The 43,858-nt window shown below is 72.4% G+C and carries 42 protein-coding genes; 20 read left to right on the top strand and 22 right to left on the bottom strand.

What is annotated here, in order from left to right:
• Both G6W55_RS28555 and G6W55_RS28550 read right to left on the bottom strand, forming a co-directional pair.
• Positions 1-190: GTP-binding protein (locus G6W55_RS28555; protein WP_254876479.1), on the bottom strand; the 190-nt coding region annotated here is incomplete at its 3' end.
• A 149-nt stretch (positions 191-339) separates the two neighbouring features.
• Positions 340-2,535 (bottom strand): ABC transporter family substrate-binding protein, encoded by a 2,196-nt coding sequence (locus tag G6W55_RS28550; protein WP_175523667.1) that lies wholly within the window; start codon positions 2,533-2,535, stop codon positions 340-342.
• Between the two features lie 301 nt (positions 2,536-2,836).
• On the opposite strand from G6W55_RS28550, the gene G6W55_RS28545 reads away from it, so the two are divergent.
• The 4 genes from G6W55_RS28545 (at position 2,837) to G6W55_RS28530 (ending at position 6,711) form a co-directional block, all read left to right on the top strand.
• Entirely contained in the window at positions 2,837-3,127 is a 291-nt protein-coding gene (locus G6W55_RS28545; RefSeq protein ID WP_030783841.1) for a hypothetical protein, read from the top strand.
• An 83-nt stretch (positions 3,128-3,210) separates the two neighbouring features.
• On the top strand, positions 3,211-4,041 hold the full coding sequence (locus tag G6W55_RS28540; RefSeq protein WP_030783838.1) for a hypothetical protein: 831 nt from the start codon (positions 3,211-3,213) through the stop codon (positions 4,039-4,041).
• A gap of 16 nt (positions 4,042-4,057) precedes the next feature.
• Entirely contained in the window at positions 4,058-5,947 is a 1,890-nt protein-coding gene (locus G6W55_RS28535) for a fumarate reductase/succinate dehydrogenase flavoprotein subunit (protein WP_175523671.1), read from the top strand.
• Positions 5,944-6,711: a succinate dehydrogenase/fumarate reductase iron-sulfur subunit gene (locus G6W55_RS28530; protein WP_175523666.1), complete on the top strand. Its 768-nt coding sequence runs from the start codon at positions 5,944-5,946 to the stop codon at positions 6,709-6,711. The genes G6W55_RS28535 and G6W55_RS28530 overlap by 4 nt, the downstream gene beginning before the upstream one ends.
• A gap of 9 nt (positions 6,712-6,720) precedes the next feature.
• Here the strand turns inward: G6W55_RS28530 and G6W55_RS28525 are convergent, their stop codons facing one another.
• The 3 genes from G6W55_RS28525 to G6W55_RS28515 form a co-directional block, all read right to left on the bottom strand.
• Positions 6,721-7,656, bottom strand: a complete 936-nt coding sequence (locus G6W55_RS28525) for a class I SAM-dependent methyltransferase (protein WP_175523665.1) — start codon at positions 7,654-7,656, stop codon at positions 6,721-6,723.
• Positions 7,657-7,774: 118 nt separating this feature from the next.
• The gene (locus G6W55_RS28520) at positions 7,775-8,779 is read right to left on the bottom strand and encodes a phosphotransferase family protein (RefSeq protein WP_175523664.1); all 1,005 of its coding nucleotides are present in this window, start codon (positions 8,777-8,779) and stop codon (positions 7,775-7,777) included.
• A 25-nt stretch (positions 8,780-8,804) separates the two neighbouring features.
• Entirely contained in the window at positions 8,805-9,896 is a 1,092-nt protein-coding gene (locus G6W55_RS28515; RefSeq protein WP_254876478.1) for a hypothetical protein, read from the bottom strand.
• Between the two features lie 95 nt (positions 9,897-9,991).
• Here G6W55_RS28515 and G6W55_RS28510 point away from each other — a divergent pair, with 95 nt between their 5' ends.
• Positions 9,992-11,542, top strand: coding sequence for a hypothetical protein (locus tag G6W55_RS28510; RefSeq protein ID WP_175523663.1), 1,551 nt, complete (start codon positions 9,992-9,994; stop codon positions 11,540-11,542).
• Positions 11,543-11,566: 24 nt separating this feature from the next.
• On the opposite strand, the gene G6W55_RS28505 is transcribed toward G6W55_RS28510, so the two are convergent.
• The 6 genes from G6W55_RS28505 to G6W55_RS28480 form a co-directional block, all read right to left on the bottom strand.
• Positions 11,567-14,254: a SpoIIE family protein phosphatase gene (locus G6W55_RS28505; RefSeq protein ID WP_175523662.1), complete on the bottom strand. Its 2,688-nt coding sequence runs from the start codon at positions 14,252-14,254 to the stop codon at positions 11,567-11,569.
• 239 nt (positions 14,255-14,493) lie between these two features.
• Positions 14,494-14,922, bottom strand: coding sequence for an ATP-binding protein (locus tag G6W55_RS28500; protein ID WP_175523661.1), 429 nt, complete (start codon positions 14,920-14,922; stop codon positions 14,494-14,496).
• Positions 14,923-15,194: 272 nt separating this feature from the next.
• Complete coding sequence (locus G6W55_RS28495; protein WP_175523660.1) at positions 15,195-15,611, bottom strand: (deoxy)nucleoside triphosphate pyrophosphohydrolase; 417 nt, start codon at positions 15,609-15,611, stop codon at positions 15,195-15,197.
• A gap of 30 nt (positions 15,612-15,641) precedes the next feature.
• Positions 15,642-15,890 (bottom strand): SPOR domain-containing protein, encoded by a 249-nt coding sequence (locus G6W55_RS28490; RefSeq protein WP_175523659.1) that lies wholly within the window; start codon positions 15,888-15,890, stop codon positions 15,642-15,644.
• A 414-nt stretch (positions 15,891-16,304) separates the two neighbouring features.
• Positions 16,305-17,057 (bottom strand): GntR family transcriptional regulator, encoded by a 753-nt coding sequence (locus tag G6W55_RS28485; protein ID WP_030783807.1) that lies wholly within the window; start codon positions 17,055-17,057, stop codon positions 16,305-16,307.
• 161 nt (positions 17,058-17,218) lie between these two features.
• Positions 17,219-18,469 (bottom strand): DUF4190 domain-containing protein, encoded by a 1,251-nt coding sequence (locus G6W55_RS28480; protein WP_175523658.1) that lies wholly within the window; start codon positions 18,467-18,469, stop codon positions 17,219-17,221.
• Positions 18,470-18,629: 160 nt separating this feature from the next.
• Here G6W55_RS28480 and G6W55_RS28475 point away from each other — a divergent pair, with 160 nt between their 5' ends.
• The 4 genes from G6W55_RS28475 to G6W55_RS28460 all read left to right on the top strand — a co-directional run bounded on the left by G6W55_RS28475 (position 18,630) and on the right by G6W55_RS28460 (position 24,121).
• Complete coding sequence (locus G6W55_RS28475) at positions 18,630-19,562, top strand: kinase (protein ID WP_175523657.1); 933 nt, start codon at positions 18,630-18,632, stop codon at positions 19,560-19,562.
• Positions 19,563-19,779: 217 nt separating this feature from the next.
• A complete protein-coding gene (locus G6W55_RS28470) occupies positions 19,780-21,054 on the top strand; it encodes a cytochrome ubiquinol oxidase subunit I (RefSeq protein WP_175523656.1) in 1,275 nt (424 codons plus the stop codon).
• A 30-nt stretch (positions 21,055-21,084) separates the two neighbouring features.
• Positions 21,085-21,855: a cytochrome d ubiquinol oxidase subunit II gene (locus G6W55_RS28465; protein ID WP_175523655.1), complete on the top strand. Its 771-nt coding sequence runs from the start codon at positions 21,085-21,087 to the stop codon at positions 21,853-21,855.
• Between the two features lie 85 nt (positions 21,856-21,940).
• Positions 21,941-24,121 carry an MMPL family transporter gene (locus G6W55_RS28460; protein ID WP_175523670.1) on the top strand — a complete coding sequence of 727 codons (2,181 nt, stop codon included), beginning with the start codon at positions 21,941-21,943 and terminating at the stop codon, positions 24,119-24,121.
• A gap of 170 nt (positions 24,122-24,291) precedes the next feature.
• On the opposite strand, the gene G6W55_RS28455 is transcribed toward G6W55_RS28460, so the two are convergent.
• On the bottom strand, positions 24,292-24,447 hold the full coding sequence (locus G6W55_RS28455; protein WP_175523654.1) for a hypothetical protein: 156 nt from the start codon (positions 24,445-24,447) through the stop codon (positions 24,292-24,294).
• On the opposite strand from G6W55_RS28455, the gene G6W55_RS28450 reads away from it, so the two are divergent.
• The gene (locus tag G6W55_RS28450) at positions 24,433-24,726 is read left to right on the top strand and encodes a hypothetical protein (protein WP_175523653.1); all 294 of its coding nucleotides are present in this window, start codon (positions 24,433-24,435) and stop codon (positions 24,724-24,726) included. The genes G6W55_RS28455 and G6W55_RS28450 overlap by 15 nt on opposite strands.
• Before the next feature lie 18 nt (positions 24,727-24,744).
• Here the strand turns inward: G6W55_RS28450 and G6W55_RS28445 are convergent, their stop codons facing one another.
• Both G6W55_RS28445 and G6W55_RS28440 read right to left on the bottom strand, forming a co-directional pair.
• Complete coding sequence (locus tag G6W55_RS28445) at positions 24,745-25,398, bottom strand: hemerythrin domain-containing protein (RefSeq protein ID WP_175523652.1); 654 nt, start codon at positions 25,396-25,398, stop codon at positions 24,745-24,747.
• Between the two features lie 811 nt (positions 25,399-26,209).
• Positions 26,210-27,736 (bottom strand): MFS transporter, encoded by a 1,527-nt coding sequence (locus tag G6W55_RS28440; RefSeq protein WP_309243837.1) that lies wholly within the window; start codon positions 27,734-27,736, stop codon positions 26,210-26,212.
• A 254-nt stretch (positions 27,737-27,990) separates the two neighbouring features.
• Between G6W55_RS28440 and G6W55_RS28435 the strand changes: the two genes are divergently transcribed.
• From G6W55_RS28435 to G6W55_RS28425, 3 genes are read left to right on the top strand one after another with little or no spacing between them, the layout of a single operon-like run.
• Positions 27,991-28,680, top strand: a complete 690-nt coding sequence (locus tag G6W55_RS28435; RefSeq protein ID WP_175523651.1) for a TetR/AcrR family transcriptional regulator — start codon at positions 27,991-27,993, stop codon at positions 28,678-28,680.
• Positions 28,681-28,685: 5 nt separating this feature from the next.
• Positions 28,686-29,882: a sensor histidine kinase gene (locus G6W55_RS28430; RefSeq protein ID WP_175523650.1), complete on the top strand. Its 1,197-nt coding sequence runs from the start codon at positions 28,686-28,688 to the stop codon at positions 29,880-29,882.
• Positions 29,883-29,891: 9 nt separating this feature from the next.
• Positions 29,892-30,572 (top strand): response regulator transcription factor, encoded by a 681-nt coding sequence (locus G6W55_RS28425; RefSeq protein ID WP_175523649.1) that lies wholly within the window; start codon positions 29,892-29,894, stop codon positions 30,570-30,572.
• Between the two features lie 10 nt (positions 30,573-30,582).
• On the opposite strand, the gene G6W55_RS28420 is transcribed toward G6W55_RS28425, so the two are convergent.
• On the bottom strand, positions 30,583-30,885 hold the full coding sequence (locus G6W55_RS28420) for a hypothetical protein (protein ID WP_175523648.1): 303 nt from the start codon (positions 30,883-30,885) through the stop codon (positions 30,583-30,585).
• A 199-nt stretch (positions 30,886-31,084) separates the two neighbouring features.
• The gene (locus G6W55_RS28415; protein WP_175523647.1) at positions 31,085-33,253 is read right to left on the bottom strand and encodes a DEAD/DEAH box helicase; all 2,169 of its coding nucleotides are present in this window, start codon (positions 33,251-33,253) and stop codon (positions 31,085-31,087) included.
• Positions 33,254-33,372: 119 nt separating this feature from the next.
• Here G6W55_RS28415 and G6W55_RS28410 point away from each other — a divergent pair, with 119 nt between their 5' ends.
• On the top strand, positions 33,373-33,639 hold the full coding sequence (locus tag G6W55_RS28410; protein WP_175523646.1) for a hypothetical protein: 267 nt from the start codon (positions 33,373-33,375) through the stop codon (positions 33,637-33,639).
• Positions 33,636-34,028 (top strand): twitching motility protein PilT, encoded by a 393-nt coding sequence (locus G6W55_RS28405; RefSeq protein ID WP_175523645.1) that lies wholly within the window; start codon positions 33,636-33,638, stop codon positions 34,026-34,028. The genes G6W55_RS28410 and G6W55_RS28405 overlap by 4 nt, the downstream gene beginning before the upstream one ends.
• A 104-nt stretch (positions 34,029-34,132) precedes the next feature.
• Here G6W55_RS28405 and ychF read toward each other — a convergent pair whose 3' ends face one another.
• A complete protein-coding gene (gene ychF, locus G6W55_RS28400) occupies positions 34,133-35,221 on the bottom strand; it encodes a redox-regulated ATPase YchF (RefSeq protein ID WP_175523644.1) in 1,089 nt (362 codons plus the stop codon).
• Between the two features lie 461 nt (positions 35,222-35,682).
• Between ychF and G6W55_RS28395 the strand changes: the two genes are divergently transcribed.
• Positions 35,683-36,204, top strand: coding sequence for a DUF6542 domain-containing protein (locus G6W55_RS28395; RefSeq protein WP_309243836.1), 522 nt, complete (start codon positions 35,683-35,685; stop codon positions 36,202-36,204).
• 29 nt (positions 36,205-36,233) lie between these two features.
• Here the strand turns inward: G6W55_RS28395 and ppgK are convergent, their stop codons facing one another.
• On the bottom strand, positions 36,234-36,980 hold the full coding sequence (ppgK, locus tag G6W55_RS28390; RefSeq protein ID WP_175523643.1) for a polyphosphate--glucose phosphotransferase: 747 nt from the start codon (positions 36,978-36,980) through the stop codon (positions 36,234-36,236).
• A gap of 29 nt (positions 36,981-37,009) precedes the next feature.
• On the bottom strand, positions 37,010-38,038 hold the full coding sequence (locus G6W55_RS28385) for a 4-hydroxy-3-methylbut-2-enyl diphosphate reductase (protein WP_175523642.1): 1,029 nt from the start codon (positions 38,036-38,038) through the stop codon (positions 37,010-37,012).
• A 129-nt stretch (positions 38,039-38,167) separates the two neighbouring features.
• On the opposite strand from G6W55_RS28385, the gene xseA reads away from it, so the two are divergent.
• The 3 genes from xseA to G6W55_RS28370 all read left to right on the top strand — a co-directional run bounded on the left by xseA (position 38,168) and on the right by G6W55_RS28370 (position 40,379).
• Positions 38,168-39,403, top strand: a complete 1,236-nt coding sequence (gene xseA, locus G6W55_RS28380; protein ID WP_175523641.1) for an exodeoxyribonuclease VII large subunit — start codon at positions 38,168-38,170, stop codon at positions 39,401-39,403.
• A 19-nt stretch (positions 39,404-39,422) separates the two neighbouring features.
• Complete coding sequence (locus G6W55_RS28375) at positions 39,423-39,653, top strand: exodeoxyribonuclease VII small subunit (protein WP_175523640.1); 231 nt, start codon at positions 39,423-39,425, stop codon at positions 39,651-39,653.
• 135 nt (positions 39,654-39,788) lie between these two features.
• Positions 39,789-40,379: a malonic semialdehyde reductase gene (locus tag G6W55_RS28370; RefSeq protein ID WP_175523639.1), complete on the top strand. Its 591-nt coding sequence runs from the start codon at positions 39,789-39,791 to the stop codon at positions 40,377-40,379.
• Positions 40,380-40,461: 82 nt separating this feature from the next.
• Here the strand turns inward: G6W55_RS28370 and G6W55_RS28365 are convergent, their stop codons facing one another.
• Entirely contained in the window at positions 40,462-40,986 is a 525-nt protein-coding gene (locus G6W55_RS28365; protein WP_175523638.1) for a DUF4245 domain-containing protein, read from the bottom strand.
• Positions 40,987-41,112: 126 nt separating this feature from the next.
• On the opposite strand from G6W55_RS28365, the gene glpX reads away from it, so the two are divergent.
• Entirely contained in the window at positions 41,113-42,147 is a 1,035-nt protein-coding gene (gene glpX, locus G6W55_RS28360) for a class II fructose-bisphosphatase (protein WP_030783737.1), read from the top strand.
• A gap of 136 nt (positions 42,148-42,283) precedes the next feature.
• Here the strand turns inward: glpX and G6W55_RS28355 are convergent, their stop codons facing one another.
• Both G6W55_RS28355 and G6W55_RS28350 read right to left on the bottom strand, forming a co-directional pair.
• Positions 42,284-42,661: a WhiB family transcriptional regulator gene (locus tag G6W55_RS28355; RefSeq protein ID WP_175523637.1), complete on the bottom strand. Its 378-nt coding sequence runs from the start codon at positions 42,659-42,661 to the stop codon at positions 42,284-42,286.
• Between the two features lie 221 nt (positions 42,662-42,882).
• Positions 42,883-43,572 carry a DUF1707 domain-containing protein gene (locus G6W55_RS28350; protein WP_175523636.1) on the bottom strand — a complete coding sequence of 230 codons (690 nt, stop codon included), beginning with the start codon at positions 43,570-43,572 and terminating at the stop codon, positions 42,883-42,885.
• Between the last annotated feature and the right edge of the window lie 286 nt (positions 43,573-43,858).

The following is a 43,858-nucleotide window of genomic DNA, read 5'->3' as shown; positions in this document are numbered from 1 at the left end:
TCTTGGCGAGGATCGTGATGCCCTTCTCACGCTCCAGGTCGTTCGAGTCCATCATGCGGTCGTCGACCGAGTCGAGCTGGTGGGCGGCGAAGGCACCGGCCTGCTTCAGCATGCCGTCGACGATGGTCGTCTTGCCGTGGTCGACGTGGGCGACGATGGCTACGTTGCGAATGTCGTGGCGCGTGGCCATAAAGCGGCGTTCTCCCGGAGTGTGAGGGCGACCCTTGCTGCGTACGTGTTACGCGGGCCCTGCCGGGCTTGACACGCCACGGCCTCACCCCATGGTACGTGGCCCGGCGGGGGGCGGCCTCCGCAGGGCCACGGCGATCACTTCCCGCGTCACGTCCCGGAGGGGTGCGCGGCGGGCCTGGCTCCCTTCTCCAGGAAGCCCATGTCCTCGTAGACCGGGGTCTGGAAGCCGAAGGCGCCGGCGTTGGCGAGATTCTTGCGGGCGGCCGTGAGCTGGGGGCGCTGATAGAGAGGAATCGATCCGGCAGCGGCCCAGATCCGGGTGTCCGCCTTGCGGATCAGGTCCCGCTCCTCGCCCTCGTCCAGGGTGGAGATCGCCTGGTCGAAGAGCTGGTCGACCTGGTCGGTGCCGACCCGGGTGTAGTTCTGCTCGACGTTCAGCGATCCGTCCGCGGCCGGCTGCGGCTTGGCGTAGATCGGGCGGGCGTCGGTGGCCGGGAAGGCGGAGGCGGGCCAGGAGTACAGCGCGAGGTCGTAGGAGCCGGACGCCACGTGGTCCTTGAAGTAGCTGTCGTCGGCGACCTTGACCGTCTCGGTGCGGATGCCGACCTTCGCGAGCATCCGGGAGATCCGTGTGGCGACCTGGCGCAGGGACTCCGAGCCGGGGCCGGACGGCAGCACGAACCGCAGGCTGAGCGCCTTGCCGTTCTTGGCGAGCGCGCCGGCGGCGGCGTTGGCGGGCGCGGCGGTGCCCTTGGGGGCGTAGGCGCCGGGGGCTCCGCCCTGGTGGGGGTGGGTGAGCTGCTGCTTGCCGTCCTGGGCGAGATCCTTGCCGCCGGTGGCCTCGGCGGGGGCCTTGCCGTCCTGGCCGACGATGTAGGTGCCGTCGTCGTTCTTGTTCTTGTCCTCCTCGTTCTTGTCCTTCTCGTTCTTCTCGTTCTTCTCCTTCTTGTCTCCCTTCTCTTCCTTCTTCTCGTCGGACTTCTTGTCCTTCGACTTCTCGCCCTCGGCGCCGGCCGCCTTCTCGCCGGTCTCCTCCTTGATCGGGCCCCCGGCGACCCATCCGGCGTCCGCGAGCAGCGCCTGTGCCTCGGCGGTGTCCTGGCCGCCGAGCGCGCCGCTGCCGTCGGCGTACGCGTCCTGTCCGGAGAGGGCGAGATGGCTGCCGACCGGCACCGCGGGCAGGCCCAGCGGCTTGAGCACGAGGGCGGCCAGTGCGGTGCGGTCCAGGGCGCGGGCCACGGCCCGTCGGACGCGCTCGTCGGCGAGCGGGCCGTCGGCGCCGTTCAGCGCGAGCTGGGTGTAGGCGGGCTCCAACGAGCGGCGCACCTCGAAACCGCCCAGAGAGGTATCGGCCTTCTCGGCCTTGCTCGGCTTGTCGTCCGCCTTCTTCTCGGCGGCGCCGGACTTCTCCGCGGCGCCGGAGCTGCCCGACGCCACCGACCGCGGCCCGGCCGCGCCCTTCGGTGCGGAGGCTTTGTCGATGCGCTGCGCGGCGGCGGGGTCGATCTCGGCCAGGTCGAGCTTCCCGGCGGCCAGCGCCGCGGCCCGCTTCTCCCGGGGCACGGCCGTCAGCACGATCTCGGAGAGCTTGGCCGGCCGCCCCCACCAGCGCGGATTGCGGGCCAGCCGGACCTGCTCGTTCTTGCGGTCGACCTTCTTCACCACGAACGGTCCCGCGGTCACCTTCAGCTTGCGCCGCGCCCCGTCGTTGAAGGAGTCCGGGGTGCCCATCACCTGTTTGGGGTAGAGCGGCGAGAACAGCGACTGCCAGTCGGCGTAGGGCCGGGCGAAGGTGACCCGGACCTCCAGGTCGTTCTCGCCGCGCTCGATCTTCTCGATGCGGTCGTAGCCGGCGTTGCGGGCGGTCCAGTACGCGCTGTCCTTGCCGGACAGGGCGCGCCACTGGGCGGCGAAGTCGGCGGCGCCGATCTCCCGGCCGTCGCTCCAGACGGCCTGCTGGTTCAGCTTGTAGAGCACGACCTGCTTGGGCTCGCTGTCGACGACCTTCGCGGACTCCAGATAGGCCGGATTGCGCTGCGCCCGTCCGTTCTCGTCGATCCGGTAGAGGGACGGCAGCACGGCCTGGGCGACCCGGGTGGTGGTGGCGTCGGCGTCCGACTGGAAGGTGTTGAAGGTCTCCGGGACCGTGTCCACGGCCCAGCGCAGGGTGCCGCCCTGGGTGACCTGGGCGCGGGCGGCCGGGGCGATGTCCTGGCCGGCCAGGGGTTTGCTGGTCTCGTCCTCGGAGCCGCAGCCGGTCAGCAGGGGCACCGCGAGCGCGCCCGCGGTGAGGAAGGCGACCGAGCGCATGACCGCGCGCGGGCCGACGCCGTCGTAGGACATCTCTGGTACCTCCGGGGAGCCGCTGCCGCCGGTGACACGGGCGCGATTGGGTGCGTTCTGATCACGTTTGGCGGTATTTTGGATTTGATCAGATCTACGGCTCACTGAAGAGGAAAGGGTTCGCCTGCCGGGTGCGACACGGCGGGGGACGGGCGCAAGGCCACCCGTGCGGAGCACAGGACCCGCCAAAGCACCCGCCAATCGCTGCACACGCCTTCACAGCGACAGGTGTGACGCGCAACACTCGCAGGCGCATGAACGTTGCCGTCCCGGGCACCGCCCACGGAAGCGAGGTCACGTCATGTCCGTGCACGACGACCTGAGTACCGTCCAGCGCTGTCTCGACGACCTCTCCCGGTCCGTCGGCCGACTGGAACAGCAGCTCGGCAGCGGTGGTCTGGAGATGCGGCGGGTCCGCACCGACGCCGCCCATCTGCGGGAGAGCGTGGCGCTGCTGCGCGACGCCGCCGCCCAGCCCGCCGCACCGCGCAAGCCCGAGCTGGTCACCATCCCCGACACCCCGTACGACGACTCCCTCTGGATCGACACCGACGACGAGGGACTCGGCGCCCGGGACCGGCACGCCCCCTGAGCGGTCCCGCCCCGCGCCGGTACGCCCGTCCCCCGACCCCGCACGCCACCCGACCCGCACCGCCCACCGACCGGAGTCCTGCGTTGGCCACTGGTACGGAACCCTCGACCGACCCTCATCCACGAGGCGGCGTACGCGGCGCCGGGCGCGCCGCGATCGCCGCCCCTCATCTGCGCACCGACCGCTGGTGGCTGGCGCCCGCCGTCACCGCCGCCGGTCTGCTGGCGTTCGTCGTGTACTCCACCTGGCGGGCCTTCGCCAACGCCGACTACTACGCCGCGCCCTATGTCTCGCCGTTCTACTCGCCCTGTCTGGCGGACAACTGCGTGCCCATGCGGGGCGGCCCCAACGCCGAGATCTTCGGCGGCTGGTGGGGCATCTCCCCCGCGATCATCATCCTGATCTTCCCGCTCGGCTTCCGGCTGACCTGCTACTACTACCGCAAGGCGTACTACCGGGGCTTCTGGGCCTCGCCCCCCGCCTGCGCGGTCGCCGAACCGCACGCGAAGTACACCGGTGAGACCCGCTTCCCGCTGATCCTCCAGAACATCCACCGGTACTTCTTCTACGCCGCGCTCGCCGTCGCCGGGATCCTGACCTACGACACCGCGCTGACGTTCCGCGACGAGCACTACGCCTGGGGCCACATGGGCCTGGGCACCCTGATCTTCCTGGTCAACATCGTGCTGATCTGGGCGTACACGATCTCCTGCCACTCCTGCCGGCACATCGTCGGCGGCAAGCTCCGGCACTTCTCCCGGCATCCGGTGCGCTACCGCGCCTGGCAGTTCGTCGGCCGGCTCAACGCCCGCCATATGCAACTGGCCTGGGCGTCCCTGCTGAGCGTGGCGCTCGCCGACTTCTACGTGTACCTGCTCGCGTCCGGTGTCTTCGACGATCCGAGGTTCTTCTGATGAGTGGGGCGTGCTGATGTCCGTGGTCGACCGCCAGGAGTGGGACGTCGTCGTGGTCGGCGCGGGGGGTGCCGGGCTGCGCGCCGCGATCGAGGCGCGCGAGAGGGGCGCCCGTACGGCCGTGATCTGCAAGTCCCTGTTCGGCAAGGCGCACACCGTGATGGCCGAGGGCGGGATCGCCGCCGCGATGGCCAACGCCAACGAGCACGACACCTGGCAGGTCCACTTCCGCGACACCATGCGCGGCGGCAAGTTCCTCAACCAGTGGCGGATGGCCGAGCTGCACGCCCAGGAGGCGCCGGACCGGGTGTGGGAACTGGAGACCTGGGGCGCCCTGTTCGACCGGACGAAGGACGGCCGGATCTCCCAGCGCAACTTCGGCGGCCACGAGTACCCGCGGCTCGCGCACGTCGGCGACCGCACCGGCCTGGAGCTGATCCGCACCCTCCAGCAGAAGATCGTCGCGCTCCAGCAGGAGGACCACCGTGAGACCGGCGACTACGAGTCCCGGCTGAAGGTGTTCCAGGAGTGCACGGTCACCCGGATCCTCAAGGACGGCCCGCGGGTCTCGGGCGTCTTCGCCTACGAGCGGGAGACCGGCCGGTTCTTCGTCCTGGAGGCGCCCGCCGTGGTCGTCGCGACCGGCGGCATCGGCAAGTCGTTCAAGGTGACGTCGAACTCGTGGGAGTACACGGGCGACGGACACGCGCTGGCCCTGCTCGCCGGGGCGCCGCTGGTGAACATGGAGTTCGTCCAGTTCCATCCGACGGGCATGGTCTGGCCGCCGTCCGTAAAGGGCATCCTCGTCACCGAGTCCGTGCGCGGCGACGGCGGGGTGCTGCGCAACTCCGAGGGCGAGCGGTTCATGTTCGACTACGTCCCGGACGTCTTCAAGGAGAAGTACGCCGAGTCGGAGGAGGAGGGCGACCGCTGGTACGAGGACCCGGAGCACAACCGGCGCCCGCCCGAGCTGCTCCCCCGCGACGAGGTGGCCCGCGCGATCAACGCCGAGGTCAAGGCGGGCCGGGGCTCCCCGCACGGCGGGGTGTTCCTGGACGTGTCGACGCGGATGCCCGCCGAGGTCATCAAGCGGCGGCTGCCCTCGATGTACCACCAGTTCAAGGAGCTGGCCGACGTCGACATCACGGCGGAGGCGATGGAGGTCGGGCCGACCTGCCACTACGTGATGGGCGGGATCGCGGTCGACTCCGACACCGCGGCGGCGCGGGGCGTACCGGGGCTGTTCGCGGCCGGTGAGGTGGCCGGCGGGATGCACGGCTCGAACCGGCTGGGCGGCAACTCCCTCTCCGACCTGCTGGTGTTCGGCCGCCGGGCGGGCCTGCACGCGGCTCGGCACGCCGAGGACACGGACGCGCGGCCGCCCGTGCACGAGGCGGAGATCGAGGCGGCGGCGACGGAGGCACTGCGGCCGTTCGCCGCCGGTCCGGCGGAGAACCCGTACACGCTGCACCAGGAGCTCCAGCAGGCCATGAACGACCTGGTCGGCATCATCCGCCGGCAGGGCGAGATGGAGCAGGCCCTGGAGCGGCTCGCGCAGTTGCGGGTCCGGGCGCGGCAGGCGGGCGTGGAGGGGCACCGGCAGTTCAACCCGGGCTGGCATCTCGCCCTGGACCTGCGGAACATGCTGCTGGTCAGCGAGTGCGTGGCCCGGGCGGCGCTGGAGCGCACGGAGTCGCGGGGCGGTCACACCCGGGAGGACCATCCGGCGATGGAGCGGGCCTGGCGCAACGTCAATCTGCTGTGCCGGCTGGCCGAACCGCCGGGCGACGGGGCCGCGATCGGCCTCGTCCGGGAGAACACCGACCCCATCCGCGCCGATCTGCTCGCCCTCTTCGAGAAGGAGGAGCTGGTCAAGTACCTCGCCGAGGAGGAGCTGTACCGATGAGCGGCTACGAGGCACGGTTCAGGGTGTGGCGGGGCGACGTCGAGGGCGGCGGCCTGGAGGACTACACGGTCGAGGTCAACGACGGTGAGGTGGTCCTGGACATCGTCCACCGGCTCCAGGCCACCCAGGCGCCCGATCTCGCCGTCCGCTGGAACTGCAAGGCGGGCAAGTGCGGTTCGTGCTCGGCGGAGATCAACGGGCGGCCCCGGCTGATGTGCATGACCCGGATGTCGGTGTTCACCCGGGACGAGACGATCACGGTGACGCCGCTGCGGGCGTTCCCGGTGATCCGCGATCTGGTGACCGACGTGAACTTCAACTACCGCAAGGCGCGGGAGGTTCCGGCGTTCGTGCCGCCTGAGGGGCTGGGGCTCGGCGAGTACCGGATGTTCCAGGAGGACGTGGACCGGCCGCAGGAGTTCCGCAAGTGCATCGAGTGCTTCCTGTGCCAGGACACCTGCCATGTGGTGCGCGACCACGAGGAGAACAAGCCGGCGTTCGCGGGGCCCCGGTTCCTGATGCGGGTGGCCGAGCTGGACATGCATCCGCTGGACGCGGCCGAGGAGTCCGGCCTGGACCGCAAGCGCACGGCCCAGGACGAACACGGGCTGGGCTACTGCAACATCACCAAGTGCTGCACGGAGGTGTGCCCCGAGGGCATCAGGATCACGGACAACGCGCTGATCCCGCTGAAGGAGCGCGCGGTCGACCGCAAGTACGATCCGCTGGTCTGGCTGGGCAACAAGATCCTTCGGCGCGGCTGAGGCGGGCGGTCAGTCCTGTGCCCGGGCCCTGAGGTAGCCCGAGTGCGCCACCTGCCCCAGGAAGGTGAACCGGGTGGTGCCGTCCGCCATGTGCTTGTCGAACGCTTCTTTGATCCCGGGCCACTTGGGGTGCCCGAAGTCGTCCAGGACGACGATCCCGCCGGGTGCGACGAGGGTCTCCGCCCACTCCAGGTCGGCCGCCACCCCGGCGGCCGAGTGGTCGCCGTCGACGACGACCACACCGTAGGAGCGGTCGGAGACCCGGGCGCGCACCTCGGGGTCCTCGGAGAAGCCCTGCCGGATGCGGGTGGCGGTGCCGGCCGGTCCCACCAGGCTCAGATTGGTGCGCACCGCGGCCTCCCGCACCGGGGTGCCGGAGGCGTCGGCGCCCATGGTGGTGCCGGGCTGCAACTGGGTTCCGGCGAGCGGGTCGACGATGGTCAGCCGGGGGTCGCGTCCGGCCTTCTCCATCATCCGGATCAGGGACGCGCCGAACATCCCGTACAGCGTGCCGATCTCCAGCAGGTCGTCGTTCGGCGGGTCCAGCAGCGGGACGGCGGCGAGCTTGCCGACGATGTTCATGGTGCCGCCGGCGATCCGGCCGACCCCGAGCGCCTCCATCGCGACGAGCAGCCGGAACGCCTGCGCGACGGCGCCCTCGGCGGCCTCCGGTTTCCCGGTCACCTCGGCGAGTTCGGCGATCGTCCGGTCGAGATGGGGCGCGGACGGCAGCCGGGACGCGCCGCGCCCGGTCCCGTCGAAGAACAGCTCCAGCGGCCGCTGCCGGTTGCGCAGGGTCCTCAGTTCCCGCGCCACGTCCGACGGGACGGCCCCGCCGGCGTTCCCGACCACACGCCGGACCTGCCGCTCGACCCGCTGGTCGATGAGCTCGGCCACCGGCCGCAGCGCACGCCGGACGGCCTTGCTGGTGAGAAGCGATCGCATCACGGGGAGACCTTCACAGGAAGAGGAGATGAGGACGCTAGGCCCCCCTCCTCCCCCGCACAACCAACACCGGCACCCTTGCGCGAGAAGCCCGCGTGACGAGTGGGCGACGGGACGGCTACCCCTGCGGCCCTGCCCCCGCGCCCCGCGCCAGGTCCAGTGCCCGGCGCAGGTTGAACTCGGCGATCTCCCGCATCGGGGCGGGGTCGGGGAAGTCGCCGTCCAGCAGCCGCAGCGGGCCCGCGACCAGGGAGAGGTGCAGGGTGAGGCGGTGGAGGGCGAGCCGGTCCGGGTCGAGGCCGGGGGCGCGCAGGACGTCGTACCAGGGGCCGAAGCGCAGCTCCAGGAAGGCGTGTTCGCGTTCCGCGTCGCAGTAGCCCAGGTCCTCGACGTCGATGAGGACCGGTTCGCCGTCCTCGGTCAGCAGGACGTGGTCCGGGCCGAGTTCGCCGTGGACCAGCGAGGAGATGGGGCGAGGGCGGACGGCGCCGTGCAGCTCCCGCACGCGGTCCCGCAGCCGGTCGCGGGCCCGCCGGGCCCGGGGGTCGCGCGCGGCCACCTCGTCGATGTCGGCCAGGGCCCGGTCGGCGACGGCCCGCGCGCAGGCGACGCCGTCGGGCGCCGGGCCGCCCTCCTCGACGGAGGCGACCCCGCCGTGTCCGGCGGCGGTGCGGGCGCGCATCGCTTCGAGTATCCGGGCCAGTTGGTCCAGGGCGGGGCGCGCCCGGTCCGGGTCGTCGCGCAGGGCGGCTTCCAGGGTGGGGCCACCGACGTCCTCGACGACCGCCGCGCGGGCCGGCAGATGCGTGCCGTCCGCGTCGAGGAGCAGGATGCGCGGCACCCGCACGCCGAGCGCGGTCAGCCGGCGGTGCGCGGAGAGGAACAGGGCGGGTCCGGCGGTGACGTCGGCGTCGGGCCGGGCCCAGTAGTCCTCCTGCGGGGACCAGACGTAGGCGATCGCGGTGGAGCCGTCGTCGTGGACGAGCCGGTAGACGCCCTTGCTGGTGCCGCCGGTGAGGCGGGTGGCGGCCGCCAGGGTGCGGTGTCCGCCGGCCGCCGCGCGGGCCAGCGGCGCGAGGCCGGCGGTGGTCAGATGGCGGCGCGGGGGCGGTGGTGTGGTCATCCGGCCGAGTCTTCCGGGTCCGCGGTCACCGGACCCAGTCGTTTTCGTACGACGCCCAGTCCGTCTCCGACGCCGCGAAGTCGACGTAGGCCGCGACGCCGAAGTTCTGGCGGTCGGCGTCGGTGCGGGAGAGGCCGAGGCGGACGCCTCGGACGGCGGCGGCGACGGTTTCGGCGTGGGCCCAGTGGCCGAAGCGGTTCTCCTGGTAGAAGGGGAGGCCCATGAGGAGGTCCGTGGAGGGCGGGGTGACCTCCAGGGCGAGGGAGGTCTGCTGGGCGACGTAGCCGCCGTAGGTGCTCTCCAGGGGCTGCATGGTGTCGTACGACATCACGGCGATCTGGTCGACGCGACGGGCGACCTGGCCGAAGAACCACTGGGACCACCACTTGGGGTGTCCCGTGGTGGCGCCCCAGAAGGAGTGGAAGCCGGGGACCGGGTCGATCTGGTGGGCGGCGACGGAGAGCTGGGCGCCCCGGGAGCGGGTGAGGTCGCGCAGGGAGTCCAGGAGGGTGAGGTAGTCGCGGTCGCCGGAGTGCAGGGGCTCCAGGTCGAAGTGGGTGCCCTCGAAGCCGGTGTCGAGGATCTGGCGCGCGGAGCGGACCACGGCGGCCCGGGTCTCGGGCTTCTCCAGCCGCATGCCGTGCGGGCTCTCGGAGGCGAGGACGTCACCCAGCCATGCCTGGACCCGGATGCCGGGGGCCTCACGGTGGACCGCCTCGACGAACCAGGCCGCCTCGGGATGCACCGACGCGGGCAGGGTGCCGTCGTGCTCCAGCGGCCCGGCGTGCACGTACAGGTCGTGGATGCCGGTGTCGCTCAGCCGCCGCGCGAGCTTTCTGACGTCGGCGTCGGTCTTGCGGCCGTCGACCCAGGCGTGCCCCAGCCAGAGCGCGTCCTTGCCCCGGCTGTAGGTGCCCTCGGCGGGGTCGCCCAGGTTGTTCACCCCGAGGGCGATCTGGGAGGCGACGACGGGTGCCAGGAGCAGCAGCACGGCTCCGAGGACCCAGCGGCGCCAGTGGCGGAGGCGGCGGGGGTGGGGGTGGGGGCCGCCGGGCGGCTCCGGTGGGGTCTCGCCCGTGTCCGTGGTCTCTCCGGTCGTCGCCTCGTCCGTCGTCATCCCGTCTTCCCCTCCCGTGGTCCCGTGCCCCCACCGCCCCCGGCTCGGGTGCGCCCCGCTCGCGTGCCCGCAATCGCGGCCATACGCTCCGAAATGTGACGTCATCCCTGTCCCGAGGCCGGCCGCCGCGCGTCGCCTCCCACATATCCGTGCGGGTGGCGCACGCCGTGCTGGGCGCCGCGGCCGGGCTGGTGTGGCTGGTGCTGCCGGGAATGACGTCGCAGAACGAGGCGCCGGTTGCGATCAAGGAGCCCGGACCCACCGCGAGCGCCGCCGCCGCGCCCGCGGACGAGGCGTCGGGCACCGACCTGGTGCTGCCGGTCGCCGCGGTCGGCGCCGCGGGTCTGCTCGCCGGGTACGGGTACATACGCCGGGTCCGGCGCACCCGTGACCGGACCACCCCCGGCTCGGCGGCCACCCCGCCGCCCCCGGCCTCGGATCCGCCACCGGCCGGCCCCGACGAGGAGGCCCGCGAGGCGCTGGTCCTGGCGGACGACCGGCTGCGGGCCGCGCGCGCGGAACTCGGCTTCGCCGAGGCCCGGTACGGCCCGGACGCCGTGGCCCCCTTCGCCGCCGCGCTGGCGCAGGCCGGGCACGAGTGGGCCGTCGCGGCCCGGATGCGGCAGCGCTACGACCACGGGGAACCGGCGGAGGAGGCGGCCCGCCGGCACGCGCTCGCCGGGATCGTCGGGCGGTGCGCGGAGGCGGAACGCCGGCTGGACGCCGAGGCGGAGGACTTCGCCCGGCTCAGGCGGCTCACGGAGATCGAGGGGCTGGAGGCGGCGCTGGCGGTGGCCGAGGAACGGTTCCGGGAGCTGGCCGGGCGGGCCCTGGCCGCGGACGCCGTCCTCGCGGGACTGCGCGAGCGGTACGCGCCCACCGCGACCGCGGCCATCGTCGGCAACCTCGAACAGGCCAAGGACCGGCTGCTGTTCAGCACCACCCGGCTCAACCGGGCCCGCCAGTCGGCCGACGCGGGCGCCATGGATCGCGCGGCGCGCCAACTCCGTTCCGCCGAGGGGGCTGTGACCCAGGCGGCCGTGTTCGTGGACGGTGTCGAGCGGCGGGCGGGCGAGCTGCGGGCGGCCGAGGAGACCGTGCCGGCCGCGCTCACCGGCGCGCAGGCGGAGCTGGCCCGGGTGCGCCGCCAGGCACCGCCGGACGGCACGCCCGAGGGCGAGCTGCGCTCCCGGCTGCTGAACGCCGACGCCGTCCTGGCCTCCGTACGCCAGGAGATCACCGCGCGGCGGCCGTACGATCCGGTGGCCGTGCTGCGGCGGATCGTACGGGCGGTCGGGGCGGCCGTCCCGGAGCGGGGCGGGGTGCTCGGGGCCGCCGCGCTGCTGGTGGCGCGGGCCTCGGCCGACGCCGCCGAGGACCGGGTGGCCACGCACCGGGGGGTGGTGGGTGCGACCGCCCGCACCCGGCTCGCGGAGGCGCGGCGGCTGCTCGCGGACGGCGATCCGGCGGACCGGACGGCCGCCGACGCGCTCGCCCTGGAGGCGCTGGACCTGGCCGAGCGGGACGTGCTGGCGCACGGCACGCCGGACGCGGGGCCGGAGGGCGCGGCCGGGACAGGCGGGGCCGTGCTCGGCGGGGTGGTGCCCGCCGGGGATCCCGAGAACGGCCCGCCGTCGGGTTTCTGACCTTCCGTCACATCACCGTGGCTCTCAGAACAGGCTCAGCAGAGCCTCCGCCGGGTCCATCAGGCCCGACTGCCCGTCCGGCAGCGGGAGTTCGAACCAGACCGTCTTGCCGCGCGGGGTGCGGCGGGAGCCCCAGGCCGCGCTGAGCAGGCCGACGAGCTGGAGGCCGCGGCCGCCCTCGTCGGTGTCGCGCGCCCGGCGCCGGCGCGGCTGGACCAGGCCCGCGTCCCAGACCTCGCACACCAGCGTGCGGTCCAGCAGCAGCCGCAGTCTGATCTCGCCCTCGCCGTACCGCAGCGCGTTGGTGACGAGTTCGCTGACCAGCAACTCGGTGGTGTCGACAAGGGGTTCGAGGTCCCAGGACAGCAGTTGGCCGCGCGCGAACTCGCGGGCCCGGCCGACGCTGCGCGGCTCGCGCGGCAGCGTCCAGTCGCCGACGGACTCGGTGGGCAGGCCCTGTACACGTGCCATCAGCAGCGCGATGTCGTCCTCGCCGTGGTGGGTGTCGAGGGTGTTGAGGACGTGGTCGCAGACGTCCTCCAGCGGGCTGGAGGGGTCGGCCAGCGCGCCCACGAACGCCTGGAGGCCCTCGTCCAGCGGATGGTCCCGGGACTCGACCAGGCCGTCGGTGTACAGCGCCAGCAGCGCGCCCTCGGGCAGGTCGACCTCCACCTCCTCGAAGGGCTCCCCGCCGACGCCGAGCGGCATGCCGGGCGGCACGTCGAGCATCAGCGCGGGTTCGCCGGGTTCGACCAGGACCGGTGGGAGATGGCCGGCGTTGGCGAAGGTGCAGCGGCGGGTGACGGCGTCGTAGACGGCGTAGACGCAGGTCGCGAGGTACACCTCGGAGAGGTCGGCCTCGCGGGGGCGGCGGGCGGCGCGGGTGGCCTGCTGGACGCCGCCGGGGGTGCCGAGACCGCGGGCGATCTCGTCCAACGCGGAGAGCACCTCGGCCGGTTCGAGGTCGAGCAGGGCCAAGGTGCGCACGGCGGTGCGCAGTTCGCCCATGGCGACGGCGGCGCGCAGTCCGCGGCCCATCACGTCGCCGACCACCAGCGCGGTGCGGTGGCCGGGCAGTTCGATGACGTCGAACCAGTCGCCGCCGACCTCGCTGGGGCGGCCCGTGGAGGCGTTCCCGGGCAGATAGCGGCAGGCGATGTCGAGGCCGGACGCGACCGGGTCACCGGGCGGCAGCAGGGACCGCTGGAGCATCAACGCCCGCTCGTGCTCACGCCGGTAGAGGCGGGCGTTGTCGATACAGACGGCGGCGCGGGCGGCCAGCTCCACGGCGAGGTCCCGGTCCCGGTCGCCGAACGGCTCGCTGCCCTTGGTGCGGGAGAACTGGGCGAGGCCGACGACGGTGTCGTGGGCGACCATCGGGACGGCGAGGGTGGACTGCACCAGGCCGCCCTCCTCGCCGGGCACGGCCTTCGGGCGGGCGGTGCGCAGGGCGTCCGCGCAGGGCGAGTTGAACGGGAAGTGGTGGACGGCGCCGACCGCCACGGAGGGTCCCGACCCGGCGAACGGGGCGTCGGAGACGGCCGAGGAGAAGGCGACCCGGCGCAGTTCGGCGCTGCCGTCGGCGAGGCCGGGCGGGGTCTCGTCGCCGGTCAGCAGGCCCTGGTAGAGGTCGACGGTGGCCAGGTCGCAGAAGCCGGGGACGACCACGTCGAGGAGTTCGCGCGCGGTGGTCTCCAGGTCGAGGGAGTTCCCTATCCGGGCGCCCGCCTCGTTCAGTAGGGCGAGATTGCGCCGGGCCGCGGCGGCCTCGCGGGCGGCGGCGCGGCGGGCCGTGATGTCGGTGCCGAGCCAGGCGATCCCCATGGGGCTGCCGGAACCGCTGTTGACCCGGTAGAGGTTGATCGACCAGTGCCGGCGCTCCTCGGAGCCGGGCAGGAAGCCGGTGACGTGCATGTCCGTGATGGAGTCGCCGGTCCTGAGGACCCGGCGCAGGGTGGCGGTGACCCGCTCGGCCTCGGGGCGGGGCAGATAGTCGTGGACGCCCTTGCCGCGGTGGTCGTCGGGGGTGCCGCCGAAGAGGGAGGCGAACCGCTCGTTGGCGCGGCGGACCCGCAGGTCGGGGTCGATCAGCAGGAACCCGAACGGGGATTGGCCGAAAATGGCCTGCGAGGCGGCGAGATCGGTCTCGATGCTGCGCAGCGTGCGGACGTCGACGACGATGCACACGGCGGCCTTCTCGCCGTCGAGGCTGCGGGTCGGCATGACGTAGACCTCGGCGAGGCCCTGTTCGCCGCGGCCGCCGCCGGGCGCCGGGTCCGGCATCCGGAAGGGGACCACGCCGGTCCACTCCCGGCCGTCGAGGATCTCGGCCATCTTGCGCTGGCCGCGCTCGCGCAGGTCGGGGTCGATGAACGCGTCGATGGGGTCGATGCCGAGGGCCCGTTCGGCCGGGATGCCGAAGATCTGCTCGGCACGCAGGCTCCACTGGTCGACCAGCCCGTCGGGGCCGATGGAGAAGGACGCGACCCTGATGTAGTCGTAGATCGAGCCGGGCGGGCTGCTCTGCCACATGGGGTCGCCGGGTGTCTCGGCGGGCGACTCGACGGGTGACTCGAGGGGTGTCCCGCCGTCCGCGAGGCCCTCGTGCGCGGCGTCGGCGGCACCGCCGTCGGGGAGCGCGTCAGCGGCTCTCGTCCTCGCGCCGTCCGACGGGTCCTCGGACTCCGTGGCCTTCGCTGGTATCTCGCTCACGCGAACCGTCCCCTCCAGCTCACCGCGTCCGGCACCGGTCACCGGCGGCGGCTGCCCGCAGTATCCAGCACTACGCGTCACCGCGACACGGTGTTCACGATCACAGCACGGTCCAGGCGTTTTTTGGCCCGTTCCGCGACAACACTTCCAGTCTTCTAACCAGCGGACACCACGTCGAACCACACCTTCGGGGACCGGTCGTGGAGCGCGGTGCCGAGCACGGCCGCGGTCCGGGGCGCTCAGCCCGGCACGGCCAGTTCGAACCACACCGTTTTACCGGTGTCACCGGGGCGGCTGCCCCAGCGGCGGGAGGCGGAGGCCACCAACTGGAGCCCGCGGCCGCTCTCGTCCTCGGGATGCGCCGCGCGTTCCTTCGGCGGGTCCGGCACCGGGTCGGAGACCTCGACCAGCAGCACCCGCTCCGGTCGCGCGGGGCGCACCAGGCGGACGCCGATCGGCCCGGAGGCGTGCCGCAGTGCGTTGGTGACCAGCTCGCTGACCAGCAGCTCCGCCACATCGCCCAGACCGTCGAGGTCCCAGTCGTCCAACTGGCGGCGGACCGCGCCACGTGCGGCGCGCACGGCTCCGGGCTCCGCGGGGAACGTCCACTCGGCACAGTCGCCTTCGGTGTCGCTCACGCCGATCACTTCCCGGGCCAGCGAGTTCACCCATGTCCGGTTTCGTGGGGTTAATGGGCCCATACCCGATATCCCTGGGGCATTACCGTGCCCAGGGGCGCGCGGTGGCGCGAACAGCGCGCGCACATCGGCCGCACTCCCCGGCGTGCGCACCGGGTCCATGGGTGGGCGGAGTCGCGCGGTCGTGGGGTCGTGGGGTCGTGGGGCCGCGCGGCCGCAGGGCCGCGCAGCCATGGAGTCGCGCAGCCGCGGGGCCGCGCAGCCGTGGAGTCGCGCAGTCGCCCGGTCCCCGAGTCGCGGAGTCAGTGGGCGGCGCGGCCGGCGGTCAGGCGGGTCAAGGTCTCGCGGACGGCGGGGACGTCCTGGTCGAGCCAGGGGACGTCCCAGATCCCGTCCGGAGCGAGCCAGCGCAGCTCGTCATGGTCCTCGAGAGGCGCGGGGACGGCGGAGCCGGGGCGCAGCCGGGCCGTCCAGACGTGGAGGACGTAGGGGTCGCGCAGGGGCCACTCCCCCGGGATCCGCTCGACGGGGTCGGCGTCGACGCCCAGTTCCTCGCGGAGTTCACGCACCAGGGCGGCCTCGGGGCGCTCGCCGGGCTCGACCTTGCCGCCGGGCAGCTCCCAGCGGCCGGCGAGGTCGGGGGGAGCGCTGCGGCGCGCGGCGAGCAGCCGGCCGCCGTCGAGCAGGGCGGCGCCGACCACCACGATCCGTTCCGTCATGCGCCGGAGCCTACGGGACGGCCGGGGGCGTCAGTTACGGGTGCCGTCGCCGTTCTGCGCGGGCGCCTGGGTGTGGGTCTGGCCGTGCGTCTGGGTGTGGGCCTGGGTCTGGTTGATCCGTTCGACCCAGTAGAGCTGCTTGTGGCCGCGGGCGTCGAGGCTGTCGGCGATCTTCTGGGCCTCGGCCCGGGTGGCGTACCGGCCCACGCGGTAGCGATTGCCGTTGTCGTCCTGTCGTATGACGAGCCAGGGCAGTGAAAGGGTGCCGCCCTCGTTCATCGCGCTCCTCCGCTTCCCGTCCGCGGCCCGCTCCGCGCTCCGCCGTCTGAGGAAACCGCAATCCGCATATGCCCGAGCGTACGCCTTACCTTTACGCAGCGAACACGCCTTTGCACAAAGAGGTACGCAACCAGCCAGGACGCAGGGGGCGCACGGGAGAGAACGCGCCGTGCGGGCACCGCGACGCATCCGGTCGGCGGCGTATCGGGCCCGAACGGGACGACCTGCGGGAACGGCCGGAAACGACCGGATTCCGACGGCGCGCGCCGGGTCCCGGGACGTACCGGACCCCGGCCGGGGCGCGCCGAGGGTGTGCGCCGCTCACCGGCGGGCGCCGCCGCAGGGCCGGGTCACCGTACCGGGAGGTGATACGCGGCCCGGGTCACCGCACCGGAAGGCGGCACGCGGCCCGGGTCACCGCACCGGAAGGTGATACGCGACCCGGTAGCGGTCGGCCGGGACGACCACGTCGGCCGTCTCGACCGGGCGGCCCGAGGCGAAGTAGGTGCGCTGGACGACCAGCACCACATGCCCGGGGACACCGCCGAGGGCGAGCAGCTCCTCGGCGAGGCCGGGGCGGGCGCCGACCTCCTCGGTGACGTTGTCCACGATGACGTCGATGGCGCGCATGCGCTCGACCACGCCCATGCCGCCGACCGGGCCCTCCTCGGGCAGCATCACGGGGGTGCGGCCGGTGACGGCGAGGGGCTCCCAGGAGGTGGAGAGCATCATCGCCTCCCCGGCCTCCCGGAAAACGTACTTGGTGCACATCACGCGGTCGCCCGGCTGGATCCCGAGCCGCTCGGCGACGGCCACGCTCGCCTCGGTCTGCTCGCTCTTGGACTCCCAGGTCCCGCGTGCCTGCGCCTCGGCCTGCTCCTGACGGAACGGGGTGGCGCCGCTGGCCGGCCGGTACCCGGAGCGGGAGATCCGGCGCGGCACCGGCCGCTCGCGCACATAGGTGCCGGAGCCGGAGCGGCCCTCCACCAGCCCCTCCGCCATCAGCACCTTGCGCGCCTCCAGCGCCACGGTGTCCGAGACGCCGTACTCCTCGCGGATTCTGGCCTGGGAGGGGAGACGGGTGTGCGGGGGCAGCGAGCCGTCGACGATCTTCTTGCGGAGATCACCCGCGACACGCAGGTAGGCCGGCTGCTCACCGAATGTCACAAGCCACTCCCATCAGGTTGTACAGACAGCTACAGCCTGGCAACCGTGGGTTCCACCGTGCAAGCAAAGGCCAGAGAATCACTCGATGTGATGACAACCGGCCCCGGGAGGCTTTGCGCAGGCACTTTCTCCCCGCTCCCGGAGGCGATCATTCCTCCGGATCACACATCGAGGCGGCCGGAGCCCCCGCTCCCCTCGCCGCCGCTCCCCTCGTCGTAGACCGGCGGGGTGGTGGCCAGGCCCAGAGCCTTGCGGGCGGTGACGGTGGTCCTGCCGTCGACGGACTCGTAGCCGCGGTCGTAGTACGTGTAGAACCTGTCGACGTCACGGGCGGTCGCCGCCTTGCCCCAGTCCTCGCCGATGTCCTCCATCTCGGCGGCCAGCGCCTCGACGGACTTGGCCGTGGTGCCGGGCCAGGTGTGGGCGCGCAGTGCGGCGGCCTGCTCGCCGAACGCGTCCCGGACGTCGGCGGCCCAGTCCTTGTTGACCGCGAGGTCGTCCTCCGGGTAGTCCTGCGGCTCCCGGTCGAGGACGGCGTCGACGGCGTTCATCGCGTCCAGGAAGGCGACCTGATCGGCGTTCAGGGTGGACGCGTCGGCGCGCAGCGAGCCGGTCAGGGTGCCCGACTCGTCGACACTCGCGAACACGCAGGTGACCTCGTGGTCGCCCCAGTCCCAACTGTCGGCGGTGGGCACCAGGTAGTACACGTCGACGTCCTCGCCCAGTGCCCAGGTGTCCATCGCGTAGGCGGCGCGGAGCGTCCAGCACTTGTCCTCGGCGAGGGCCGTGACCCGGTCGTCGCCCGGGAAGTCGCGGCCGGTCACCGGGACGACGGCGAACACCTCGCCCTCGTGCTCACCGGCACAGGGCACCTCGTCGACGTCGTAGACGTCCTCGTCGAAGCCCGGTCCCGGGACGTCGAAGCAGTCACCCCGGTCAAGCGAGAAGCTGGACTCGGCCGCGCCCTCCTCGAAGCCCTCCCAGAAGTCGGTCCCCGCGTTCGTGGCCAACAGCAGCGCCCACAGCGCGAGACCGACGGAGGACAGCACCGCGCCCGTGACCGCCATGCCCTTGCCGCGTTCGCCGCGCCGCCGGATCTGCACCAGGGCGACGATCCCGAGGATCAGGCCGACGGCCGGCAGGAAGCACAGGACGCCCAGCACCAGCGCCGCGATCGCCACCCCGTTGACCGGCGAGGGCCGGGTGAAGGGGCTGTACCCCTGACCCCACGTCGCGTAGGGCGGACCGCCGTACGGGGACGGCGGATAGGGGCCCGGACCCTGCGGACCGTATGGCTGCGACCCGTACTGCTGCGGCCCGTACGGGGCCTGCGGATACGGGCCCTGCGGGGGTGTGGGCGCCGCGTACGGGTCCTGGGGCTGCTGGGGCCCGGGGGGCGGGGGTATGGACACGTATACGGTGCTCCTGGTTCGGACGGGCCGGCGGTGCCGACGGTGACGCGGCCGGGCCAGTGTCGCAGGGGGCACCGACACCGTCCGAACCGGTGTACGAGACCGACCGGGGCAGTGGCGTCGACCGGCGCATCGTAAGCGGGTGAGGAGTGGGGTCTGCATGGCGGTCGGTCGGGCGGCGGTCCCGGCGGCGGACGGACGCACCGGCGAACGGCCCCCGGTCGTGCGCGGCAGGGGTACGGCCCCGGTGCACCACGGCGAGCTGTTGCAGGGCGTGTTCGAGGGGCCCGGGGGTGTGCCGGTGCGGGCGCTGGTCACGCTGCCCTGTCCGCTGTTCACGACGCGGGCCGTCTTCACCCCGGCCCCGCACGGCGGCGCGGGCGGGGTGACGGTCCGTCCGGCGTGGCGGCGCAAGGCCCGGCGCGCGGCCGAACTGGCGCTGGACGGCACAGGGTTGAGCGGTCGCCTGGAGGTTACGGGGGACGTGCCGCTCGGCCGGGGCTTCGGATCGTCGACCAGCGATGTGCTGGCCGCCGTCCGGGCCGTAGGGGACGCCCTCGGCGCGCCGCCGACGGCGCTGGAGGCGGCGCGGCTCGCGGTGCGGGCCGAGACCGCCTCGGACGCGTTGATGTTCGAGGGGACGACGGTGCTGTTCGCCCAGCGCGAGGGCACCGTGGTGGAGGACTTCGGCCGTCCGCCGCCGCCGCTGCGGGTGCTGGGCTTCGGCACCCGGCCCGGCAGCTCCGGCGTGGACACCCTCGCCCTGCCGCCGCCCCGCTACGACCGCGCCGAGCGCGCCCGCTTCGAGGAACTGCGGGCCGTCCTGCGCGAGGCGCTGCGCACCGGGGACGCCGCGCTGCTGGGGTGGGTCGCCACACAGAGCACCCTCATCAACCAGCACCGCCTGCCCGTCCCCGCCCTCGACACACTGCTCGCCGTGGCCCGGGAGTGCGGCGCACTGGGGCTCCAGGTGGCACACAGCGGCGACCTGGCGGGCCTCCTCCTGCCACCGGCCACCGACACGGATCCCGCCCGGGCGGGGCTGCGGCGGGCGGGGGTCGGGGAGTGCTGGGAGTTCATGGTCGGGGAGTGAGGGTGCGGGGCCCGGGGCCGACCCGCCACCCCGGGTGCACGGCGGGGGCCGTACCGCTCCATCAACTCCAGGCCGCCCGCCGGCCCCCTTCTCCTCCCGGGCCTCTTCGCACCACAACCCCGGGTGTAACCGGCCGCCGCACCGCCACTGCGGGAGTACCCCAGGTGTCCTCCACAGGCCGACGCGCGGGGCACCCTCCGGGGCCGACGGTAGGGGGGTGGAATCACAGACCGTCGAACTGGCCCGCCGGCAGTTCGCCCTCACCGCGGGCGGCCACTTCCTCTTCGTATCCCTGACCCTCGGCCTCGCGACCGTGCTCGCCGTCCTCCAGACCCGTGCCACGCTGCGCGGCGGACAGCCCGTCCATCTGCGCATGGTGCGCTTCTGGGGACGGCTGTACGTCATCAACTACGCCGTCGGCATCGTCACGGGCCTCGTGATGGAGTTCCAGTTCGGCCTGGCCTGGAGCGGACTCGGCAGTTACGCCGGGGACGTCTTCGGGTCCTCGCTGGCCCTGGAGACCGTCCTGGCCTTCTTCGTCGAGTCGACCTTCCTGGCGCTGTGGATGCTGGGCTGGGGCCGGTTCGACAAGTGGGTCCACCTGGGCGTGCTGTGGGTGGTGACCCTGACCGCCTACCTGTCGGCGTACTGGGTGCTCGTCACCAACGGCTTCCTCAACCGCCCGGTGGGGCACGCCGAGGGCGCGGACGGCCGGCTCGTGCTGTCGGACACCTCGGCGCTGCTCACCAACCCCAACGCCCTGCTGGCCCTCGGGCACATCCTGGGCGGCGCGCTGCTGACCGCCGCGGTGTTCATGGCCGGCGTCAGCGCCTACCACCTGCGCAGAAGGACCGCCGACGAGGACGGGCTGCTGCGCCGCTCGCTGCGGGTCGGCGTGTTCACGGCGCTGCCCGCGCTGCTGCTGACGGTGGCGTTCGGCGGGATGCAGTTCGGCGAGATCGAGGAGTGGCATCCGCTCAAGGCCGCCGTCTTCGACGAGGACAAGGCCGAAGTGGCCCGGCTCCAGGCCGAGATGGTGCGGGAGTTCGGCCCCGGGAACTACGTACCGCCGGAGACGCTGACCCGGGGCGCCGGACTGGTGATGCTGATGGTGTTCGGGGTCCTGACCCTGGCCGTGCTGGTCTCGCTGGTCCTGGTGTCGGTGCGGCGCTGGGCCGTGGGGTCCCGCCGCTGGCACCTGGCGCTGATGACGCTGGTGCCGCTGCCGTTCGTCGCGATGACCGCCGGCTGGGTGTTCCGGGAGGCCGGGCGGCAGCCCTGGGTGGTCTACGGGCTGCTGCGCACGGAGGACGCCGTGTCCCATGTGACGGCGGGCCGGATGTGGCTGTCCCTGGCCGTCTTCGTACCGCTGTTCGCGGTGCTGATCGTCGGCAACTGGTGGGTGCTGCTGCGGGCCGTACGGCAGGGCCCGCAGGTGCCGGAGCCGGAACGCGCCGAACCCACCGAACCGACCGCGGCCGTCGCGTACTGAGCCGTCGCGTACTGAGAGGGAACGTCGTCCATGGAAACCCTTGCCGTGGCTCTGCTCGGCTTCTTCTTCGTCGGATACGTCGTCCTGGGCGGCGCCGATCTCGGGCTGGGCATGCTGCTGCCCTGTCTGGGCCGCACCGAGGAGGAACGGCACCGTACGGTGTCCGCGATCTGGCCCCTGTTCCTGGTCAACGAGGTGTGGCTGGTGGCCGCGGCCGGACTGTTCATCGGCGCCTTCCCCACCCTGGAGGGCGAGGTGTTCAGCGGACTGCTGGTGGTGTTCGTGCCGCTGATCGCGGGCTGGATGATCCGCGACGCCGGACTGTGGTGGCGGGCGGCCGGGATGGGTCCGGCCGCCGACTGGCTGGTCTGCGGCGGCAGTTGGCTCGCCGCGGGCGGCTGGGGCTGGCTGATCGCCTCGCTGCTGAACGACTCCGCGACCGAGCCCACCGCCCTCGGACTCGGCGCGCTGACCACGCTGTTCATGCTGCTGCTCTTCCTCGCCCACGGCCTCGGCTTCGCGACCCTGCGGCTGACCGGGACGCCGCTCGCACGCGCCCAGCGGCTGACCGGGCGGGGCGGGCGCGGCGGCCGGCACTCGCTGCTGCTGACCTCGCTGGTGAGCGCCACGCTCGCGGTGCTGGCCGGGGCGCGGCTGCCGCTGACCGAGCACGCGGCGAGCAACACCGCGCTCCGGCTGATCGTCCCGCTGTCCCTGGCAGCGCTGCCGCTGCTGCTCGCGGCCCATCTGTGGCTGTGGCGGCTGGTGCGCCGGGGCGGCTTCCGCCCGTCGGCCCTCTGACCCGCAACGCCCTCACCCACCTGTCCCCTTTACCCCTGTGTCCCCCGCGCGCCCAGGCGCACCGGATCGTACGGAAGTGAGCCCTATGTCCCTGACCGAGAAGGATCCCCGCGCCCCGGAGTCGGGTACCCAACCGCCCGTCGTCGCGGGGGTGTTCGCCCGGGTGGCGCGCTTCTCGCACCGGCGCCGCCGGCTGGCCCTGACGCTGTGGATCGTCGTGCTGGTCGGCGTCTGGGCGGCCGCGTCGGGCGGCGACGACTACCGCGAGAACTACTCGCTGCCCGGCACCGAGTCCCAGGCCGCCGCCGACCTGCTCAACCACAGCAGCAAGGCGACGACCGGCGACAGCCTCCAGATCGTCCTGCACGACGAGGACGGACTGCGCGGCGCCGACGTCCGCGGGCGGGTCGACGCCATGCTGGCCGAGGTCGCGAAGCTGCCCAAGGTCACGCAGGTGCGCAGCCTGTACGAGGACGAGTCCGCGATCTCCCGGGACGGCACGGTCGGCTACGCCACCGCCGTGCTCGACGTGACCGCGCCGAACATGCCCCGCGAGGACACCGAGCGGATCCTGGACACGGTGAAGGAGGTGGAGGGCCAGGGCCTGACGGCCGAACTGGGCGGCGGCGCGGCCCGCAAGCTGGCCACCGGCGAGGGCGGCTGGGGCGAGATGCTCGGCCTGGTCTTCGCGCTGGTCATCCTGGTGTTCATGTTCGGCACCCTGATCGCCGCCGGACTGCCCGTCGTCACCGCGCTGTTCGCGGTCGGCTCGACGCTCGCGGTGATCGTGGTCGCCTCGCACATCGTCACCATCGCCGACTACACGCCGTACGTGATGATGCTGGTCGGGCTCGGGGTCGGGATCGACTACGCGCTGCTGATCTTCGCCCGGTTCCGCAGTGAACTGGTGCGCGGGGCCACGCCGGAGGAGGCGAACGTCAAGGCACTGGACTCGGCCGGACGGACCGCGTTCTTCGCCGGTTCGACGGTGATCCTGGCGCTGCTCGGCCTGGTCGCCCTCGGGCTCGGCTCGCTCCAGGGCATGGCCCTGTCGGTGGCGCTGACCGTGCTGGTCACGCTGCTCGCCTCGCTCACCCTGCTGCCCGCGCTGCTGGGCGTCTTCGGCGACCGGTTCGCCCGCCAGTTCAGGGCCCGGGCCGCCAAGCGGGCCGCGTCGAAGCGTCCCGAGGAGGGTGCGGCCTGGCGCCGGTTCGCCTCCGGGGTGCAGCGCCGGCCGCTGGCGGTGCTGCTGGTGGCCGTGGTGGCGCTCGGCGCGCTGGCCTTCCCGGCGCTGAGTCTGCGGCTCGGGTTCACCGACGCGGGCAACGACAAGGCGGGCTCGACCAGCCGTGAGGCGTACGACCTGCTGTCGAAGGGGTTCGGTCCCGGCTTCAACGGCCCGCTGTACGTGGTCGTGGAGGGCGAGGACGGGGCCGAGGCGCCGGCCACCGCGGTCGCGGCGGCGCTGAACGACACCGACGGGGTGGCGGCCGCGACCGGCCCGATCCCCACCGACGATCCGAACGTGGCTACGGTGATGGCGTTCCCCACCACCTCGCCGCAGGACGAGGGCACCTCCGAGCTGGTCGGCACGCTCCGCGACGACGTGCTGCCGAAGGTGGCCGAAGAGACCGGCGCCCGCTATCTGGTGGGCGGGGCCACGGCCGCCAGCGAGGACTACTCCGACAAGGTCGCCGCCCGGATGCCGGTCTTCATGGCGATCGTGGTCGGGCTGTCGCTGCTGCTGCTGATGGTGGTGTTCCGCTCGGTCCTGATCCCGCTGAAGGCGGCGCTGCTGAACCTGCTGAGCATCGGGGCCGCGCTGGGCGCGATCTCGCTGGTGTTCCAGCACGGGATGTTCGGCGTCGAGCCGGGGCCGATCGAGGCGTATCTCCCGGTGGTCATCTTCGCCATCGTCTTCGGTCTGTCCATGGACTACGAGATCTTCCTCGTGTCCCGGATCCAGGAGGAGTGGCAGCGCGCCAAGGACCCGGCGGTGGCGGTCCGGGAGGGCCTCGGACACACCGGGTCGGTCATCATCGCGGCCGGCGCCGTCATGGTCGTGGTGTTCGGCTCGTTCATGCTGAGCCCGGAGCGGATGCTCCAGCAGATGGGCTTCGGCATGGCGGTGGCGATCTTCGTGGACGCACTGGTGATCCGCTGCCTGATCGTGCCGGCCGTGATGCAGCTCCTGGGCCGGCACGCCTGGTGGCTGCCGGCGCCGCTGGCCAAGGTGGTGCCGGGGGTGCGGTGGGAACGGCACTGAGGCGCGCACGGACGTACCGGCGGATTCGGCAGCGCTGAGAGGCCAGGAAGGCGCTGCCCTGACGAGCGGGGCCCGGACGACGGCGGCTCCCCCGCCACCGCCGTCCGGGCCCGACTCGTTCTCGCGGTCGGATCCGCTCGGTCCAAGGGCGCTGGAACGGGCCCTCGGCCTCAGGATTCCCCGGGCTCCTGCGGTCGGGCCGTCCGTGGCAGCGAGGCCATCAGGACCGTCATGACGAGGAACAGGCCCGCGGAGTACAGCAGTCCGCGGCCGAAGGAGCGGGAGAAGGTCGCGGCCCGCACCTCGGGGCCGTGCCCGGCGAGCACGTGGGCCGCCGTACGGGCCTGGTCGGCGGTGACGCCTGGGGCGTGCCGACGCAGCTCTCGGGCACCACGGCGGGATCGGGCTCGCCGAGCCGGTCCTCGGTACAGGACCTGAAGCCCGCCAGGATGTCGTCCTGGACGCCGCGGTCGGTGAGTCCGGCGGCGGTCAGCCCCCGGCCGCACCTGACGTACACCACAGAGGAACTCCTCGTGGTGATCCGCTATCTGCGCAAGGACAAAGAGATCACGGACGGCACCGCGGCCCGGCTCCGCGAGATGTGACGGACCCCGACCCGCCGCTCACCCGCCGCTCGCCCGGGTCAGGGGGCGGCGGTTCTTCTCATAGCGGGGCCGCCAGACCGCCCGGTACATCAGCCGCACCGGCGGCGGCAGCACGCCGAGCGCCTTGCGGCTGGTCTCCTCGGGGGCGCCGTCGAGCACCCAGGGGAAGTACACGGCGCCGCCCTTGAGACCGAGCAGCCGGCGCTGGGCGGCGCCGAAGGTGTCGTACTCCTCCTTGCTGAGCAGGGTGGCGACGACGGGCAGCGCCGCCTTCTCCTCGTGGTCGAGGTGGTACACCAGCCTCTCGGTGACCGTGGCGACGAGCCCGGGCAGCCGGTCCTGGCGCCGGTCGGCGAGCACCTCCTCGACGGACTCGATCATCGGGTCGATGACGGCGTGCTCGGCGTCCATCTCGTCCATCAGCCGCAGCCCGTCCGGGTCACGGGCGAGCTTGGACCGCATCAGGGGCCACAGCACGTCGTCCTCTGCGGTGTGGTGGATCGTCAGGAACCGCTGGAAGGTGTCCCAGCCGGTGCGAAAGGCCGAGCCGGGGGCGGCACCGCCGTTGCGGGTGGCGGCGGCCAGCAGGCCCAGGTCCCGCCGGAACGCGTCGTGGGTGGCGTACATCAGGGTGAGATCCGGCGCGGTGCGACTGGCGTGGGTGCCGGTCATGTGGGGCTCCTCTCGGATGGGTGGGGGGGCGTCGTACGAGTGCGTGGATGTCGTGACCGGGGCGGGGGTGTACGGGGGTGGGGGCGGGCTGGTGTGGCGGGGGGGGCGGTGACTCGGCGGTCCGGTGACGACCGGGGCCTGGTCGGGACCGGCGTCGGGAGCACACGGCCCCGGCGGGGACCAGGACGGCCGTGGCGGCAGGCTCGGAACAGCTCTGGCGGCGGCGGGTCGACTCGGACGGCTCCGATGACGAGCCGACCGGCTCGGACCACCGACCGCCGCGGCGGCGGCACGACGGCAGGCTCGGGCGGGCCGGTGACACGGCGGCTCGGCCCCGACCGGGGCCCTGGCCGGGACCCGGCGTCGAGAGCGCACGGCCCCGGCCGGGGCCCGGGACAACCGTGGCCGCAGGCTCGGAACAGCTTCGGTGGCAGGCCGACCCGCTCGACCCACCGACCGCCGCGGCGGTGGCCCGGCGGCAGGCTCGGGCGGGCCGGTGACGCGACGGCTCGGCTTCGACCGAAGCCCTGGTCGGGGCCAGCGTCGGGAACGCTCGGCCCCGGCGGGGGCCCGGACAACCGTGACCGCAGGCCCGGAACGACCCCGGCAACGGCCGGTCGGCTCCGATGACGGCCGGTTGGCTCGGTCAGCCCCGACCGGGTCCCTGATCGGGGCCCGGCATCGAGAGCGCGCAGCCCCGGCGGGGGCCCGGACGACCGAGACCGCAGGCCCAGAGCCCGGGCTCCAGTGGCGGGCCCACCGGCTCGGGCGACCCGCCGCCGACTCAGGCGACCGGCCACCGGCCACCGACTCAAGCCACCGCCGCAACATCCGTGCGAGCCGCGTCCCTCGGTGAGACGTGGATGGTGAACAGGGCGATGATGAAGGCGGCGACCAGGACGAACCCGGCGGCCAGGAAGCCGATGCCGTAGCCGTGGGACAGGGCGTCGTGGACGGCCTCCTGGATCTGCGGGGGCAGGTGGCCGCCGTGGGCGTCGCCGCCGCCGGAACCGGGCAGCAGCTCCTTCATCCGGCTCTCGGTGGCGTTCGCGGCGATCGTGCCGAGGACGGCGAGTCCGAGCGCGGCGCCGACCTGCTGGCCGGCGTTGAGCAGCGCCGAGGCGACACCGGCCTCCTGGTCGCGGACCCCGGCGACGGCCGCCAGGGCGAGCGGCACGAAGCACAGGCCGGTGCCCGCGCCGCCGAGCACCAGCGGGCCCAGCAGATCGGCGGCGTAGGAGCTGTCCGAGCCGAGCGCCGACAGCCAGAACAGCCCGGCGGCGAAGACGAGCGTGCCGACGGCGAGCAGTACGCGCGGCCCGGTCCTCGCGATGAGAGAGCTGCTCAGCGTGGCGGTGACGGCCGCGCCGACCGCGAAGGCCAGGAAGGCGAAGCCGGTCCGCATCGGGCTGAAGCCGAGCACGATCTGGATGAAGAGGGTGAGGAAGTAGAAGAGCGCCATCAGCGCGGCGCCGATCGTCAGCATGATCACGTAGGAGCCGGAGCGGGCGGGCGAGGCCCAGATCCGCAGCGGCATCAGCGGCGAGGACGTCCGGGCCTCGACGACGAGGAAGATCAGCAGCAGGACGGCGCCGCCGACGATCGGCGCGACGGTGGCGGTGTCGCTCCAGTCGTGCGAGGCGGCGTTCATCAGGCCGTACACGATGAGCGAGGTGCCGCCGGTGACCGAGATCGCGCCGGGCAGGTCGAGCTTGCCGCGGGTGGGCGTGGACTCGCGGAACGCGCGGGGCGCGCCGAGCAGCACGAGCAGGCCGATGGGCACGTTGACGAAGAGGGCCCAGCGCCAGCTCAGGGCGTCGGTGAAGACCCCGCCGAGGACGTTGCCGAGGGCGCCGCCGAGTCCGGCGACCGCGCCGTAGACGCCCATCGCCTTGTTGCGTTCGGCGCCGGGGGCGAAGGTGCTGGTGAGCAGGGCGAGCGCGGCAGGGGCGACGAGCGCGGCGGCGACGCCCTGGAGGGCGCGGGCGGCGAGCAGCAGTTCCTGGCTGTCGGCGAGGCCGCCGAAGAGGGAGGCGGCGGTGAGCAGGGCGATGCCGGCGACGAACGCCCTGCGCCGGCCGAACTTGTCGGCGATCCGGCCACCGAGCAGCAGCAGGCCGCCGAAGGCGAGCGCGTAGGCGTTGACGACCCATTCCAGGTTGGTCGCGGAGAAGTCCAGCGCCCGCTGGATCGACGGGAGGGCCACGTTCACGATCGACACGTCCAGCACGACCATCATCTGCGCGACGGCGATGAGGGTCAGGGCGAGGGACTTGTGGTCGGAACCGCCGGGCGGGGCCTCCCGCGCGGGCGTCTTTGCCTGGGGCTGTGTGGACACGGATCACTCACTCCTGAGAGTCCTGAGGGGGCTGCCTGAGGGGCTGTGGGGGCTGTGGGGCATCTGCACGGAGACCCGTGTGGGGCATCTTGCCCCGAATGTTCGGGACAGTCTGTTCTAAATCTCTGAAACAGAATGCACCATAGCCATCTGTGGGGCAAGGTGCCCCAGAGCGAGATCCGAGGCAGACTGTCCCGGACCCCCGACGCGGCGCCGCCCTCGCCGCGCGCACGACCGAACGGAGCCGGAGCCGGATGTCCACCACCCCAGAACCCCCGGCCGCCCCGGCCGCCCCGCACGCGCCCCTCGTCCCCGCCCCCGACGCCCCCGGCCGCGGCCCCGACCCCCGTGCCGAGCGCAGCCGGGCCGCCGCGCTCGCCGCCGCCCGGGACCTGCTGGTCGAGCAGGGCTGGTCGGCGGTGACCCATGTCGCCGTCGCGGCCCGCAGCGGGGTCGGCCGCTCGACCCTCTACCGCCACTGGCCCGACGCCTCCGGCCTGGTCCGGGACGTGATCGCGCAGCGCATCTCCACCGCCCGCCCGCCGCTGACCGGCGTCCTGCGCGACGACCTCGTCCGCCAGCTCGACGGTCTGCGCGGTCTGCTGCACGACCCGGTGAGCGACCGCGGACTGCGCGCCGTCATCGAACGCGCGGGCGTGGACCCGGTGTTCGCCCGGCTGAAGGAGGATCTCTACCGGCACGGCTCGCAGGACTTCCGCACGATCCTCGACGCCGCCCGCACCCGCGGCGAACTCCCGGCCGACCTCGACGTCGACCTCGCAGTCGACCAGCTCGCAGGGCCCCTGATGTACCGCAGGCTGCTGGCCGGACGGCCGATCACCGAGGAGTACGTGCGACGGGTCGTCCAGGACTTCCTGGCCGCCCACGCCCTCCCCTCCGACGGCCACGGCACCCCGGCCGGCGCCCACCCCCTCGTACCCTGATGGACATGGCCACCGCATCCGTCGCCGCACCGGCCGAGCCCGTCTTCCGGATCGACCGGACGGCGGCACTGGTCGGCGTCTGTCAGTTACTCGAACTGGGCTGGATCGTCCTGGGCCGCACCGCGGACGGCGCGGTCGCCGCGCTCGCGAGCTGCGCCGCCGCGACGGTCGGCTGGCTGAGCCTCGGCTTCCGCGCCCGCCGTCCGCTGGCCGCCGCCGTGGTCGCCCTGCTGGTCACGCTCGTCTACTACACCCACGCCGGCATCAACGGCCCGACGCCCGCCCTGGTCTTCATGGTCGCCCTCTACAGCGTTGCCAGATCGGGCCAGTTGACCGCCGTCGTCGCCCTCGCGGTGCTCATCATGCTGGTGATCGCCTACGGCGAGCTGGGCGTCGTCGACCAGCAGCGCAGCGTGGACAACATGTCGATCGCGCTGCTCAGCGGCTGGTTCCTGAGCGTGATCGCGTTCAGCCACGCGATGCGCACCAGACAGGCGTATCTGGCCGAGGCCGAGGCGCGGGCGCTGGCCGCCGAACGCGAGCGCGACGTACGGGCCAAGCAGTCGGCGACCGAGGAACGGCTGCGGCTGGCGCGTGAGTTGCACGACGTGCTGGGCCACAACATCTCCCTGATCCATGTGCAGACCAACGCCGCCCTGCACCGCAGCACCCGCCGCCCGGGACAGACCGCCGAACTCATCACCGCCCTGGAGTTCGTCCGCGACACCAGCAAGGAGGCGCTGCGTGAACTGCGGGGCACCCTGGGGGTGTTGCGGCAGGTGGACGAGGCCGCGCCGACCGCGCCGACCGCGGGTCTCGACCGGCTCGGCGAACTGGCCGACCGGGCCGCGGTCACCGGCCTGAAGGTGACGGTCACCGTCGAGGGCGAGCAGCCCGTCCTGTCCCCCAAGATCTCCCTGGCCGCCTACCGGATCGTCCAGGAGTCCCTCACCAACATCACCCGCCACGCCCAGGCCGCGCACGCCACCATCGACGTCACCTACACCCCGTCCGAACTGCGGGTCCGTATCGAGGACGACGGCCAGGGCACCGCCGACACCACGACCCGCGGCAGCGGCATCACCGGCATGACCGAACGCGCCCGCGCGCTGGGCGGCCGGCTGACCGCACGCGACACGGGCGCGGGCTTCCGCGTCGACGCGACCCTGCCCCTCACCGAGACCCCACAACTCCCTGTCTAGGGTGGCCTCATGACGACGACACGACGCATCCGAGTGCTGCTCGCCGACGACCAGAAACTCGTCCGCGCCGGGTTCCGTTCCATCATCGACGACGAGGACGACATCGAGGTGGTCGGCGAGGCGTCCACCGGCACCGAGGCCGTCGAACTGACCCGTGAACTGCTCCCCGACGTCGTCCTGATGGACATCCGCATGCCCGAGGAGGACGGCCTCGCGGCGACCCGCCGCATCGTCTCCGACGAGCGCCTCTCCGACGTCCGGGTGGTCATCCTCACCACGTTCGACGTGGACGACTACGTGTACGGCGCCCTGCGCGCCGGCGCCGCCGGTTTCCTGGTCAAGGACACCGAGCCGATGGAACTCCTGCACGGCATCCGGGTCTGCGCCCGCGGCGACGCCCTGATCGCCCCCGCGGTCACCCGGCGCCTGATCGCCGAGTTCGCCGACCGCGTCGTCCAGCCGGACGTCAGCCCCCGCCTCAACGTCCTCACCGAGCGCGAGTTCGAGGTCATCCGCCTGGTCGGCGCCGGCCTCACCAACGACGAGATCGCCGAACGCCTGGTCCTCAGCCCCTACACCGCGAAGACCCACGTCAGCCGCATCATGACCAAACTCGCCGTCCGCGACCGCACCCAACTCGTGATCATCGCCTACGAAAGCGGCATGATCAAACCGGGCTGGCTGAGCTGACGGCCCGGGTTCAGGCGACGGGCGTCCCCGGCGGAGGAGGTTGGGCCTGGGCTTGGGCCTGCGCCTGCGGCGGGGCCGCCACCGGCCGGGTGTCGGTGAACTCGAAGAGCCCGATCACCCCGACCGAACCGAAGAACAGGGCCGCCCACGCGGCACTCCCGACGCCCACGCATGCCCACCCGGAGGCGCTCTTCTCCATGGTGTCCAGCGTGATCGCGGCGACCAGACCGACAATGATCGACAGCAGACCGGCAAAGGCCAGTGCCAGCGCCTTCTTCGGATCGAGTTCTGTCGCGTGAACCCCCGTGGACAAGAACCGACTTGGTGCCCTCTCTCGCCAGCGCCCGCATCATCGTCGTGCGCGCTCTGACGAACATCACTCCCGGTGCCGGAAATACGCCACCGAGTCCGCTGAAATCAGCGGGACTCGGACAAGCGTAGGACGCCTCCGGCCATGATCGCAATCACTCGACGCACTCACCGACTGGCCTGATTCCAGCGGCTCTTGAAGCTCAGTCACCGATGGCCGCACGCGTCATCCCCAGCCGTTCCTGCTCCTCCTCCACGATGCGGCGGGCCAGTTCGGTGTCCGAGATGTCGACCGCGTCCGGGGTGGACTCGGCGACGGCGCTGCGGCGGGCGTAGGCGTCGAAGAGGCGGGTCTTGGCCTCCAGCATCCTCACCAGGCGTTCGTCCACGCCGCCGGTGGCCAGGAGGCGGTACACGCGCACCGGTCTGACCTGGCCCATCCGGTAGGCGCGGGCGACGGCCTGGTGCTCGATGGTCGGTTTGATCTGGGGTTCGCAGAGGACGACGACGGAGGCGGCCTGCATGTTGAGGCCGACGCCCGCCGCCTGGATCTGCGCCAGGAGCACGGCGGGCCCGGAGGCGCCGGCGAAGTCGTCGACGAGCTGCTGCCGCCGCCCGGCCGCGACGGCGCCGGTGAGCGGACCGAACAGGGAGACGCTCTCGGCGTCCCCGAGCGCCTCCCGCACCACGCCCAGCACGTCCTTGAAGTAGGAGAAGACGACCGTCTTCTGCCCGTTCTCCCCGGCCTCCCGGACGATCTCCCGCAACCGGTCCAGCTTGGCCGACTTCTCGGGACGCGCGTACGCGGCCCTGCGCATGGCCATGAAGTTGCCCGCGCGCACGGCCTCGCGGTACGCCTCCTCGTCCGACGCGCTCAACTCCTCCCACTCGTCGGTCTGCTGGAGGCTGGGGAGTTCCGTCAGCACGTCCTCCTGGTTGCGCCGCAGATACACGGGGGCCACGGCCTTGCGGAAGGCGACCGATCCGGCGAGGGCGTCCCGTTCACCGAGGGCGTCGGCGACCTCGCCGTCGAGAATCCGGACCAGGTTGCGGAACTCCGCGACCCGGTTCTCCATCGGCGTCCCGGTCATGAACAGCGCCCGCCCGCAGTGCTCCACCCACACCGCGACCGCCTGCGACCGCTTGGCCTGCGGATTCTTCACCGAGTGCGCCTCGTCGACGACGAGCAGCCCGACCTCCCCACCCCCAGGCGCCGGAAACCCGCGCAACGCGTCGAACGTCGTCACCCCGACCCCGCCCCGCCCCTTCCAGTCGGCGAACGCGTCGTGCCGGTCGGGCCCGTGGAGCACCATGACGCGCAGGGCGCTGCGGGCCTCGATCTCCCGGGTCCAGTTCACGAGGACGCTCGCCGGGCAGACGACCATGAAGTGGCTCTGCCCCTCGGCGGCCAGATGGGCCAGTACGGCAATCGCCTGGATCGTCTTGCCGAGCCCCATCTCGTCGCCGAGTATCACCTTGCGCTGCGCGAGCGCGAACCGCGCGCCGAACGCCTGATACCCCCGCAGGGAGACGCGCCGATGCGTGTCGTCGAGCTGCTGGGTCCGGACCCGCTCGGCGATCTCGTCCGGCAGGAAGCCCTCGGCGGCGGCCGCGTCCGGCGCCCGCCCGGAGATCTCGGCGAGCAGGCTGTAGTACTCGGCGGAACGCAGCTCGAAGTCCACCCAGGCCGCGACGTCCGACGCGGGCACCCGGAGCAGATCGACCGACGCCTGGGCGAGCAGCTCGGGCACACCCGCCCGCTCCGCCTCCTCCACCAGCGCCCGGATCCCGGCGACGGCCGCCACCGCCCGCGCCTTCTTCTCCCGGCCGGCCAGCAGCATCCGCACCCGCCCGGTGGCGGGCCTGGCGTCGGCGAGCAACGGCTCCAGCCGCTCCACCAGCCCGGCGGCCGCGTCGACCGCCCGCCGCGCCTCCGGACCGGCCTCCACCAGCACATGCAGGGCCATCACAAGCGCGGTGGTAAGCGGCTCCGGCCGGTCCACGTCGATATGAACGGCGACCGTCTCATGCACGGCGTCGGAGAGCCGCCGGGCGGCGGCGAGCAGTTGATCGGCGGTGCGCTCCCCCACCCCGGGAATCTGCCGCAGCCGATACGGCCCCGCCTCCAGAACACTCCCCAGCGTGCGCAGCCCGCTCTTCTCCACACTCCCCAGCCGCAACCGCCCCTCGGTCACATCCTGAAGCCGCCCGACGGGAATGGCATCGAGCTCCCGCGCGACGGCAGCATCATGAAGAGGCCGCAACGCGTCCCGCACGGCCAGCACAGCCCGCTCATGATCACTCCCCACGCCCCGAGCCGCCCCACACAGCCGCACCCCCGCCGCGACGACCTCCCGCTCACCCCGCCCCACTCACAGCCCCTCTCACCCCACACCCATCCTCAGGGCATCCTGCCACCGCGCACCGACAGCAGGGAGACGGCGACGGCAAAGCCGACCCCTCGAAGGCCATACCGCACTATGGTTGATGTATGGCTACCAAGAAGGTGACTATCACTCTCGAAGAATCCCTGGTCGAAGCCCTGGCCGGAGCCGCCGAGGAGGAAGGCATCCCGCTCTCCCGCCTAGTCGCCGGAGCAGCCGAACGCGAGCTGCGCCTGCGAGCGGGCCGGGCCGTCATCCAGGAGTGGCAGGCAGAGCACGGCGCCTTCACACCGGAAGAGCTCGCCGCCGCCCGCGCGGACCTGGCCGCCGCGGACGCCGAATACCTGAGCCGCCCGGGAACCTCGGCCGCGTGAACATCCCCTACCTCTACGACGCCGGGGCACTCATCGCCATCGACAACAACGACCGGCAGATGTGGGCGCGTCACAGCCTGGCTCTGGAAGACGGCCGTGACATTCACGTTCCGTCCGTCGTCGTGAGCCAAGCGTGGCAGGACTCCCGCCGCCAGGTCAGGCTCGGCAAGTTCCTCGCCGGGTGCCGCGTCGTACCCGTCGGCCTCGAGACCGCCAAAGCCGCAGGCATCCTCTGCGGCAAGGCGGGCACCTCCGACATCGTCGATGCCACCGTCGTGACCATGGCAGCCGGCCTCGGCGCCATCATCTGGACCTCGGACCCGGACGACATCCGCGCGCTCATCGCCGCCCAGGACATCAAGCCCGCCCCTGTCATCCGCACCGTCTAGCCAAAGGGGCGCCGCCTCGCCCAGTTTCAGAAATAAAGGGCCCACCTCAGAAGGCGGACCCTTTACGGCTTGCACTTTCCGGATTCTCGGAAAGCGGCTATCAACTAAACGTTGAACCTGAACTCCACGACATCCCCGTCCTGCATCACATACTCCTTGCCCTCCATGCGGGCCTTGCCCTTGGCTCGGGCCTCTGCTACTGAGCCCGTTTCGACCAGGGCGGCGAAGGAGATGACTTCCGCCTTGATGAAGCCCTTCTGGAAGTCGGTGTGGATCACGCCGGCGGCCTCGGGGGCGGTGGCGCCCTTCTTGATCGTCCAGGCGCGGGACTCCTTGGGGCCGGCCGTGAGGTAGGTCTGGAGACCCAGGGTGTTGAAGCCGACGCGGGCCAGGGTGGCCAGGCCGGGCTCCTCGGCGCCGACGGACTCCAGGAGCTCCATGGCGTCCGCCTCGTCCAGCTCGGCGAGGTCCGCCTCCAGCTTGGCGTTGAGGAAGATCGCCTCGGCGGGGGCGACCAGGGCGCGCTGTTCGTCCTTGAAGGTGTCGTCGGTCAGCTCGTCCTCGTCGACGTTGAAGACGTAGAGGAACGGCTTGGTCGTGAGGAGGTGCAGGTCGTGCAGGAGTTCCTCGTTGCCGGAGCCCTGGACGATGCCCGCCGAGAACAGCGTGTCGCCCTTCTCCAGGATCTCCTTGGCCTCCTCGACGGCCTTGACCTTCGGCGCGATGTCCTTCTTGATCCGCGACTCCTTCTGGAGGCGGGGCAGGACCTTCTCGATCGTCTGGAGGTCGGCGAGGATCAGCTCGGTGTTGATCGTCTCGATGTCGTCCTTCGGCGAGACCTTGCCGTCGACGTGTACGACGTTCTCGTCCTTGAAGGCGCGGATGACCTGGCAGATCGCGTCGGACTCCCGGATGTTCGCCAGGAACTTGTTGCCCAGGCCCTCGCCCTCGGAGGCGCCGCGCACGATGCCCGCGATGTCGACGAAGTCGACGGTCGCCGGGAGGATGCGCTGCGAGCCGAAGATCTCCGCGAGCTTCGTCAGGCGGGCGTCCGGGACGCCGACGACGCCGACGTTCGGCTCGATCGTGGCGAACGGGTAGTTGGCCGCCAGCACGTCGTTCTTGGTCAGGGCGTTGAACAGGGTCGACTTGCCGACATTCGGCAGACCGACGATTCCGATCGTGAGCGACACGTTGCGACTTCCCGTAGTGAGAGGGCCAGGGGGCCGGTTCCCGGGGCTTCCCGCCGTGGGGACCAGGGCAGAGGGCCGGCCGATCCACCAGTTTACGGCGTACCCGGCACCGGGCCGGCGGCCCTGTCGAACGCACGGCCAAGGTCGGCTCTCCGGCGTGTCTGAGGCCCGATTCGCCACATAAAACGACCTAACTTGGTGCAGTGGAGCAACCAAGCACGCGTTCCCCGCACCCCCGCCCGCGACGCGGCACCCCGGCGGCGGCGCCGTCCCTCCCGCCCCAGGCGGGCGGGGAGCGGACGCGCGGACGGGTGGGGCGGGAAGGAAGAGGGGGAACGGAGGGGCGAAAGGCTCGCTCCGTCCCCAAGGCCGTGCCGCCCACGCCGCCCACGCCGCCCACGCGGCCCACGCGGCCCGTGCGGCCCGTGCGGCCCGTGCGGCCCGTGCGGCCCGTGCGGCCCGTGCGGACGGCCGGACCCGAACGGACGGCGGGGGCCGTACCCCGACCCGCCGCGCGAGGCTCCGCCTCGGCCGCCACCGGCTCCACCCGCCCCCGCCGCCTGCCGAACCCCCGGCTCACCGGACTCGGCAGCGGGCTGTTCTCGATCGCGGTGATGTGCGCCCTCGGCAGCCTGGACAGCCTGCTCTTCGGCGCGTCGCTGACGGTCTACGGCGTCCTGTTCCTGCCCGTCAGCGTCCTGACCGGGCTCTGGGTGCGCCCCGGTGACCTGCTGGCACCGCCGGTGGCCATGCCGATCGCCTTCGCCGTGGGGCTGCTGCCCGTGATCGAGGACGGCGACGGCCTCGGCGCCCGGATGATGGGCCTGGTCACGGCCCTGGCCACCGAGGCCGGCTGGCTGTACGCCGGCACCCTCGCCGCAGCCGTGACCATCCTCGTCCGAGGCGTCCGCAGGGCAACGGCCCGCCGCCGCGCAAACCCCCGGCCCCGACCGCGGCCGCGGCCGCGCATCCGACGCCCCTGACCACCGCGGAGAGCACCCCCTGCGCCCCCTCAGCTCTCCTTCGCCGCCCGCATCGCCGCTCCCACGATGCCCGCGTTGTTCTGGAGCTGCGCCGGGACGATCTCGGCTCTGATGCCCTCGATGTAGTGGAGGAACTTCTCGGACTTGCGGCTGACGCCGCCGCCGATGATGAAGAGTTCCGGGGAGAACAGCATCTCTACGTGGGCCAGGTATTTCTGGACGCGGTGCGCCCAGTGCTCCCAGGTCAGCTCGCCGTCCTCCTTGGCCTTGGAGCTGGCGCGCTTCTCCGCGTCGTGTCCGTGCAGTTCCAGGTGGCCCAGCTCGGTGTTGGGGACGAGCACGCCGTCGACGAAGACGGCGCTGCCGATGCCCGTGCCGAACGTCAGCAGGATGACCGTGCCGCTGCGGTCGCGGCCCGCGCCGAAGGCGACCTCGGCGACGCCCGCCGCGTCCGCGTCGTTGACGACGGTCACCGGCAGGCCGCCCAGGCGCTCGGTGAACAACGCGCGCGCGTCCGTGTCGATCCAGCTCTTGTCCACATTGGCCGCCGTACGGATGGTCGACCCGCCGGTGACCACGCCCGGGAAGGTCAGACCCACCGGGCCGGTCCAGCCGAAGTGCTCCACGACCTGCCGCACGCCGTCAGCCACGCCGTCGGGCGTCGCCGGGTGCGGGGTGAGCACTTTGAAGCGCTCCTGGGCCAGGTCGCCCCTGTCGAGGTCCACAGGGGCGCCCTTGATCCCGGATCCGCCGATGTCCACGCCGAAGATCTGCATGGCCCTACGTTACGACGATCGACTGACAGTCACTCAGTCGGCGAGGTCGCGGGGCCGCTGCCGCCCCGCTCGGCCACCAGCGCCGCCGCCTCCTCGCGCAGGTCACGCCGGAGTTCCTTGGGCAGCGAGAAGGTGATGTGCTCGTCGGCCGCCTTGACCAGCTCCACGTCCGCGTAGCCGCGCTCGCCGAGCCAGCCGAGCACCTCCTCGACGAGGACCTCGGGCACCGAGGCGCCGGAGGTGACGCCGACCGTGGTCACGCCCTCCAGCCACGCCTCGTCGATCTCGCTGGCGAAGTCCACCAGGTACGCGGCCCGCGCCCCGGCGAGCTTGGCGACCTCGACGAGCCGCACCGAGTTGGAGGAGTTGCGCGAGCCGACCACGATGACCAGCTCCGCCTCGGCGCCCATCTGCTTCACCGCGAGCTGGCGGTTCTGCGTGGCGTAGCAGATGTCGTCGCTCGGCGGGGAGATGAGCTGCGGGAACTTCTCCTTGAGCGCGTCGACGGTCTCCATCGTCTCGTCCACGCTCAGCGTCGTCTGGGAGAGCCAGACGACCTTCGACTCGTCGCGGACCTCGACCTTGGCGACGTCGGCCGGGCCGTCCACGAGCTGAATGTGCTCGGGGGCCTCGCCGGAGGTGCCGATGACCTCCTCGTGGCCCTCGTGACCGATCAGCAGGATGTCGTAGTCGTCGTTGGCGAACCGGACGGCTTCCTTGTGGACCTTGGTGACCAGCGGGCAGGTCGCGTCGATGGTGGCGAGCCTCCCGCGCGCGGCCTCCTCGTGGACGACCGGGGCGACGCCGTGCGCCGAGAACATCACGATGTTGCCCGGCGGCACCTCCTCCGTCCGCTCGACGAAGACGGCGCCCTTCTTCTCCAGGGTCTGCACGACGTACTTGTTGTGGACGATCTCGTGGCGGACGTAGACCGGGGCCCCGTACTGCTCCAGGGCCTTCTCGACGGCGATCACGGCGCGGTCGACGCCCGCGCAGTAGCCCCGGGGGGCGGCGAGCAGGACACGGCGGCGGCCAGGCGAAGCAGTCATGCGTCCCATCGTACGGCCGTGTCCCGGGCCTCGGAGTTCCCCTCCGGAGTGAAGCCCCGCCGTTCCTCCGCCGTTCATCCGCGAAGGCCCGCGTCGGTCCGAGCGGCGTTGTCGGTGGCGGCCGTTACGCTCGGTCGCATGGCTGTGAACACGTCCGCGGACGCCCCGCTGCCCGTCGGCCAGGTGTCGCGGCTCATCGGGGGGTGGATCGACCGGCTCGGCGCGGTGTGGGTCGAGGGTCAGATCACCCAGTTGTCGCGGCGCCCGGGAGCGGGCGTCGTCTTTCTGACCCTGCGCGACCCCTCGCACGACATCTCGGTGGGCGTGACGTGCTACCGCCAGGTGTTCGACGCGGTGGCGGACGTCGTCGGGGAGGGCGCCCGGGTCGTCGTCCACGCGAAGCCGGAGTGGTACGCCCCGCGCGGGCAGCTCTCGCTGCGGGCCGTGGAGATACGGCCGGTGGGCGTCGGGGAGCTGCTGGCGCGGCTGGAGCAGCTCAAGAAGTCGCTGGCGGCGGAGGGCCTCTTCGCGCTCGACCGGAAGAAACCGCTGCCCTTTCTGCCGCAGCTCGTCGGGCTGGTGTGCGGCCGCGCGTCGGCCGCCGAGCGGGACGTCCTGGAGAACGCCCGGCACCGCTGGCCCGCCGTCCGCTTCGAGGTGCGCAATGTCGCGGTGCAGGGGGTGCACGCGGTGCCGCAGGTCGTCCAGGCGGTGAAGGAGCTGGACGCGCTGGACGAGGTCGACGTGATCATCGTCGCCCGGGGCGGCGGCAGCGTGGAGGATCTGCTGCCGTTCTCGGACGAGCAGCTCGTCCGCGCGGTCGCGGCCTGCCGTACGCCGGTGGTCTCGGCGATCGGGCACGAGCCGGACAATCCGCTGCTCGACCATGTGGCCGACCTGCGGGCGTCCACGCCGACGGACGCGGCGAAGAAGGTCGTCCCGGACGTCGGCGAGGAGCTGGAGCGGGTGCGGATGCTGCGCGGGCGGGCGCGGCGCTGTGTGGAGGGGTTCGTGGAGCGGGAGGAGCGCGGGCTCGCCCATGCGCTGGCCCGGCCGGTGCTCCAGAATCCGCACCGGATGATCGACGGGCGTGCGGACCAGGTCGCCTCGCTGGCCGACCGTTCCCGGCGGTGTCTGCGGCATCTCCTGGACCGCGCGGACTCGGAGCTGACGCACACGCACGCACGCGTGGTGGCCCTCTCGCCGGCCGCGACGCTCCAGCGGGGGTACGCGGTGCTCCAGCGGGCCGACGGGCATGTGGTCCGGGATCCGGCGGAGGTGGCGGCGGACGAGGTGCTGCGCGCGCGGGTCGCCGAGGGCGAGTTCACTGTCCGGGCCGACAACACCGGCAACACCGGCAACGCCGACAACTAGGACGGGTAGGACGGGACGTATGACGGGCAAGACCGAGGAAGCCCTGGGTTACGAGCAGGCGCGCGACGAGCTGGTGGAGGTCGTCCGCCGTCTGGAGGCGGGGGGCACGTCACTGGAGGAGTCCCTCGCCCTGTGGGAGCGCGGCGAGGAGCTGGCCAAGGTGTGCCGGCGCTGGCTGGAGGGCGCGCGGGCCCGCCTGGACGCCGCCCTCGCCGCGGAGGAGGAAGAGGGGGAGAAGCGGGGGGACTAGAAGCACCCGGGGTGCTGTGAAGCGGATCACCAGCATCCGCATTTTGTTGAACCTTGAACTTCATTGGCGTACGGTCATGCCTGTCAGCCGGTCCGGTGTTCCCGGATCCGGACGCGTACCCGAGGAAGTCGACAGATGTCTCTCGTTCTTGACCCCGCCGCCCAGGACCTGCTGTTCCGCGAGGCCCGCACCGCGAACACCTTCACCGACGAGCCGGTGACCGAGGAGCAGGTCCAGGCGATCTACGACCTGGTCAAGTACGGTCCGACCGCGTTCAACCAGACCCCGCTGCGCATCACCCTGGTCCGCTCGGCCGAGGCCCGTGAGCGCCTGGTCAAGCACCTGGCCGAGGGCAACCAGGCCAAGACGGCCGCCGCCCCGCTGGTCGCGATCCTCTCCGCGGACAACGAGTTCCACGAGGAGCTGCCGCAGCTCCTGCCGCACTTCCCGCAGGCCAAGGACGTCTTCTTCGCCGAGCGCCCGGTCCGCGAGTCCGCCGCCGCGCTGAACGCCGCCCTCCAGGCCGCGTACTTCATCATCGGCGTGCGCGCCGCCGGTCTGGCCGCCGGCCCGATGACCGGTCTGGACTTCGAGGGCGTCCGCAAGGAGTTCCTGGACGGCGACCACACCCCGCTGATGGTCGTGAACATCGGCCGCCCGGGCGAGGACGCCTGGTTCCCGCGCAACCCGCGGCTGTCGTACGACGAGGTCGTCACCACCGTCTGAGACGGCCGGCCGCACGGCCGACGGCACACGTGAGGCCCCCGGCGATCGCCGGGGGCCTCACGTCCGTGTACGCGCTAGGCGCTCACGCCGTCTTCAGCGCCTTCGCCATCTCCAGCAGCCGTTCGAAGGACGCCGTGCCCGCCACGACCGTCGTGGAGCCGTCGGTGTCCTCCAGGACGAGCGCGTCGTAGCGGCCGCCGGTGTAGCGGGTCCAGGTGCGGCCGTCTATCTCGTCGGTGGCCTTGGTCGCCGTGGAGCCCTGGCTGGCCTCGTCGATGAACCGGGCGCGCTTCTGAGTGGACTGCTCGATCGTCACGTACTCCCCGTCGGGGGCGTGGAAGCCGAGGTGCCAGGCGTCGGAGTCGGCGCCGTCGAAGCGGACGGAGGTCGCCTTCCATGCCTCGGGCAGGCCCTCGGGCGCGGCCACCGGGTACGACGCCGCACGGCGCGCCGTGAGCAACTCGACGCGGTAGTCGACCCGCTGGATGTCGGGAGCGCGATCATCGTGCGGGACGAACAGGTAGATCACCCACGCCGCGATGATGATGAGACCCAGGGAGAGGATCATGTCCCGGGCCGACTTCTGCTTGCCGTTCGAACCTGCCACGCCCCTATCGTCGCAGGTGCCCGGTGCGCTCATCCGTGGGGTCCCCTGCTCATTTTGTCGGACTGACGATAGAGTCGGGCCTCGAACCCTCATCCGGCCGTCGTCGTATCAGAAAGGTGCGCTCCGATGACCGAGCATCATCATCTGCCGTCCGAACTCGATGTCCCGTCCGAAGCTCCCGACCGCAACCTCGCCCTGGAACTGGTCCGTGTGACCGAAGCCGCCGCGATGGCCGCCGGCCGGTGGGTGGGGCGCGGTGAGAAGAACGGCGCCGACGGTGCCGCGGTGCGCGCCATGCGGACCCTCGTCTCGACCGTCTCGATGAACGGCGTGGTCGTCATCGGCGAGGGCGAGAAGGACGAGGCGCCGATGCTCTACAACGGCGAGCGGGTCGGCGACGGCACCGGTCCCGAGGTCGACATCGCCGTGGACCCGATCGACGGCACCACGCTGACGGCCAAGGGCATGCCGAACGCGATCGCCGTCCTCGCGGCGACCGAGCGGGGCGCCATGTTCGACCCGTCGGCCGTCTTCTACATGGACAAGCTCGTCACCGGCCCCGAGGCCGCCGAGTTCGTCGACATCGACGCGCCCGTCGAGGTCAACATCCGCCGGGTCGCCAAGGCCAAGCGGGTCACGCCGGAGGACGTCACCGTCGTCATCCTGGACCGGCCGCGGCACCAGGGCCTGATCGAGGAGATCCGGGCGACCGGGGCGCGCATCAAGCTGATCTCGGACGGCGATGTGGCCGGCTCGATCCTGGCGCTGCGCGAGGGCACCGGCATCGACCTGCTGCTCGGCGTGGGCGGGACGCCCGAGGGCATCATCTCGGCCTGCGCGGTGAAGTGTCTGGGCGGCACCATCCAGGGCAAGCTGTGGCCCAAGGACGACGAGGAGCGGCAGCGGGCGATCGACGCGGGCCACGACCTGAACCGGGTGCTGACCACGGAGGACCTGGTCCAGGGCGAGAACGTGTTCTTCGTCGCGACCGGGATCACCGACGGTGAGCTGCTGCGCGGCGTGCGGTACCGGTCGGAGACGGCGACCACCGACTCGATCGTGATGCGGTCGAAGTCGGGGACGGTCCGCCGGATCGACTCCGAGCACCGGCTGAGCAAGCTGCGGGCGTACAGCGCGATCGACTTCGACCGCGCGAAGTAGGACCTGCGCGAAGCAGGACCTGCGCACAGTTAGGACCCGGCAGGGTCGGGCAGGGCTCGGCAGGGCCTACGGCGAGTGGGGCGTCCCCGGTGCGGAGGGGGCGCCCCACTGGCGTGCCGAGGGGTGGGCGGGAGTCTCAGCCCGCCTGGGCTATACGGCCGGACGTGCGGGCCGCCTTCTTCAGCTCCATGTCACGGCGCCGGCGCCGGGCCAGCACCACGCGGCGCTCGGCGGCGGTCAGGCCGCCCCACACGCCGTACGGCTCGGGCTGGAGGAGGGCGTGCTCGCGGCACTCCACCATGACCGGACAGCCGCCGCAGACCCGCTTGGCGGCCTCCTCGCGGGAGAGCCGGGCGGCGGTGGGTTCCTTGGACGGCGCGAAGAACAGTCCCGCCTCGTCGCGACGGCACACCGCCTCGGTGTGCCAGGGAGCGTCTTGGTCCCTGTCCCGCGCCGACACTCGCTGGGCCGGGACGGCGGCGACCTTCAGGGACGAATGCGGCGGTTGCAGCACGGGTCTACTCCTGACGACGGCTTCGCGAGCGAGAGGCGATGCGGCGAGGTGGTGCGGACGAGCGATGCGAAGAGGCGATGCAGCAAGCCCTACCCGCTGTGCGCGCGCCTATGCACTCAGTTCCGAACCACCGGCTTTCGAAGACCGCCGTACGCCACCCCGCGGACCGCCCGGTTCCGGACCGGGCGATTCGCGACCGTCAACAGTTCACAGGCCGACCGTCAATGGCCCAGATGTCTGCGCAGTTTCTTGTCGACCTTGCGCGAGACGCGATCGAGAATGTCCTCGACGAGCTTGCCGCGCTTCGGGCGGCCCTCGACATTGCCCAGCACCGCCCAGCCGTCGACGTAGACGACCGGCGCCTCGGGCGAGAGCGCGTCGAGCGTGTCGATCTCGAAGTTGCCGAGGACTCCGCCGCCGGTGCCGTACAGCGACACGTTCTCCGGGACGCGGACCTCGACGTTCCCGAAGACGGCGAACGCCTTGATCACCACCTGCTGGTACTCGAAGAGCGCCTCGCTGAGGTCGATCTCGACGCTGCCGAAGATCGCGTACGCGTGGATCCGGCGGCCGGCGCGCCAGCGGCCGCGGCGGACGGCGCTGCTGAACACCGCGATCACGTTGTCGTCGGGGTCGGCGGGGATCGCTCCCGCGGTGGGGCGCGGCGGGGCGGACAGGGGGCTCGCGCGCCGCTCGTGCGCCGCCGGCAGGTCCCGTATGAAGACCTCCAGCTCGCCGACCGTCTTGGCGGCCAGGACGCCTTCGACGCGCTCGGCGTGCTCGTCGGCGGTGAGCCGGCCCTCGGCGAGGGCCTCGCGCAGGATGTCGGCGACCCGGTCGCGGTCCGCGTCCGAGGCGCGCAGGGCGCCGGGGGGTGTGGGGGCGGTGGCGGCATGCTTCTGAAGGTCCACGACAGCAGCGTACCCAAACACGATAGATCGCGATAGCCCCAACTGAGCCTTACCTCACAAGCTCGCCGTCGGAGGCAGGTTCTACGCTGGTGAAGCCTGCCTCCGTTCGGCAGGCGCCGCAGTCCGTCGAGTGAGGAATGGGCGACGATGCCTGAGTTCGCGTACACCGATCTGCTCCCCATGGGAGAGGACACCACCCCCTACCGGCTGGTGACCTCCGAAGGTGTCTCCACCTTCGAGGCCGACGGGCGCACGTTCCTCAAGGTCGAGCCGGAGGCGCTGCGCA

This window comes from Streptomyces sp. CAI-85, assembly GCF_013363615.1.
GTDB lineage: Bacteria > Actinomycetota > Actinomycetes > Streptomycetales > Streptomycetaceae > Streptomyces > Streptomyces antibioticus_B.
The sequence above is the reverse complement of the archived record's forward strand: the minus strand, read 5'-3'. Positions and strand labels throughout refer to the sequence as shown.

Bases quoted from the DNA above. Each gene is read 5' to 3' on its own strand.
- G6W55_RS28550 (WP_175523667.1), bottom strand. From the start codon at position 2,535: ATGTCCTACGACGGCGTCGGCCCGCGCGCGGTCATGCGCTCGGTCGCC.
- G6W55_RS28545 (WP_030783841.1), top strand. From the start codon at position 2,837: ATGTCCGTGCACGACGACCTGAGTACCGTCCAGCGCTGTCTCGACGAC.
- G6W55_RS28535 (WP_175523671.1), top strand. From the start codon at position 4,058: ATGTCCGTGGTCGACCGCCAGGAGTGGGACGTCGTCGTGGTCGGCGCG.
- G6W55_RS28530 (WP_175523666.1), top strand. From the start codon at position 5,944: ATGAGCGGCTACGAGGCACGGTTCAGGGTGTGGCGGGGCGACGTCGAG.
- G6W55_RS28525 (WP_175523665.1), bottom strand. From the start codon at position 7,656: ATGCGATCGCTTCTCACCAGCAAGGCCGTCCGGCGTGCGCTGCGGCCG.
- G6W55_RS28520 (WP_175523664.1), bottom strand. From the start codon at position 8,779: ATGACCACACCACCGCCCCCGCGCCGCCATCTGACCACCGCCGGCCTC.
- G6W55_RS28515 (WP_254876478.1), bottom strand. From the start codon at position 9,896: ATGACGACGGACGAGGCGACGACCGGAGAGACCACGGACACGGGCGAG.
- G6W55_RS28495 (WP_175523660.1), bottom strand. From the start codon at position 15,611: ATGACGGAACGGATCGTGGTGGTCGGCGCCGCCCTGCTCGACGGCGGC.
- G6W55_RS28490 (WP_175523659.1), bottom strand. From the start codon at position 15,890: ATGAACGAGGGCGGCACCCTTTCACTGCCCTGGCTCGTCATACGACAG.
- G6W55_RS28475 (WP_175523657.1), top strand. From the start codon at position 18,630: ATGGCGGTCGGTCGGGCGGCGGTCCCGGCGGCGGACGGACGCACCGGC.
- G6W55_RS28465 (WP_175523655.1), top strand. From the start codon at position 21,085: ATGGAAACCCTTGCCGTGGCTCTGCTCGGCTTCTTCTTCGTCGGATAC.
- G6W55_RS28460 (WP_175523670.1), top strand. From the start codon at position 21,941: ATGTCCCTGACCGAGAAGGATCCCCGCGCCCCGGAGTCGGGTACCCAA.
- G6W55_RS28445 (WP_175523652.1), bottom strand. From the start codon at position 25,398: ATGACCGGCACCCACGCCAGTCGCACCGCGCCGGATCTCACCCTGATG.
- G6W55_RS28435 (WP_175523651.1), top strand. From the start codon at position 27,991: ATGTCCACCACCCCAGAACCCCCGGCCGCCCCGGCCGCCCCGCACGCG.
- G6W55_RS28430 (WP_175523650.1), top strand. From the start codon at position 28,686: ATGGCCACCGCATCCGTCGCCGCACCGGCCGAGCCCGTCTTCCGGATC.
- G6W55_RS28425 (WP_175523649.1), top strand. From the start codon at position 29,892: ATGACGACGACACGACGCATCCGAGTGCTGCTCGCCGACGACCAGAAA.
- G6W55_RS28410 (WP_175523646.1), top strand. From the start codon at position 33,373: ATGGCTACCAAGAAGGTGACTATCACTCTCGAAGAATCCCTGGTCGAA.
- ppgK (WP_175523643.1), bottom strand. From the start codon at position 36,980: ATGCAGATCTTCGGCGTGGACATCGGCGGATCCGGGATCAAGGGCGCC.
- G6W55_RS28385 (WP_175523642.1), bottom strand. From the start codon at position 38,038: ATGGGACGCATGACTGCTTCGCCTGGCCGCCGCCGTGTCCTGCTCGCC.
- xseA (WP_175523641.1), top strand. From the start codon at position 38,168: ATGGCTGTGAACACGTCCGCGGACGCCCCGCTGCCCGTCGGCCAGGTG.
- G6W55_RS28375 (WP_175523640.1), top strand. From the start codon at position 39,423: ATGACGGGCAAGACCGAGGAAGCCCTGGGTTACGAGCAGGCGCGCGAC.
- G6W55_RS28370 (WP_175523639.1), top strand. From the start codon at position 39,789: ATGTCTCTCGTTCTTGACCCCGCCGCCCAGGACCTGCTGTTCCGCGAG.
- glpX (WP_030783737.1), top strand. From the start codon at position 41,113: ATGACCGAGCATCATCATCTGCCGTCCGAACTCGATGTCCCGTCCGAA.